The organism is Arthrobacter sp. zg-Y1219, from assembly GCF_030125545.1.
Lineage (GTDB): Bacteria > Actinomycetota > Actinomycetes > Actinomycetales > Micrococcaceae > Arthrobacter_B.
Window position 1 is genome coordinate 1 of the sequence record NZ_JASKLY010000019.1, and the last position, 57,671, is coordinate 57,671.

Here is a 57,671-nt window from a genome sequence, read left to right on the forward strand (position 1 = left end):
GCGGGCGGTAATTCCGTTTCCCAAACACCGCCCGCCCCCGGGGGCCCCCGGCCCCCCGCCGCCGCCGGTCTTTCAGTAACCTGCCGGCTTCCGGCTTCTAATCACGGGGATCCGGATCGTTGGGCTTTTCGCTGCCCATGTCGGCAGCACCGAACATCTTCACAACCGGGTTGCTCGTCTCTTTGTTGGCCCGCGGCTGCAGTTCCGGGTGATGCAGGTCCAGCGCCGGGCGCTCGGACCGGATGCGCGGCAGCGAGGTGAAGTTGTGGCGCGGAGGCGGGCAGGACGTGGCCCATTCCAGCGAGCAGCCGAAGCCCCAGGGATCGTCCACTTCAACTCGGCGGCCGCGCCGCCAGGTGATGTACACGTTCCAGAAGAACGGAACCAGGGAGACGCCCAGGAGCATCGAGGCGATGGTGGACAGCTGGTTCATGCCCGTGAAGTTGTCCTCCACCAGATAATCGGCGTACCGCCGCGGCATGCCGGAGACACCCAGCCAGTGCTGGATCATGAAGGTTCCGTGGAAGCCGAGGAACAGCATCCAGAAGTGGATCTTGCCCAGCCGCTCGTTGAGCATCTTGCCGGTGAACTTCGGCCACCAGAAATAGAAGCCGGCGAACATGGCGAAGACCACGGTTCCGAAGACCACGTAGTGGAAGTGGGCCACCACGAAGTAGGTGTCGGAGACCTGGTAGTCCAGCGGCGGCGAGGCCAGGATGATGCCGGTCAGTCCGCCGAAAAGGAACGTGATGAGGAACCCGATGGCCCAGAGCATGGGGGTCTCAAAGGTAATGGATCCCCGCCACATGGTGCCGATCCAATTGAAGAACTTCACCCCCGTTGGAACAGCAATCAGCATGGTCATGAGGGCGAAGAAGGACTGCATGACGGCGCCGGTGACGTACATGTGGTGGGCCCACACGGTCACGGAGAGAGCCGCAATGGCCAGGGTGGCAAACACCAGCCCCTTGTACCCGAAGATCGGTTTCCGGCTGAAGACCGGCAGCACCTCGGAAATGATGCCGAAGAACGGCAGCGCGATGATGTAGACCTCCGGATGGCCGAAGAACCAGAACAGGTGCTGCCAGAGGATGGATCCGCCGCGCTCCGGGTTGAAGATGTCCGCGCCGAAGCGCCGGTCCGCTCCAAGGGCGAACAGCGCCGCGGCCAGGGGCGGGAAGGCCATCAGGATCAGGATGGCAGTGACCAGGGTGTTCCAGGTGAAGATGGGCATCCGCCACATCGTCATTCCCGGGGCCCGCAGGCAAATGATCGTGGTGACAAAGTTGACCGCGCCAAGAATCGTTCCAAAACCGGACAGGGCCAGGCCGAAAACCCAGAGGTCGCCTCCCACCCCCGGCGAGAACGTTGTATTGGACAACGGCGCGTAGGCCGTCCACCCGAACGACGCCGCGCCCTGCGGAGTGATGAAGCCGGCAACCGCAATGGTGCTGCCGAAGAGGAAAAACCAGAAAGCCAGGGCATTCAGCCTCGCGAACGCGACATCCGGAGCGCCGATCTGCAGCGGCATGATGACGTTCGCGAATCCGGCGAACAGCGGCGTTGCAAACATCAGGAGCATGATCGTGCCGTGCATGGTGAACAGCTGGTTGTACTGCTCCTTCGTCTGCAGGATCTGCATCCCCGGTTCGAAGAGTTCGGCGCGGATGATCAGCGCCATGACTCCGCCCACGCAGAAGAACACGAACGACGCGGTCAGATACATGTAGCCGATCGTCTTGTGGTCCGTCGAGGTGATCCAGTTGACGACAATCCGGCCCTTGGACAGCGGCACCACGCGCGGGGGTACGTACGTTCCGGATTCGTCTGCGGAGTACTTGAGCGTCGACATTGGATGCCATCCCTTGGGTACATCGGCCAGGACATGGTGCTGCCGGAAGCGGAGCCGCCGTGTCTTGTATCGTAGGTCTCCTCTTTCTCCGCCGTCCAGAGGGTTTGGGTTGACCGCGAAGGGCCGCGGGGAATGAATCAGCACGGAGACCGGTTGAACCCGGGACAAACGCCTAGATTTCATCAAGGAGAAGCACATGACAACGCAGGCTGAAACGACGCACCCGGATCTTACGGACTGGATCCCGGCGCAGCAGTACATTGCCGGCCAGTGGCGGGACGGCAGTTCCGAGAAGGTTCTGACCGATACCAGCCCGTTTGACGGCTCCGAGCTGATGAGCATCCGCCAGGCCTCCCGCGAGGACCTGGACGAGGCGTACACCGCCGCAGCCGCAGCTCAGCAGGAGTGGGCGGCCCGGACGCCCTCGGCCCGCCGTGCGGTCCTTGAACGTGCCGCCGAGATTTTCGATGAGCGCCGCGAGGAGATCCTCGCCTGGCTCGCCGCCGAATCCGGCAGCACCGTGGTCAAGGCCAACATCGAAGTCGATTCGGCCCGTGCCATCACCAAGGAATCGGCCACGTTCCCGCACCGCGTGTCCGGTAAAATCCTGGACTCCGACACTCCGGGCAAGGAGTCCCGCGTCTACCGCGGACCGCTCGGCGTCGTGGGCGTCATCAGCCCCTGGAACTTCCCGCTGCACCTTTCCCAGCGCTCCGTGGCCCCGGCGCTGGCACTGGGCAACGCCGTCGTCCTCAAGCCCGCTTCCGACACCCCCGTCACCGGCGGCCTGATGATTGCCCGGATTTTCGAGGAGGCAGGCCTTCCCGCCGGTGTCCTGAGCGTTGTCGTGGGCGCCGGATCTGAAATCGGTGACGCCTTTGTGGAGCATCCGGTTCCGGGCTTCATCTCCTTCACCGGCTCCACCCCGGTGGGCAAGAACCTGGGCGCGCTGGCCGCCAGCGGCCCCACGCTGAAGCATGTGGCCCTGGAGCTCGGCGGCAACAGTCCGTTCGTGGTCCTCGCCGATGCGGATGTGGATCAGGCCGTCAAGGCAGCCATCATGGGCAAGTTCCTGCATCAGGGACAGATCTGCATGGCGGTGAACCGGATCATCGTCGAAGACGCCGTCTACGATGAATTCGTGGAGAAGTTTGCTGCCCACGCCAAGACGCTGAAGTCCGGCGATCCCCGCGATCCGCAGAATGCGGTGGGCCCGATCATCAACGCCAAGCAGCTCGAAGGCCTGCAGAAGAAGATCGAGCTGGCCCGGGAGCAGGGCGCGCGCCTGCTCGTCGAGGGTGAAGTCAACGGCCAGGTTCTTTCGCCGTACGTCTTCGCCGACGTCACCAAGGAGATGGAGCTCTTCCAGGAAGAGATCTTCGGTCCGATCGCCGGCATTACCCGCGCGGCCGACGCCGAGGATGCACTGTCGCTGGCCAACGCCAGCGATCTGGGGCTCTCCAGCTCGGTCTTCACCTCCGATCTGGACCGCGGCGTGCTCTTCGCCCGCAGCATCAAGGCCGGCATGACGCACGTCAACGACATCCCGGTCCAGGATGAAGCACACGTGCCCTTCGGCGGCGAGAAGAATTCGGGCTTGGGCCGCTTCAACGGTGACTGGGCGATTGCCGAATTCACCACCGACCACACGGTCACGCTGCAGCGCGAAGCCCGGCAGTACCCGTTCTAACTCAACATCAATGCACGACGGCGGGCCCCCCCCGTTGGGGGGGGGGCGCCGGCGGTCGCTGGGAATGGGGGAGAACCCGACGGGGGTTTGCTGCGCCACCCCGGGCCTCCCCCGGTAAAACTCACCCACACGCCCCCCCGGCGGCCCGCACCTTTTCGGTGCGGGCCGCCGTCGTGCATTGGAAGTGCGGTAAATCGGAAGGCTAGTTGCCGAACCGGGCGACGAGGCGCCCGAGGATCTGGTTGTTCTTGAGCCGCTCAAGGCCCGCATCGATCTGGTCGAACGGAATTTCCTCGTATCCGGGCTGGATCTCGCCGCGGAGCATCAGGTCGAAGACCTCCTCAATGTCGGCCACGGTGCCGCCGAGGGAGCCCTCAATGGACTTGCCCAGGATGGTGTTGGTGGCCACTGTGAAGGTGGGCTTGCCGAGGCCCACCTGGACCACCTTGCCGCCGCGCTTAATGGCGTTGACGGCCTTCTGCGTGGTATCAAAGCCGGCATAGTCCACGATGAGGTCGAAGGTTCCTCCGGCCCGCGGATTCGCGGCATCCACCCACTCTGCGGCGTCCTTGACGCAGGAGACGGCGCCTACCTCCAGGGCGTTCGCCCAGGCTTCTTCCTTCATTTCAGCCACGTGCACCTCGGCGCCGGCCAACACCGCGGCGCGGGCACCGATCTGCCCGAGGCCGCCGAACCCGATCACGCCGACCTTCATGCCCTTGGCGGCGCGGCCGACCTTGATCATGGCGTGATAGGACGTCATTCCCGCGTCGGTTGCCAGGGCGGCCAGGGAGAGGTCCAATCCGTCGGGAACCCGGGCCAGGTCGCGGTAGTCCGCTGCGAGTTTGTCGGCAAAGCCGCCGGGAGTGAACATGCCGGCCGGGGGCTGGATGCCCGAGGAGCACACACCCACGACGTCGCCCACCTTGAAGCCGGTGACCTCGGATCCGAGCGCGGTAATGACGCCGGCGTTTTCGTGGCCCTGCGTCATCGGCAGGAACGGCATGGCGGAGTCCCCGACCTCCATGTACATCAGGTCGGAATGGCACAAGCCCGCCGCCTGAACGTCGATGATGACCTGAGTGGGACCCGGAACCGGCTCCGGAACTTCGTTGAGCTGAATCGGCTTGCGATCCCCCACATACTGCCAAGCTTTCACGGGTGGCTTCCTCTCTTGACGGATCGAGGGGCACCAGGTCCCTGCGCGCGCCTTTCTGTCGGCACAGCTCGTGCGAGCATCCTCTGCCACCAGTTTAGGTCTGGGCCGGCGGGCACCCGTTCCCACCCGCGCCGGCATCTGGAAGGATGCGGACCGGGAGGCTGCCGGGCGGCAGTATTTCGTTCCACGCAGGTTTTGTTCCACGCAGGTTTTTGTTCCACGCACCTAAGGAAAAACGCATGAAGGCAAACAGGCAGCGGACCGTGGAGACCGACGGCGCCCGGCTGGCCGTGTTCGAGTACGGCCAGCCGGCGGCACCGGCGACCCCCACCGTCCTGCTGGTTCACGGCTATCCCGATGACCACACGGTGTTTGCCGGCGTCATCGAGAACCTGGCCGCTGACCACCGGGTGATCGCCTACGACACCCGCAACGCCGGGGCATCCCGGCTGACCAAGGAATTCCGCGGGGGGACCGGCACGGGGCCGGAGGAGATCGCGGCCGGCAGCCCGCTGGCTCCCTACCGCCTCCCGGTGCTCGTCGCGGACCTCTGCGCCGTGTTGGCGGACGCCGGCGGGCCGGTTCATTTGGTCGGCCATGACTGGGGTTCCATCCAATGCTGGGCAGCGGTTCGTGATGTCCGTGCCGCGGGCCGGGTCCTCAGCTTCACCAGCATTTCCGGGCCGGACCTCGGACATCTGCGCCGCTGGTTTCGGCAGTGCCTCCGCAGTCCGCGCCGCTGGCTTCTCGCCGTCGGGCAGGCCCTGCGAAGCTCGTACGTCGCCTTTTTCCAGCTCCCCGTGCTGCCTGAACTGCTCTGCCGCCGGCTCGGGCCGCAGTACGCCCGGCGGGCGGGAACCAGCGCCGAAGCAGCAACCGGCAATGCGGTCCGCGGCCTCCAGCTTTACCGCGCCAACCTTCTTGGTTCCGGCGTTTCCGCGCGGGAGCCGCTGCCTCCCGTCGAGGTTCCGGTGCATGTGCTGGTGCCGCTGCATGACCCGTTCCTGTCGCCGCGGTTGACGGACGGTCTTGCGGCGGAGGTGCCGGACCTGCGGATCAGCGCCGTGGACGGCGGACACTGGTGGCCCGCCGAGAACAGCGCCGCGTTTTGCCGGATGCTCCGGCAGCTCACCGGCTCGTAGGGCCCGCGCCGGGATCCTAGGGGTGAGGCAGAGCCTGGGCGTTCGCCAGCGGCTGCTTTCCTGCGGTGCTTCCGGCTCCCGCGCCGCCGCGTGCGGCCGAGGCCAGCAGGGCGTCAGCGATGTCGGCGGCATCCCGCAGGGTCCGCGCACCGGCCCGGCCGGGAGATCCGGCCTCGGCAGCGATCGCGGTGCCCCACTGCACCGACGAGAGCTGCAGCCCCAGCACGTACAGGTCCTGCTGCGGTTCGCCGCTGATGCCCACCGGCCGGTACGGCGGCAGGGTGACGTCAAGCCCCGGAGTCACCACCGCGGTGCCGTCCCCGGCCATCATCACCTTGGGCCGGACCAGGCCGGAGTGCAGCATTCCGCCGAGCAGCGGAGAAATGTTCCGGTCCACGCGGTTGGCCGGCATCATGGCTTCGACCAGGGTGCGGGCCGCGTATTCGGTGCCCGACCACGGTGAGACCCCGGTGAAGACACCGCGCGCCTCATCCACGTCAAAGCGCGGGTCGGGGCCCACGAAGTGCACGATGCCGGCCCGCACCAGGGCGGCCAGCTGTTCGATCCGCTCGGGCGGCGGCCCGCTGGCCAGCCCCTCCACGAGCGGCTCAAACCAGCCGCGCAGCTCGGTGAGCCAGGACGCTTCGGCGAGTCCGCCGTCGGCCACTATCGCTTTCAGCACCGTGCGCCCGGCGTTGAGCGCGCCGATCATCATTTTCAGCGGATTGTCCTCACCCGCGTCGGAGCCGGCGGCGTCGTCCTCCAGGTACGCGAGGACCGCGTCGTCGAGCTCACGGGCCCCGCGGTACGGGCGCCGTCCAAGCGGCTGGGCCAGGGCTTCAAGATTGGTGCGCCGGGCGGCGGGAACACAGCGGCCCAGGACCTCTTCCTTGGCTGCGTCCCAGTCCGGACCGGGGAGGTCCAGCGCGGCTCGCAGCTCGTCGAGGAAGGCCGACGCCGGCGTCAGCAGTTCGTCAGCGGCCACCCGGGCCAGCGTCGAGTAGTAGGCCCAGACGGCGTCGCGGTGCAGCAGGGGCCACAGGTCATGGTCAAAGCCGGGCAAAATGCCCTGCTCCCGAAAAGCGGCTGCAGTTTCTTCGGTGAAGTAGCGCAGCTTGACGCCGCGCGGCACGTAGGACTCCAGCCGGGCCTTTGCCCGGTACGGAGTGCCCCGGCGTGAGGCCGCCACCAGGACGGGCTCGCGTCCGCTGGGCTCGTACCGCAGGGCGCGGCCGGCGGGTTCTCCGCTGGGCACAAAGCGGCCGCCGCGGCCGGAGGTCACCTGAATCATGATGTCGAAAAAATTGAGCCCGAGGCCGCGCACCAGCACCGGCTCGCCGGCCGGAAGCACTGAGAGGTCCACGTCGGAAGGCACGGCCGGGGGCAGGTACCGCAGGTTGTGGCGGTCGGCGGCGTCACGCAGCCGGTCCTGGTCGGCGCTCAGCGCGGCAGGCAGATGACCCAGGGCGAGGACGACGGCGTCAGCGGCCAGGGTGCCTTCCCCGGCGACCTCCACCGACCAGCCCGAACCCGGTTCCGGACGGGCGAGGCTGAGAACTTCGGCGCGCACATGCACCAGCCGCACCCCTGCGGCCGAGGCCGCCTCCCGGAGACGGGCGTAGGTCCACTCCAAATAGCGTCCGTAGACGGCCCGGCTGGCAAACGCGCCGGGGGTCAGCCCGGCAAGTTCTTCCCGATCCGCTGCCGGCAGGTCCGCGCCGGCGTCCGATTCAGTCATCCGGATCCGCCACTGCTCGAAAGACAGCCCGGTCGGTGATGCCGCCAGCTCGGCGGCCGTGGCGCCGGCCGGAACGACGGTGGGGAAAAGGGCGGGGGTGTTCATCAGGAACAGCCGGGACTGTCCGGTGCGCCAGACATGGCCGGGGCCGGGGTTGAACGGATCAAGGACGGTGATGGTCAGTGCCGGCCTGGCGTCGGGGGCAAGGGCCAGATAGCCGGCCAGCGTGCGCTCCACGACAGAGATTCCCCGCGGACCCGCCCCGATCACGGCCACGTGGAAGCTCTGCGTATTCGTCATGCTTCTAGAGTATCCGGCCCGTATGGACTGAACGGTCGGAGCCTGGCCGGGACGGCGCCCGGAGAGGAAGTTCGCGGCAGCCAAAGCCCGCGCTGCCCTGTTGTCCCCTCGCAGGATTGCGTAGCCTGCAGAGAGTTCTGCCCTACGCCTCGATTGAAGGAAGAACCCCCATGTCCCCCTCCCAGGAAGCGGTGGATCTGTTGCACGAGATTGCGGCGGTGCTGCGGGACGACGGGCCGATAGCGGTGGGAACCATGTTCCGAAGCCCCGGGCTGCGGTCCGGGAAGAAAATCGTGGCCTTCCTCGGCTCCGGTGACGTTCTGCTGGTTAAGCTCCCCCGCACGCGGGCCGCGGCCCTGGTGGCGGAAGGCTCCGCCGAACCCGTCACCATGGGCAGCCGCACCATGCGGGAATGGGTCGAAATCCCGACACAGACGGACCCCGACGCCACGCGCACCGCGTGGACGGACTATGCCCGGGAAGCATTCAGCTTCGTGCGCGGCACCGCCTGACGCACCTTTTCCCAGCCGCAGGGGAACCGCGCGGGGGAAGCGCGCAGGGAACCCGCAATCGACCGGCCTCCCCCGGCCGCCGCCCTAGGATGGGCACATGACTTCCTCGACTTCCGACCTGCCCGCCGGCCCCTATGCAGACGACGAGTTCCTCTGGCTGGAGGACATCTACGGGCACAAGCAGCTGGACTGGGTCCGCGCCGAGAACAAGGTCACCGAGGACCTGCTGGCCGAGACCGGCTTCGAGCAGACCGAAAAGCGCCTGCTCGAGGTCCTGGACTCCACCGACCGCATTCCCATGGCGGCCAAGCGGGGCGGGCAGTACTACAATTTCTGGCGCGACGCCGAGCATCCCAAGGGCCTGTGGCGCCGCACCACCTGGGAGAGCTACCTCTCCGACGACCCGCAGTGGGAAATCCTGCTGGACCTGGACGAGCTCAGCCGCACCGAGGGCATCGAGTGGGTCTGGGGCGGCTCCGCGTTCCTTCGTCCGGCCGACGGCGTGTCCTACCGGCGGGCCCTGGTGGTCCTCTCCCCCGACGGCGGCGACGCCGCCCGCTACCGGGAGTTCGACGTCGTCGAGCGCGCCTTTGTGCCCGGCGGCTTTGACATTCCAGCGGCGAAAAACCGGATCAGCTGGGCCGGGCCGGACGAGCTGTACGTTGGCACGGATTTCGGTCCCGGCTCCATGACGACATCCTCCTATCCGCGCACCAGCAGGATCCTGCGCCGCGGCATGCTGCTGGCGGACGCCGCACCGTATTTCGAGGTCCCCGAAGACCACATGATGGCAGTGGTGGCGCGCGACCAGACGCCGGGCTTTGAACGTGACATCGCCGTGGACATCGTGGACTTTTACAACAGCTCCACGTTCCTGCGCTCCAACGATTCGTGGGTCCGCTTGGACGTTCCGCTGGACATGAATGTGGACATCCACCGGCAGTGGCTGGTGCTGCGCCCCCGCACCGATTGGGAACTCAACGGCACCGTGCATGCTGCCGGATCCCTGCTCGCCGCGGATCTGGACGCGTTCCTGGCCGGCAGCCGGGAGCTGGCGACGCTCTTCACCCCGGACCCCGCGACCTCGCTGCAGTCCTGGAGCTGGACCCGCGACCAGCTGCTGCTGAACCTGCTGCGGGATGTCTCGTCCGAGATTTCGGTGCTGGATCCGGCCGGCGGCTGGACGTCCACGGTCCTGGATGCCTGCCCGCCCCTGCATACCGTGGACGCCTATGCCGTGGATGACGAGGACGAGGAGTCCGGCAACGACTACTGGCTCATCAGCACCGGCTTCCTGACGCCGTCCACGCTGTCCCGCGGAACCCTGGGGAGCTCCTCCGGCGGGGGCGCCGCAGTGGTGAAGGAGTCGCCGTCGTTCTTTGACGCGTCCTCCTGCACCGTGGAGCAGCACTTTGCCGTGTCCGCCGACGGCACCCGGGTGCCCTACTTCCAGGTGGGACCGAAGGACCTGGTGCTCGACGGCGGCAATCCCACGCTGCTGAACGGTTACGGCGGCTTCGAGCAGGCGCTGACCCCGACCTACAGCGGAGTGGTGGGCCGCGGCTGGCTGGAGCGGAGCTTTACCGACGACGGCGGGGCGCAGCGTTCGGGGGTGTACGTGCTTGCCAACATTCGCGGCGGCGGGGAATACGGACCCGACTGGCACCGGGCTGCGCTGCAGGAAAACCGGCACCGGGCCTATGAAGATTTCGCCGCAGTGGCGCAGGACCTGACGGACCGCGGAGTCACGTCACGGCAGCACCTGGGCTGCACCGGCCGCAGCAACGGCGGGCTGCTGGTCGGCAACATGCTCACCACCTATCCGCACCTGTTCGGCGCCGTGTCCTGCGGGGTGCCCCTGCTGGACATGCGCCGCTACACCAAGCTGTCCGCCGGTTACTCGTGGATTGCCGAATACGGCGATCCTGACGACCCGCAGCAGTGGGAATTCGTGCGGACCTTCTCGCCGTACCACCTGCTGAAGGCGGATGCCGATTATCCGCCCACGCTGATTTGGACGGCCACCAGCGATGACCGCGTCGGCCCGGTCCAGGCGCGGAAGATGGCAGCGCGGATGAAGGCTCTGGGCGTGGAGAACGTCTGGTTCCATGAGGCGCTGGAGGGCGGACATGCCGGAGCATCGGACAACCGCCAGGCCGCCCGGATGTACGCCATGTCCTACGAGTTTCTCTGGGAAGCGCTGACCGGGCGGCTGAAGTAACTCCCCGAACAAATCTGCGACGTTTTGCTCTTACCCTCCCCTTATGGGTAGTCTTGTCAGGCTGGCAGCGGAAGCTATCAGAGAGCATTTTGGAGACGTGCCAGAGCGGCCGAATGGGCTTCACTGCTAATGAAGTGTGGGCCTAAAGCCCACCGGGAGTTCAAATCTCCCCGTCTCCGCGCTAAGACCCCCGGGCAACCGGGGGTTTTTTTGTGCCCGGAGAGACGTCCACTAGTCGCTTGCGGAACCTGAGGAAGGCCACTGGACCGTGTTCGACAGCACCCCGATGCCGCTAATCTCCACCTCGATTGAGTCCCCCGGCTTCATCTGACCCACACCCGCCGGGCTGGCCGTCAGCAGAACATCCCCGGGCTGCAGAGTGATCCATTGGGTAATCCAAGCCAGAAGTTCACCAACCCCGAACACCATGTCGGATGTTTCACAGTCCTGAACCGTCTCGGAGTTAAGCCGCGTCTGCAGCCGCAGCGACTCCGGCGCAACGCTGGTTTCAATCCACGGGCCCATGGGACAGAACGTGTCGAGGCTTTTGGCTCTGGTCCATTGCCCGTCGGCGCGCCAATCGCTGGCAGTGACATCGTTGGCGCAGGTGTAGCCAAGGACGTAGTCGTCAAAAGATTCTGGTTTCACGTTCCTTGCCACGCGGCTGATAACAACGGCGAGTTCGCCCTCATATTCCAGCCGCTCCAGGCCCAGCGGGTGTTGAATGACATCTCCCGGGCCAGCCAGGGAATTGCGCCCCTTCAGGAAAATGACGGGTTCTGCAGGGACAGGCTTTCCCAGTTCCGCCAGCTGGCTGTGGTAATTGCCTCCGGCACAGACAATCACTGACGGATCACAGGGATTCAGCAGCATGACGTCGGCAAGATTCGTCAGTTCCGTCCCGCGCGAAGGGTTCTCCCAGCCGCCGGCGAGCTCATAAATCCGGGACCCTTCCAATATGCCAAACATCGGCTGCCGTCCTTTTGCTGCAACGGCTTTCTCAACGAACCGAATGATCCGCACTTCGCGCCTCCCCGCTGGTTTCGGTCAATGCCTCTTGGATAAGCTCCAGCGGATGCCAGGCAGACCTGCGGGTCCCGTGGAAAATCTGCTCGCGGCAGGAAGTTCCGGTGGCCGCGATCACTGTCTCTTTACCGGCTTCTTCAATGGCGGGAAACAGGCGGTCAGCGCCAACCTTCATGGAGATTTCGTAGTGCTCCGCCTCATAGCCGAAAGACCCCGCCATTCCGCAGCATCCGGCGTCAAGATCGACAACCTTCACCCCGGGGATGCGGCGCAGCAACGCCATGGTGGCCGCTGTCCCCACCTCAGCCTTCTGATGGCAATGGCCTTGGTACAGAATGGTCCGTCCTGACAGCCAGGAGTGTTCCGCGAGCGTCAACCGGCCCTCATCAATGGCTTCCGTCAGCAGCGTCTCAATCTGCTGGACTCTTTGGGCCACAGCCTTGACGTTTTCATCCTCCGGGAGCAGGGTTACGTGCTCGTCCCTCAGCGTGTACAAGCATGAAGGCTCGCAGCCGACGATGGGTGACCCCGCGGACGTCCGAGTGTTGAGGTCCCGCGCCATCGCTGCGGCCTTCCCCTTAGCCTCGTCGACGAGGCCCTTGGACAGCGCGGACCGGCCACAGCATCCGGTGCTGGCCAGCTCCACATCCCACCCCGACCGTTGCAGCAGCCGTATTGCGGTTTGCCCTATGTGCGGTTCGGCGTAGGTCGTGAAGGAGTCGGCCAGAAAGTTGATGGTTCCTTGGCTGGCCGGAGTGGTGGAGGCCTCGCTGTGCCGATACCAGCGGACGAGATTCATGAAACGGTAATGCGGCAGTGGCCGCGCCGCCGATATGCCGATGGTCCGTTCACCGATTTTCCGCAGCAGCGGAATCCGGCCCGGAATGTTTGACAGTGGAGCGAATGCGGACCCGAGCTTGTTCAAGGTTCGAATGGCCCCAAAGATTCTGGTCCGCAGCGGAACTCCATGAATCTCGTGATAGTGAGACAGCGTCTCGCTCTTCAGTTTGGCCATATCAACACCCAACGGGCATTCAGCTTTGCACGCCTTGCACATGAGGCACAGATCCAGAATCTCGTGCAACCGCTCGTCGCCGAGCGCCGCCTGGGGATCGGGCTCTGAAAGTGCCTTGACCAAGGCGTTGGCCCTGCCCCGGGTCGAGTGTTCTTCCTCCCGGGTGGCGATGTAGGAGGGACACATCGCTCCCGTTGTGCTCTTGCGGCACAGGCCGATGTTCATGCAGCGGTCGGCGGCGCCGCGCATGCCCCCGACGACGTCAAAGTCGAGGCGGGTTCGAAAACCGACGGCAGCCGGCAGCATCGCATCCCGCAGATTCTCGGTCATGCTGGGGGCATCAACGATTTTGCCGGGATTCATGATGTTGCCAGGGTCAAAAATTCGCTTGACTTCACGCATGGCCTCATAAAGCTCGTCCCCGAAAATCTCCCGGTTGAACTCGCTGCGGGCCAGTCCGTCCCCGTGTTCGCTTGAGTTCACGCCCCCGAATTCCGTAACGAGGTCTTTGACCTCTTCAGCGACCGCTCGCATGCGGGCCACTTCATCTGGCTTGGACAAGTCAACGAAAGGCCGAATGTGCAGACAGCCCACGGAACAGTGCCCGTAAAATCCGGCCCGCATCTGGTGCCGGTCCAGGATGCCGGCGAATCGGGCCGTGTATTCAGCCAACCGTTCAGGCGGGACAGCCGTATCTTCCACGAACGCGAGCGGACGGTTGGAGCCTTCGCTTGCGGCCATCAGGAGTCCAAGACTCGATTTTCGGACCTTGAGAAGGTCAGCCTGTTCCGCTGCCGTGGACAACTTCAAAGTGGCGTAGCCCCGCCCGTTTTTCTCCCAGAGGGATACCAGCGTGTCCAGGCTCTTCAGGACCTCGTCCCGGTCATCCCCCGTGAAGGACACGAAGAGCAGAGCTGCGGGGTCCCCTTGCAAGGTATGGCCCAGGTTCGCATACTCGATCTTCTGCCGGGACAGATCCAGAATCGTCTTGTCCATGAGCTCCACCTGAGCAGGTTCACAGCTCAAAGAGTCCGCGGTCGCTTCAATTGCCTGCTGAGTCGTGGAGAAATGGCCGACAGCGTAGACGGTATGCCGGGGCTTGGGCACGAGGTCAACCTCGGCGTGGGTGGCAATCACAAGTGTGCCTTCGGAGCCCACCACGAATTTCGCCAAGTCGAATACCGATTCAGCCAGCCTGTCCAGCCGGTAACCGCTCGCCCGCCGCCAAAACGGAGGAAAGCCGCTGGCTATGGCCTCTGCCTTTTCAGTCAGCAGAACCGGCATGTGCCGGTAGATCCGGCCTTCCAGGGTATCGGCTTCGGCTCGGCGCTTCCGTTCATCTTCATCCACCGGTTCCAAGCGGGCAGTGGATCCGTCGGCCAGCACCACTTCCAATGCGCGGATATGATCGATCGTCATTCCATAACGCAGTGAACCGCTGCCGGCAGAGTTGTTTCCCAGCATGCCTCCGATGGTTGCCCTGTTGCTGGTTGACGTGTCGGGGCCAAACATCAGACCGAACGGTTCTGCCGCTCGGTTAAGTTCGTCTTGGACAACTCCGACTTCAACCCGGGCTGTCCGGGCCACAGGATCAACGTTCAGGATCCGGTTCATATGGCGCGAGAAGTCCAGGACAATTCCGGCTCCCACGGTTTGTCCCGCGAGACTGGTACCTGCACCCCGCGGAGTGACGTGTACGCCGAAGTTCCCGCAGATTCGAACCGCTTGGGCCACGTCAGCGCTGTGCATGGGAAAGACCACACCCATCGGACGCATTGTGTACATGCTGGCGTCACGGGCAAACAGATGCCTGCTGTAGCCATCGAACGCGACCTCGCCCTCGAGTGCCTGCTCGAGTTCTTCAACAAACCCCGCAGGAATTGTTGTTTCCTCTGACGAAACATCCATTGCGGTCATGCTTGTCTCCCTCGCTTAGTGGCGTCGGTGCCGCTGATACCGGGCCTGCCCGTTCCCTGCGCCGCTAGCCCTTCTCCAGCACGGCCATCGCTGCCTCCAGCCCGTCCTGTTTGATCGGAACTCCGCTGAGATTCAGGCCCATCTGCACTCCGCCCAGTGTTCCCACCAGTGTCAGATCCTCAAAGGCACCCAGATGCCCAATCCGGAAAACCCTTCCAGCGAGCTTTGACAGCCCGGCTCCGAGGGACATATCGAACCGCTCCAGTATCGTGGCGCGGACATCGTCCGCGTTGAAGGCCTCCGGCATCAGCACTGCTGTCAGAGATCCTGAATACTCCCGCGGATCTTGGCACAGGACCTCCAGTCCCCACGCCTCGACTGCGGCCCGGGTCGCACGGGCGTGGCGCTGGTGGCGGGCAAAAACATTCTCCAAGCCCTCTTCCTCCAGCATCCGAAGTGCCACTTTGAGCCCGTAAAGCAGGTTCGTCGACGGCGTATACGGCCAGAAGCCGTTTTTGTTGGCAGCGAGGATGGGACGCCAGTCCCAGAAGGATTTGGGCAGCCGCGCTTTTTCCGAAGCTGCCAGGGCCTTTTCACTGACCGCGTTGAAGCTGAGTCCGGGGGGCAGCATCAGCCCTTTCTGGGAACCGGAAACCGTTACGTCAACCCCCCATTTGTCGTGGTGGTACTCAATCGCACCCAATGAGGAAATGGTGTCCACAAGCAACAGCGCGGGATGCGACGCAGCGTTCATCGCCTCGCGAATTTCACTGATGCGGCTGGTGACTCCGGTGGAAGTCTCGTTGTGAACGCAGCAAACAGCTTTGATTTCCTGACCGGAGTCAGCGGACAGCTTTTCCTCAACCACGGCTGGGTCAATGCCATGCCTCCAGTCACCCGGCACCATGTCGACTTGCAGCCCGAGATCCTCTGCCATCTTCATCCAAAGAGCGGAGAAGTGCCCGGTTTCGAAACAGAGCACCCGGTCTCCCGGGCTCAACGTGTTTACGAGCGCAGCTTCCCAGGCCCCGGTGCCGGAAGCCGGATAGATGATGACGGGGCCGCTGGTGCCAAAGACCGGGCGGATGGCTTGGAGAATGTGGTGCCCAAGTTCTTGAAACTCAGGCCCCCTGTGGTCGATGGTTGGAGCGGCGATGGCCCTGAGGACTTCGTCCGGGCAGTTCGTCGGTCCGGGAATCTGTAAATAGTGGCGTCCGCTTGTGGTTGCTGCTCGAGACATTCCCATATTTCGTCCTCCCAGAGGGGGCATCAGCACAGCGTCGGCACAAAGCTGCGAAATGGAATTCCATTACCGCACGGAACGCTAGCACCGGTGTGCAGGCCCGTCCAGCACTGCTTTCAGCCCCGCGCGAAGCAGTGCTGCCCAACTTTTCGGAGTTACCAAAAGGAGGTTGACGGGTGTTCTTCTGCGCAACATAATCTCCCCCAACGGTATGCATCTCCGATCACGGAAAAGAGTTCCGCCCGTTGGACGGCGGGGCCGATCTGTACCGGCTCACGGATCATACGACCCTCAAAGATGTGGGAGACCGAAATGAGTATTGAACTCTTATCGATCCTGGTGCTGGCCGCCTTATTCTTGATCGCAACCGTCCGCCCCGTTCACATGGGTGCCTTGGCGCTGGTTGCAGCATTCATCATGGGAACCATGGTCATCGGTGAGGACGTTGACACCGTCCTGCTGGGTTTCCCGGCAGATCTCTTCGTAATTCTTGTCGGCGTTACCTATCTTTTTGCGCTGGCAAAGGCGAACGGCACCATCGACTGGGTTGTGGTCAAATCCGTAAAGATGGTGGGCGGACGAATCGCGCTGATTCCATGGGTAATGTTCATTATTACCGCCCTGATAACGTCCGTTGGCGCCGTGGTCCCTGCCGCCGTAGCAATTATCGCCCCCGTCGCGATGGGCTTCGCTGTCCGCTACAACATCCGTCCCATCCTTATGGGCCTGATGGTTATCAACGGCGCGAGTGCGGGCGGGTTCTCACCGATCAGCGTCTTCGGCAGCATTGTCAACGGAGTGGTCGTCCGGAGCGATCTGCCCGGGAACCCGGCGCTTCTGTTCCTGTCCTCGCTGCTCTTCAACGTCGCGCTCGGCATAGTTGTCTTCTTCATGTTTGGCGGACGCAGCCTCTTGGGGCAGCGGGACCTTGGTGACGGAACTGCGCGGGCGGCCGGAGGAACCGCAGACGAAGGGGACGGGCCCCGCCCGGCAGGCAAAGGCTCCAGAACCACCCGAGCCGCCAATGCGACCGTCCAGACCATGACGCCCTCCACCGGGGAAGCCCTTGTGACAGACGTGCAGTTGGACCGGCATAAGGTCTTCACGCTCCTTGGCATAGGGACACTGGCCGTTGCTGTCCTCGGTTTCGGATTCGACGTCGGTTTCACCGCAGTCACGATCGCAGTCGTCCTGTCGCTGCTTTCCCCTGAAAGCAACAAAGGTGCCGTGAGCGCCATCGCCTGGCCCACCGTCCTGCTGCTCTGTGGGATCGTCACCTATGTGGCGCTGATGGAGCGAATCGGAACCATCGACTGGCTCGGCAACGGTGTCGCGAACATCGGCACACCGCTGTTCGCAGCCATCCTGATCTGCTTCATCGGTGCCGTCGTATCGGCCTTCGCCTCGACGACAGGAATACTCGGCGCGCTTATCCCGCTTGCCGTTCCGTTCCTTCTCACCGGTGATGTCGGTGCCGTCGGGATGATCATCGCTTTGTCCATCTCCTCCTCGGTGGTCGACTCCAGCCCGTTTTCGACATCCGGCGCCCTGGTAGTGGCCAACTCGCCGGAGGCGCAGCGCGACGCCGTCTTCCGTCAACTCATGGTCTGGGGCTTTTCCATGGTGGTGGTCGCGCCGATTGCCACCTGGCTGATCTTCATCGTTCCCGGGTGGAGCTAGGCGTGGCTGCAGCCGTCAGTCGAATATCCACCAATGCCGCGAACACCCAACCTTGAAGAGTCAGGATCTCCTTTGATCGACAACCTGCTATCGTCCTTCGATTCGCCCGACGGCAATGTGCCGGCTGGAATCTTATGCCGAACCGAGGAAGAGGTGGCCGTGGTGGCCATCACGAGCGGCCGCTCACGCAATGCGCTCTCTCTTGGGATGTGGCGGGAGCTCGAAGAGGTGTTCACCAGTCTGTCCGCAAATCCCCGGCTGCGAGCCATCGTGCTGCGAGGCGCGGGCACCGCGGCCTTTGCCGCCGGGGCCGACATCAGCGAGTTCCCGGCGGTCCGGTCCACCGCCGCGCAGGCAGCCTCCTACAACGCCCAGCTCTCCCGGACCCTGCGTGTCATAGCAGGCACCGAGATTCCCACACTGGCCATGCTTCACGGCTTCGCGGTGGGCGGCGGCTGCGAGTTGGCCTCGGCCTGCGACCTTCGGATCGCCGCCGACAACCTGTCCATTGGAATCCCTGTGGGCAGGCTCGGCGTCATCCTCGGGCTGACGGAGTCACGGCTGTTGGTCCGCCATATCGGCGTGAACGGACTCAAGCGCCTTCTTTTCAGCGGAGAGCTGCTTTCCGCGGAGGAGGCCTTGAGGATGGGTTTGGTCGACAAAGTGGTGCCGGCCGGGGAACTCACAGCGAGTATTTCCACACTCGTGGCTGCGATAACGTCTTCCTCCGCGACCACCATGACAGCGGCGAAGGTGGTCACCGATTTGGCTGGGGAGGTCAACGACCTGGCGGCGGAAAGAGTGCAGGACCTCATGCTGCGGGCCTACGACGGTGCCGATCTCAGGGAGGGCGTTGCCGCTTTTCTCGGCAAACGGCCTCCGGCTTTCGGCGACGTTGTCCACAGCGCGGATTCAGTGAAATGAGGCCCCTCGAGGGATTGGTTGTCCTCGATCTTTCGCGCTACATTGCCGGTCCGACTGCCAGCATGATGCTTGCCGACCAGGGGGCTGAAGTCATCAAGGTCGAGGCGCTGCCGGACGGCGACCCTTCGCGGCAGTCCGGCCCGTTTGTCGATGGCGGAGAGAGCGTCTACTTCATGTCCGCCAACCGCAACAAGCGGTCCCTCGCCGTGGACCTCCGGTCTGCTGAAGGACTGGCAGCGGTGAAAAGGATCGCGGCGACCTGCGACGTCGTCATCGAAAACTTTAAACCGGGAACCATGGCACGGATGGGCCTTTCCTTCGAGGCCCTTTCCACAACAAACCCGCGTTTGGTTTACTGCTCCATCAGTGGATTTGGCAGCGGGCCCGCAGGGTCCTCCATGGCCGGTTTTGATCAGAACGCCCAGGGAATGAGCGGTTTCATGAGCGTTACCGGCACCGATGCCACCGGGCCGCTGAGGGCTGGCATTCCCGTAGCGGATACCAGTACCGGACTGATCGCAGGGTTCGCCGTTCTGGCCAAGCTCCTCGAACGGGACAAGACCGGCTCCGGGGGAATGGTTTCCACCTCCCTGATGCAGTCCATGACCTTCCTGATGACGTACCAGGCCCAGAAGTTCCTCAGTCTGGGAATGGTCGCGTCCAGGGAAGGGAATGACCACCCGCTGATTTTTCCTCAGGGCACCTTCAAGACCGGGGACGGATACGTCACCATTGCGTCGGGCAACCAGCGAATGTGGGAGAAGCTCGCCGATGCACTGGACCTGGGGCATCTGGTGAAAGACCCCAGGTTCGGCACGAACGAGCTCCGCTTGGCGCATCGGGTCGTATTGCGGGGACTGATGGAGGAGCAACTCGCCCTCGACGATTCGGCCACCTGGATCAAAGCGATAAATGACGCCGGTGTTCCCTGCGGACCGGTGTTGGGTGTCGACGAAGTCTTTCGCCATCCGCTGGCGGCCGAACTGGAACTCACCGGAACGGTCAACCACCTCACGTTGGGTGAGATGCGGGTGCTGGGGCGGCCGGCAGATACCGGAGATGACGAGTGGCTGATCTCCGCGCCGCCTGTGCTTGGGGAACACACCGGTGAAATCTTGTCCCAGTACGGCTACACCGCCCAAGAGATTGCTGAGTACGCAAGAATGGGGGTCATCCTTCAATCCAACGGGTGAGGCTGCGGACAGGGAGTCCGGCCGCGGATAGTATGGCAACCCCGGTCGTGAAGCTCTGCCAGTCACCTGCCCGTCACCTGCCAGTCAAAGGACTCTCCATGGAAATGCGCCTCCTGGGCCGCAGCGGCACCGTCGTCAGCAGCTACGCCCTCGGCACCATGACCTTTGGCAACGAATCCGACCAGCGGGTGTCCCACAACCTGTTGAACACGTATGTGGAAGCCGGCGGAAACTTCATCGACACCGCCGACGTCTACACCACCGGCGCTTCCGAGGAGATCATCGGCCACTGGCTCTCGGCCCGGCCTGAGGCGGCGCGGAACGTTGTGCTCGCCACCAAGGGCCGGTTTCCGATGGGGGCCGGGCCCAATGACCTGGGCACCTCGCGCCGGCACCTGCGCCAGGCGCTGGACGCCTCGCTCAAACGGCTGGGAGTGGACCACATCGACCTGTACCAGCTGCACTCCTGGGATCCGCTGACCCCGCTGGCGGAAAGCCTCGGTTTCCTGCAGGACGCCGTTACCGCCGGAAAAATCAGTTACTACGGACTCTCCAACTTCACCGGCTGGCAGCTGACGAAGGCCGTGTACACCGCGCGGGCGCACGGCTGGAACGAACCGGTCACGCTGCAGCCGCAGTACAACCTGCTGGAACGCGAAATCGAGTCCGAAGTGGTGCCGGCAGCGGTCGACGCCGGACTGGGCCTGCTGCCCTGGTCACCGCTGGCCGGCGGCTGGCTCACCGGAAAGTACCGCCGCGAAACGGTCCCCGCCGGCAAGACCCGCGTCGGAGACAACCCAACCCGGCAGTTCCAGGGCTGGGATCTACGCAGCAACAACGACCGGACCTGGCAGATCCTTGACGCGGTCAAAACCATCGCCTCCGCCCACAGCGCCAGTTCGGCGCAGGTTTCCCTCGCCTGGCTCGCCGCGCAACCGGGGGTGACCTCGGTGATCCTGGGAGCGCGCAGTGTCGAGCAGCTCACCGATAATCTGGGTGCCGCCGCGCTGCAGCTCTCAGCCGGCGAGCTGCAGCGGCTCACCGATCTCAGCCGACCCGCGGTCGGAAACTACCCGTACGGAGCAGACGGGCGCAACCAACGGGCGCGGGAACTGGACTGACCCAGGTGGAATGACTCAGATGGAATGACTCAGTGACGGCGCGGGGCAGGCGTTAGAAGTCTTCCGGCCGCAGGTCCTTGACCCACTTGCTGATGTCATCTTCTTCGGGTGTGGAGGGCGTCTTGTCTGCCGGCCCGCCTTGGGGCTTCCCGGCCGGTGCCGGGGTACTTTTCGGTGCCGGGGTACTTTTCGGTGTCGGGGTATTTGTCGGTGCCGAGGAGCTGTCGGGGTCCGAGCCGGCGGAGCCTTCCGGATGGGCGCTGTCCCGGCCCGCGCCGGGGTCCGCAGGACGGGAGGTGTCCGGCGCATCGACATCACTGCCGGGAGCGGCAGCCGTTTTCCCCTGCTCGCCCGGTGCTGACGGTGCGCCCGGTGCTGACGGTGCTTCCTGGACCGGAGCTGCCGGACGCGGAGGTTGGAACGGCTGGGGATGCGTGGCCAGGTTTTCCACGGCAGCACCCGCGGCCCGAACACCGACTCCGGTGAACTGCGCATAGAGTTTTACGGCCTGTATGGGGCGGCCCTGCGCGATGGCGGCGTACACCTGCTGGTGCTGGGCGGCGTCGAGCCGGGCGTTGGCTTCCCGCGCCGCCTCCGCGGAGGTCCGGGGGCCGGCCGATGCGGCCTTGGCTCCGGTTGCTTTGCGGGGAGGCTTGAACTGCTTCGCGGTGCGCGGCTGCTCCTGCTCTGCCCCGTCCGCGTCCGGCCCGTCTCCGTGAACCTGCTTTTTCCGGCGCTGGGCACGACTCACCACGAAATTCACCACAACAATGGCCACGACAAACAGAACAATCACCAGAAACTCCATACAACGATCCTAGCTTCGCCCACGGCACCGGAACCTTCAGGCCGGTATATTGACCTGCGAACCGACCGCCGATCGACGGAGATGCCATGAGCCCCACCACTCCCCTGCGTTCACTGCGCGTGCATGTTGCCGAAGGCATTGCGGAGGTCGAGCTCATCGGCCCCTCGAAGGGCAACGCCATGGGGCCGGATTTTTGGAAGGAGCTCCCCGACGTTTTTGGTGCCCTCAGCGAGGACGACACCGTGCGTGCCATCCTGCTCTACGGCTCGGGTGGGAACTTCAGCTACGGGCTGGATCTGCCGGCGATGGCACCGGTCTTTGCTCCGATGCTGGCCGCCGATGGCATGGATGCCCGCCTGCGCGAAGGATTCCGGCGCCGGATCAGGGACCTGCAGGATTCCGTCAGCTCGCTGGCCCGGTGCGCCAAGCCGGTCATCGCGGCGGTGGACGGGTGGTGCATCGGGGGCGCCATCGATGTCATCGCTGCCGCGGACATCCGTATCGCCTCCCCGTCTGCCGTGTTCAGCGTGCGCGAGGTGAGGGTCGCCATTGTTGCTGATTTGGGCTCTCTCCAGCGCCTGCCCGGCATCATCGGCGAAGGTCCCGCCCGACACCTCGCCCTGACCGGTGAGGACTTCGGCGCCGACCGCGCCCATCAGCTGGGTCTGGTCACGGAAGTGGCGGACGACGTCGTCGGCCGGGGACGCGAGCTGGCCGCCGTGGTTGCCGCGAATCCTCCGCTCGTGGTCCAGGGCGTTAAGCACGTCATGAACCACGGCCCGGAAGCCGCAGTCCAATCGGGCCTGGACTATGTCCAGCTGTGGAATTCGGCGTTCCTGGCCAGCCGTGACTTCAATGAAGCAGCCACCGCATTCGCCGAACGCCGCCCGCCCGTCTTTACCGGCAACTGAGGTTCCTGCGCGGCGGAGGCCTGCCCTCCGGCTGTCTGAGCCTGCCGTCTGAGCCTGCCGCCGCGGGCGCTTAAGATAGTCGGGTGGCTGTTACCGATGAAGCGATTACCAAGATCAAGGAAATGCTCATCAGTGGGCGGCTCAAGGCTGGTGACCGGCTTCCTCCGGAGAACGAGCTGAGCGACCAGCTGGGCCTGTCCCGAAGCTCGCTGCGGGAGGCGGTCAAAGCGCTTGAGCTGATCCGCGTCCTCGATGTCCGGCGCGGTGACGGCACCTACGTCACCAGCCTGGAACCCGGTCTACTGACCGAAACCATGGGCTTCATGGTGGAGATCCATCAGGAAACCTCCGCGCCGGAACTTCTGGAGGTTCGGCGCATCCTCGAACCCGGTGCCGCGGCCCACGCCGCCGCTCGGATTGATGCCCGGGGGCTTGCAGCGCTGCGGACCTGCCTGGATTCGGTGCCACCGCAGGCAACCGCTGCCCAGCTGGCTGCCCACGACTTCACGTTCCATTCCCGGATTGCCCGCGCCTCGGGCAACCCCTATCTGGCGGGGCTGCTGGATTCGCTGACCGGCAGCGCGCTGCGGCTGCGGGCCTGGCAGCGGATTATCGAAGCCGGCGCGGTGTCCGCTGTCCTCGGCGAGCATGCCGCCATTCTCGAGGCGCTGACACTGGGCGACGCCGAGCTGGCCCGTTCCCTCATGACCGTCCATGTGGCGGCCACCGAGCGGTGGCTGCGCCGGCAGCCGGAAGAAACCAGGGCGGTCCAGACTCCCGCGTTCCGCCCGGAACCGGCAGCAGGCGCAGCAGTCGCAGCAGTACCGGTGCCGCCGGAGCCGGCAGCAGTCGCTGCCCCGGTTAATGTTCCGGCCCCGGCGGTTAATATTCCGGCCCCGGCGGTTAATGTTCCGGCCCCGGCCCCGGCGAAGCCGGCTCGCGCGCCCGCTCCGGTGCGCACCAAGGTTCGGACGCAGGCAGCGGCACCGCTTCCTTCCGGGATGCCCGAACCCCGGGAGGAAGCGGCCGTTCCGCCGCAGACAAACCGGCCCACTCCCACTCCCACTCCCATTCCCCAGATTGCGCGGATCGCGCCCGAGCCGGCGTTGTACGAGCTGTTCGCTATGCCTTCAGCGCCAGCACAAAAGGCAGCACGGAAGCCGCGCCGGCCTGCCTGAGTACCCGGCCGGCTTCGGTCAGGGTCCAGCGGCTGTCAGCAAAGTCGTCCACCAGCAGGACAGGTCCGGGATTGGCCGCAAACCAGGCCGCTCCTTCTTCGGGAACGGCAAACTGGTCCCAGACGGAAGCCAACCGGAAGGCGCTGTTGCCGCCTGACCCGCCGGTGGGACCGCCGTGCGGGAGCTGCAGGGCACCCAGATACGGGATGCGGCCCAGGCTGGAGATGCCGTGTGCCAGGGAACCGACCAGCTGCGGACGCGACCGCGACGGAATGCTGACAACGGCCACCGGCCGCTCCTCCCAGCCCCACTGCGCCAACACCTGCACGCAGCCCTTCAACAGGGCTTCATCCGCCACGGTGTCCCCGGCCTCCGGAGCGAAAATCTCGCGCAGCCGTCCGCCCCATCCCAAGTCGGTCAGGCGGGCCAGCGCCCGTCCGGTGGACAGCGCCAGGTCCGGCTTGATCTTTCCCTTTACCGGCACCCCCAGACGGTCCATGCCGGAGGGATACATGCCGCGCGGGTCCACATCCACGCCCACCCGGCTCAGGGCCTGATCGGCGTGATCGGTGGCTTCGTCGGCCACCTCGCCGGAGAACCAGCGGCCGGCGCAATTGTCGCAGCGTCCGCACGGGGCCGCGGCCGGATCGTCGAGCTGGACGGACAGGAATTCCATGCGGCAGCCAGTGGTGCTTTCGTAATCCAGCATGGCCTGCTGTTCCTTCACGCGCGCCGCGGAAATCCGCTCGTACCGCTCCCGGTCATAACTCCAGGGCTGTCCGGTGCCGCGCCAGCCGCCGGACACCCGCTCCACCGCGCCGTCCACCGCCAGGACCTTCAACAGCAGCTCCAGCGGCGAGCGTTTCAAGTTGACCCGCGTTTCCAGAGCTCCGGTGGACATCACGGCACCCGAGGCCAGCTCCGTCAGCACGGCGTTGGCCGGCCCCTCCGCCGGCATGGAGGAGGTGGCGAAGTACTCCCAGATATCCTTGTCCTCCGTCCCCGGCAGCAGCAAGACGTCGGCGCTGGGGGTACCACGCCCGGCGCGGCCCACCTGCTGGTAGTACGCCACGGGGGAAGAAGGTGCGCCCAGATGGACAACGAACCCCAGGTCCGGCTTGTCGAAGCCCATGCCTAGCGCGCTGGTGGCCACCAGCGCCTTGACCTCGTTGTTCTTCAGCGCCGCTTCGGCCTGCTCCCGGTCGGCCGGGTCCGTGCGTCCGGTGTACGCGACGACGGGATGGCCGGCCTTCTGCAGCAGCCGGGCGGTGTCCTCGGCCGCGGACACCGTGAGGGCATAGATGATGCCCGAGCCCGGCAGTTCGTCGATGTGGGTCAGGAGCCAGCCCAGCCGCGCTTTCGGGGTGGGCAGCCGCAGCACTCCCAGGCGCAGGGACCGGCGGGCCAGCGCCCCGCGGATGGTGAAGACGTCCTCACCGCCGGAAGCCAGCTGCTCCTCCACGTCCTTCACGACCCGGGAGTTGGCCGTTGCGGTGGTGGCCAGCACCGGCACCGAGGCCGGCAGCTGCTCGATCAGGCTGCGGATGCGCCGGTAGTCCGGCCGGAAGTCATGGCCCCAGTCCGAAATGCAGTGCGCTTCATCGATCACCAGCAGCCCGGAGCGGCGGATCAGCTCGGGCAGATGGGTCTCCCGGAAACCCGGGTTGTTCAGGCGCTCCGGTGACACCAGCAGCACGTCCACCTCGTCCGCCTGCAGCTTGGCGGAGATATCCTGCCATTCCAGCTGGTTGGCGGAGTTGATGGCCACGGCCCGGACACCGGCGCGGGCGGCTGCCGAGACCTGGTCGCGCATGAGCGCCAGCAGCGGGGACACGATCAGCGTCGGTCCCGCCCCCCGGGCACGCAGCAGCAGGCTCGCCACGAAATACACCGCGGACTTGCCCCACCCGGTGCGCTGGACCACCAGGGCCCTCCGTCCGCCGGCGACAAGCGCCTCAATGGCCTCGTACTGGCCCTCATGGAACTCAGCGGTGTCGTTGCCGACCAGGGCCCGGAGCAGGCGGGTGGCTTCGGTCCGAAGCGCCGGATCGGCGGCTGCGGAGCCTTCCCCGACGATGCCGGCGGCATTCTGCGGCGCGGCATCCCGCTCGGCGTTCGAACCGTTCTGCGGGTCTGGGTTTTGGGTTTCTTGCTGGAATTCCATACCTCCACTATTCCAGCCGGGGCTGACGATTTCCTCCAGCCGGAAACCGGCGTGGATACCGGAAGCTGTGTCCAGCCCCTGTGGACAAGCACCGGAAGATGGAACGCTGGCCTATAGACTGTCCGGGTGACTAGTGCATTCGATCTTTCCGCGTCCTTTAAGGCCTACGATGTCCGCGGCGTCGTAGGCGAGACCATCACTCCGCAGATAGTCAAGGCCGTCGGTGCCGCTTTTGTGGACGTGCTTGACCTCTCCGGCCAGACGGTTCTGGTGGGCGGAGACATGCGTCCGTCCTCCCCCGAGTTCATCAAGGACTTCGCTGCCGGCGCCACCATGCGCGGCGCCCATGTGCTGCTGCTGGACCTCATCTCCACCGATGAGCTCTACTACGCCTGCGGTGCCCTGGATGCGGCCGGCGCCACCTTCACTGCCAGCCACAATCCGGCGCAGTACAACGGCATCAAGATGGCCAAGGCAGGAGCCGTGCCGATCTCGTCCGAGACCGGACTGCGTGAGATCCAGGCCCTGGCCGAGCAGTACCTGAACGCCGGCACCATTCCCGCCGTCGAGAACCCCGGCCGGATCAGTGTCCGCGACATCCTGCGGGACTACTCCGAGTACCTGCGCAGCCTGGTGGACCTGACGGACATCCGCCCGCTGAAGGTGGTTGTCGATGCCGGCAACGGCATGGCAGGCCTGACCACCCCCGCCGTCATTGGCGACAGCCTGCTGCCGGCGCTTCCGCTGGAGATCATCGACCTCTACTTCGAGCTGGACGGATCCTTCCCGAACCATCCGGCCAACCCGCTGGAGCCGGAGAACCTGAGGGACCTGCAGGCCGCCGTCGTCGAGCACGGCGCTGACCTGGGCCTGGCCTTCGACGGCGATGCAGACCGCTGCTTCGTGATCGACGAAAAGGGCGACCCGGTCAGCCCCTCGGCCGTCACCGCGCTCGTGGCCCGCCGCGAGATCGCCCGCGCCAAGGCAGCCGGCGAGACGACGCCGGTGATCATCCACAACCTCATCACCTCCCGTGCGGTTCCCGAGCTGGTGGAAGCCGACGGCGGCCGTGCCGTCCGCACCCGCGTGGGCCATTCCTTCATCAAGGCCCTGATGGCCGAGGAAGGCGCCGTCTTCGGCGGTGAGCACTCCGCCCACTACTACTTCCGCGACTTCTACAACGCCGACACCGGCATGCTGGCGGCCATGCATGTCCTCGCCGCGCTGGGTGAGCAGACCCTGCCGCTCTCGGACCTGGCCCGTGAATACGAGCCGTATTTTTCCTCCGGCGAGATCAACTCCGAGCTCTCCGACGTTCCGGCGGCGGTTGCCCGCGTCCGCAGCGAATTTGAGCGCGACGGCGTCACCGTGGACACCCTCGACGGATTGACTTTCACCTCAGATGACGGACAGTGGTGGTTCAACCTCCGCGCGTCGAACACCGAACCCTTCCTTCGGCTGAACGCCGAAGCCGAAGACCTCCCCACCATGGTGCGGGTCCGTGACCGCGTACTTGAACTAGTTAGGAACTAAACCCAATGGCTGATGTTGAACTGAACGGCGAAGAGCCCTCCGCCCAGGTCCAGGAGGACCTGAATTCCCTGCTGGGCACCGCTCTGGGCGTGGCTCAGGAGCAGCTGGAGGCGCAGGGCGCCTTCCTGCCCGCCGCACTGGTTGTCCAGAACGACGGCGAGCTGCGGATGATTGCCGTGGCTCCCGAGGAAAGCGACGAAGACCTCGACGCCGATGCCATGATCGATGACATCTACCAGGTGCTGACCGAGCAGAAGGGCGACAACCGCGCCGCCGCCGTCTTCTCCGACATCCACCTGCCGGATGAAGCCACGGATGCCATCCACGTGGTGGCTGAGCACTCCGAGGGTGTCTGCATCTCCGCGATCCAGACGTACTCCGAGGTCGACGGCGAGTGGACGTTCGGCGAACCGCAGTGGGAGTCGGGCGACCAGCTCATCTGGGGCACCGAAGAAACCGCAGCAGGCACCGACGAGGCCTAAGCCTCAGCTTTCGCCTGAGCCGCCGGGCCGGCGGCGCCGTGCAGTTGCATGGTGCCGCCGGCCTTTCGCTGTCAGCCGGCCTTTTGCCGGCCGAAGGACCGGCGAACCACGGACCGGCGCTCCTGCCCGGTTCCGTGCAGAATCCCCAGCGCGGCGCGGGCCAGCCTCATATCCCGTTCGGACCGGCGCATCCGCAGCAGGTCCAGCGGCGGTGCGAAACGCTGCTCGGTCATGGCCTTGGGCGAGCTGAACTCGCGCAGGCCATCCGCACCGTGGGTCCGCCCGAAACCGGAATCCTTGACGCCGCCAAAGGGCAACGCACCGACGGCCGCGAAGCCCAATACCGAATTCACTGTCACCACACCGGCTTCAAGCCGCTCCGCCAGCTCCCGGGCATTCGCCCTGCTTCCGCTGAAGACTGAGGCACCCAGTCCGTAACCGGTTCCGTTGGCGCGGTCCACTGCCTCCTCCATGGAGTCCACCGGATTCACGACGACGACGGGTCCGAAGGTCTCGCGCTGCACCGCCTCGTTGTTCTCGGGGACGTCGGTGAGCACCACGGCGTCAATCCTCCTGCCCTCCCGGACGGAGCCGGGCCCGCCCAGCGCCGCCCGGCCGCCCGCGGCGAGGGCGGCGTCGATATGCGCCGCCACCACGTTCACCTGGCCCGGGAGGGTCAGCGGCCCGTAGTCGGCTCCGTTTTCCGTTCCGGCCACCAGGGCCCGGCCCTCCTCCACCATCAGCGACAGGAACGGCTCGTACACGGCCCGGTCCACGTACACCCGTTCCACGCCGGCACAGGTCTGCCCGGCGTTCACCATGCCACCGAACACCGCGGCGGCGGCAGCCGCCGGCAGGTCGGCGTCGGCCGCTACGAGCATGGCGTCCTTGCCCCCGCATTCGGCCACCATCGGCGTAAGCGATTCAGCGCAGGCGGCCATCACCTTTTTGGCGGTTTCGGTGGACCCGGTGAAGGCGATCTTGCCGCATCCAGAGCGGACCAGGGCTGCGCCGGTGTCCGCTCCTCCGGTCACCACCTGGAAAACCGGGTGCCCGCCGCTGATCTGTTCCCATTTGCGTCCGATCCACAGGGCGGTGCCGGGCGTCAGGTCGCTGGGCTTGAGGACCACCGCGTTTCCTGCCGCCAGGGCAAAGGAGACGGACCCCATCGGGGTGTACACCGGATAGTTCCACGGCCCGATCACGCCCACCACTCCGTACGGTTCGTAGCCGAGGGTGGCCTTCTGGTTCAGCGCCGCGGGGCCGGACGGTACTTTGCGTCGGCGCAGCACCTTTTCCGCATGTTTGGCGGCCCACTCCAGGTGGCCCAGGGCGAGCAGAATTTCCAGCAATGCGTCGCCCTCCGGCTTGCCGGTTTCGGCGGCCATCACCGCCGCGAGCTCATCGGCGTCGTCGGCGATAACCTGCTTCCACGTCCGCAGCAGCTTTTTCCTGCCGCGGAACCCCTGCTCCTGCCACCACCGGGCGGCTTCAGCGGCACGGGCGACGGCGAAAGCAACGCCCGTGGGTCCGTCGGCTCCGGTACCGCCTGCCGGCGCGGGAAGGGAGGATCGGGGCGGGGCGCTGCCGGTCTGCACGCTGCTGCTCATGGGACCACTCCTGGCCTGAAAATGAAGCACGGCTGGGCAAGGAAAATGCTACTCCCGGGCGGCCGGCCGCGGAGGCATCTCCCGGAACTTTGACCCGTTCAACCCGTCGCCCCGTCACCCCATCCCCTTCTGAACCGTCCGGCCTGAACCGTCCGGCGCCGGAAACGCCGATGGCCCCGTCCGCAAAGGGGACGGGGCCATCGGATCAAGACTGAGCCGGCGAGGGCTCAGGGAAGGCTACGCCGAAGCGAAACGCTCCTTGAGGGTCTGCAACTCAGCGACGAGATCCTCGGGCAGTGACTCGCCGAAACGGGAGTACCACTCCTCGATCCCTGCGAGCTCCTTCTTCCATTCCTCGGGGTCCACGCGCACGGCGGCCTCGACGTCGGCCGGAGTCATGTCCAGGCCGGTGAGGTCCAGGGATTCTCCGGTGGGCACAAAGCCGATCGGAGTTTCCACCGCGTCGGCGGTTCCTTCGATCCGCTCGATAACCCACTTGAGCACCCGTGAGTTGTCGCCGAAGCCGGGCCAGGCGAACCCGCCGTCGGCCGTGCGGCGGAACCAGTTGACCAGGAAGATCTTGGGCAGGGTTTCCTGGTTGGCCTTGCCGCTGAGGGTGATCCAGTGGCGCAGGTAGTCTCCGGCGTCGTAACCCATGAACGGCAGCATGGCCATCGGATCGCGGCGGACCACGCCCACCTGGCCTGCGGCGGCCGCAGTGGTTTCGGAGGACAGGGTGGAGCCCATGAAGATGCCGTTGGTCCAGTCGCGGGACTGGGTCACCAGCGGGACCGTGGTCTTGCGGCGGCCGCCGAAGAGGATGGCCGACACCGGCACGCCGTTCGGGGAATGGTATTCCTCGGCGAGCATGTCGATCTGGTCGATCGGCGTGCAGAAGCGGGAGTTCGGATGGGCGGCGGGATGGCCGGCCTCCGGCGTCCATTCGTTGCCCAGCCAGTCGGTCAGGTGTGCCGGAGCCTCGTCCGTCATGCCCTCCCACCAGACGCCGCCGGTGTCGGTCAGCGCAACGTTGGTGAAGATGGAGTTGCCCTTGGCGATGGCGCGCATGGCGTTGGGGTTGGTGCTCCAGCCGGTACCGGGAGCGACGCCGAACAGGCCGGCCTCCGGATTGGTGGCGCGCAGCTCGCCGTCGTGCCCAAAGCGCATCCAGGTGATGTCATCGCCGAGGGTCTCGACCTTCCAGCCCTCGATCGTGGGATCCAGCAGCGCGAGGTTCGTCTTGCCGCAAGCGGAGGGGAAGGCCGCCGCCACGAAGTAGTCCTTCTTCTCCGGACTGGTGAGCTTCAGGATGAGCATGTGCTCGGCGAGCCAGCCTTCGTCCCGAGCCATGATCGACGCGATGCGCAGGGCATAGCATTTCTTGCCCAGGAGGGCGTTGCCGCCGTAGCCGGAACCGTAAGACCAGATGGAACGGTCTTCGGGGAAGTGCACAATCCACTTGTCGTCGCTGCAGGGCCAGGCCACGTCCGCCTCGCCCTCGGCCAGCGGAGCGCCGACGGAGTGCAGGGCGGGCACGAAGAACGCATCCAGCTCCTCCATCTTGCGCAGCACGTCGGTGCCAATGCGCGCCATGATCCGCATGGAGGCAACCACGTAGGCGCTGTCGGTGATTTCGACGCCGAACTTGGGATCCTCTGCTTCGAGATGTCCCATGACAAAGGGAATGACGTACATGGTGCGTCCGCGCATGGAACCGGAAAACAGGCCGTCCAGCTTGGCCCGCATCTGCGACGGTTCCATCCAGTTGTTGGTGAACCCAGCGTCGTGCTTGTTCTCGGAGCAGATGAAAGTCTGTTCCTCGACACGCGCCACGTCCTTGGGGTCGGAGAACGCGGCGAAGGAGTTCGGGAACTCCTCCGGGTTCAGCCGAACCAGGGTTCCGGCGTCGACCAGTTCATCGGTCAGGGCCTTGTTTTCCGCCTCAGACCCATCGACCCAATACACGCGATCGGGCTGCGTCAGCTCGGCTACTTGCTGAACCCAAGCCAGCAGAGCCTCGTGGGTGGTGGGTGCTTCCGCAGAAGCCCCCGGTGTGTTGCTGTCCAAATGGCTCGGAGCAACGTTATCGCCGCTCTCATCGAGAACTAGCTGACGCGCGTCATCGCCCATGACTCTTCCCTTCGTTGGGTCAGTGGTGTGTTTTTGATGCTAGTTGTCGGCATGCCGATGACTCCCGCGGGAAAGGTAGTACCTATAATGGCGGTCATGCAATGTTTGCCTAGAATTCAACAAACTTGTGGTGGCCAGCATACGTCGATGTGACGAACGTCATATAGACCGGTCTAGTTGTCGGAGGTCACACTGACGGATTAGGCGGCTCTCAGAAACTGGGCTATAGTTGTTTACGGCCAAACAGCCACGGACAAACTTTGAAGGAAGGCCTCAACGGGGCCTGAAGTTCAGAATAATCCTAAATGCGTGCGTAGCTCAACGGATAGAGCATCTGACTACGGATCAGAAGGTTGGGGGTTCGAATCCCTTCGCGCGCACCAGTGAAACCCGGTCTGACCAGTAGAAATACTGGTCAGACCGGGTTTTTTCTTTGTCTGAAGACGGCCGGCAAAGACCCGGAGTTCCCGGGCCGGCGGCGCAGCTCGGATCAGCGGGCCAGTTTCCGGAGGTCGACGCCGGGGTCCGCCAATCTGGCGGGATCCACCAGGATGCGGCGGTCGATGATGCGGCGGGCGGCCCGCACCGTGAAGCCGCCGTCGATGGCGGCGCAGCCTTCCATGCGGCCGTCTGCAGCCAGCCGGAAACTCGCTACGGGCACCCCGTCTATTTCGCGGGTCACGGTGTGCCCCTCCCCCACCATCGAGCCGACCCCTTCAACGTGGACTCCGTGGCGGTCGGACCAGAACCAAGAAGCACCGTGGACCGGCAGGTCCTGCCCGAGGAGTGCAGCGGCAGCGGTGGCGCCGGTGTTTCGCGCATGTTCCCAGTGCTCGGCCCGGCGCAGGAGGGTCCCGTCGGAGTGCCTGGTGCGGGCTGCGTCTCCGACGGCATAAACGTTGGGGTGGCTGGTGCGCTGGCGGTCATCCACCAGGATGCCGTTGTCGGTGTCCAGACCGGCAGAGGTGGCCAGCGCAGTCTCCGGAACGATTCCGATGCCAACCAGTATCACGTCGGCGTGGATGGCCGTGCTGCCCTCGACCTCAACCCGATATCCGGTACCGTCCCCGACGATGGCCGCGGGAACTGCGGTAACCGCACGGATGCCGCGGGCGGCATGCATCCGGTGCAGGCGCTGCGCCAAAGCATGTCCCACCGCCGGCACCAGCGGCGGATCAACCGGGTCGATCAGCGTCACCTCCGCACCGACCGCCAGTGCTGTTGATGCGGTCTCGGCGCCGATCAGGCCTGCGCCGATAATTACCAGCCGCACGCCCGGATGCAGCCGGGAGCGCAGCCGGTCTGCGTCGGTGCGGTTCCGCAGTCCAAGCACTGTTTCCAGCTCCCCGCCCGGGATCTCCAGCCGGCGGGCTGCCGCACCGGTAGCCAGCACAATTTTGTCGGCGGCCAGCTCCCGGCCGTCCTCAAGCAGCACGATGCCCTCGTCGGGCTTCAGGCCTGCAGCTTTGCCGGCCAGGATCGCGATCCCCTGTTCCTGATACCAGGCTTCCCCGGCGAGCAGAATCTGTTCGCTGCTGCGCGTCCCGAGCAGATACTCCTTGCTCAGCGGCGGACGGTCGTAGGGCAGCCCTTCGGGGTCGATGATGGTCACCCGGCCGCCGAAGCCGCGGGAGCGCAGCTCGCGGGCCGCTGCGAAGCCTGCCATGCCGCCGCCTGCGATGAGGACGGATTCCAGGGCCATGTTTGTTTTCCTTGCTGAAGAACGGGAGCGGTGCTTCCAGCCTAGGCGTGCCGAGCGGAAATCTCTCGCCACGCGATCCTCGCTTCCGGCGGAATCATCCTTTCGCAAGGCAGCCTTTTCCCGGGGGCCGCCGCGTGCCAAGCTCTGTGCATGACGGATCAGAGCGGCACGGGATACAGCGGTTCGGACGAGTCCCAGCGGTCGCGGCGCAGGGACACCGACGTCGTCGTGCTCGGCGCCGGAGCGGTGGGGGAGAACGCTGCCGCCCGGGTGGTTCAGGGTGGGCTGGACGCCATTCTCGTGGAGCCGGCCCTGATCGGCGGGGAGTGTTCCTACTGGGCCTGCATGCCCTCCAAAGCGCTGCTGCGGCCGGGAACCGCGCTGCACGCCGCTCGATCCGTGGCCGGATCCCGTGAAGCCGTAACCGGTTCCCTGGACGCCCGGGCCGTGCTGGACCGCCGCGACAGCTTCACCTCGCATTGGAACGATTCCGGGCAGGAGGAGTGGGTAAGGGACACCGGAATCGGGCTGGTGCGCGGACACGGACGGCTTACCGGGCCGCGCGAGGTCAGTGTCCGAGGCGACGACGGCGGCATGATCACCATCGCGGCCCGCCATGCCGTGGTCCTGGCCACCGGCTCCGTGCCCACTCCACCCCCTGTGAAGGGACTGGACCAGGTTGAGTATTGGGGCACCCGCGAGGCAACCTCGGCGCAGGAGGTGCCTGGCCGGCTGATCGTGCTCGGCGGCGGGGTTGCCGGCACTGAGCTTTCGCAGGCCTGGGCGCGGCTCGGCTCCCGGGTCACCCTGGTGGCCCGGCACGACATCCTGGACTCCTATCCGGAGCCGGCGCGCGAACTGGTCAAGGCCGGCCTCGCTGCAGACGGCGTGGATGTCCGCACCTTTACCGGAACGGATTTTGTGCGCAGCGCTGCAGACGGCGGCGTGGAAATGGGGCTGGTGGACGGTTCGGTGCTGGCGGCTGACCGGCTGCTCGTGGCCACGGGCCGGGCGCCTGCGCTGGCGCATCTGGGTCTGGAAGGGCTCGGCTTTGACGCTGTGCGCTTGGACTCAGACGACACGGGGCTGGTGAACGGCAGCGACTGGCTCTACGTGGTGGGCGATGCCGCCGGAAAGGTGCTGCTGACCCATCAGGGCAAATATGAGGCCCGTGCCGCCGGAGCCGCGATCACCGCCCGGGCCCGCGGCGAGCTGGCCGGAACCGGCGCACCGCCCGCCTGGAGCCGGGAAGTCTCGACTGCCAATCATGTTGCGGTACCGCAGGTGGTGTTCACGGATCCGGAAATCGCCATGGTCGGCCGGACTCTGGAGCAGGCGCGGACCGACGGCATCAATGCTTCGGAGACGTCACTTGAGCTGTCGGTGGCCGGATCGGCGCTGCATGCCGACGACTACCGGGGCTGGGCGCAGATGGTGGTGGACGAAGACCGCAAGGTGCTCGTCGGCATGACATTTGCCGGCCCCGATGTGTCCGAACTGCTGCACGCTGCCACCATAGCGATCACGGGAGAGGTGCCCCTGGATCGGCTGTGGCATGCCGTCCCCTCGTATCCCACCATCAGCGAGGTCTGGCTGAGGCTGCTGGAAAAGTACGGGCTCTAGGGTGCGCCGGTTACGCCGACGCGGGAGTGGTCAGGCCCGGCGAACCACGAAGTCAGTGACCCGGGCATCGCGCCCGTCCAGCTCAGCCCACGGCTTGTCCGATTCCATGACGGTCAACCCGGCGGTCGGATAGTCCATCGCCATCTCCATTACTGCATCTTCGTTGGACTCCACTGAGGCCAGCCGCATCGCGAGGTCCTGCACTCCGGGGAGGTGGGAAATGACCAGCAGGCTGGTCACCGTCTCCGGCACACTGTTGATGACGCTGAGGATCTGCGCGGCCGTGGCACTGTAGAGGCCGTCTTCGAGCTTGGGTGTAGGCCCCTTGTCTCCGAGTTCCGCACAGATCCAAGTGCACGTTTGCCGGGTGCGCAGCGCAGACGAGCACAGGATGAAGTCGGGAATGGAGTCGTTTTCCACCATCCAGCGGCCGGCCAGTGGCGCGTCCAAGTGCCCCCGGCTGGAGAGGGGCCGTTCGTGGTCGGACACGTCCCGGGGCCATGCCGCCTTCGCATGCCGCAGGAGCATCAGTTTTTTCAGGTGGTGGCCGCTCATTCGCCCAGTCTATCGGCGGTGCCGGTGCCGGAATTCCGGAACCGGCACCGCCCCTGGATCAGATGCTGTATTCGGGTGCCGCCCAGACCACAACTTCGGGGTGCTCGTAGAAGCGGTAGCCCTGGCCGCGGACAGTCCGGACGGTGTTTGCCAACCGGCCGAGCTTGGAGCGGAGCCGCCGGATGTGCACATCGATGGTGCGCTCGTTGGGCACTTCCTCGGCATTGCGCCACAGTCCCGCCAGCAGTTCCTCGCGCCCGACCGTCCGGGCGGCGTTCTCCACCAGGTAGTTGAGCAGCTCGAATTCCTTGAAGGTCAGGTTCAGGGTGTCCCCGTCCAGGTGCACTTCGCGCCGCGACAGGTCGATCAGGACTCCGGACGGACGCGGTGCGCTCTGAGTCGGCGCCAGCGGTGCGGCCTCCTGGCGGGGGCGGCGCTGCGCCGTCGGGTCCCCCAGCGCCTGGCGTACGACGTCGATATCGGCGCCGGCGGCCTCCGCCGGCGCCAGGGCCACGGCGGCATGGCTCTGAGCGCCCGGGCACAGCGTCTGAATGTAGGCGCGCACTTCCTGGGCCAACTTGGTCAGGGACGTTCCATTGGCGGCGGCCGTGTCCTCATCGAGGCCGACATAAATAACGAACCCGCGGGCCACCGTGTCGTTGCTGACCGACTGGGGGCCGGGAATTCCGTTGGGGGTCACGACGGGGGTGGGCGCCGTCATGGGTGAAGCATCGTTTCCCGGAGCCACCGCTTGAAGCGGGCGGGCCGGCTGGCCAAAGCCCTGAACGCCGTATTGCGGGGAGTAGGACTGCCCGCCGTACTGGCGGAATTCCGCGGCCGCACCCTGGCGGACGGCTCCGGCGCGATTCTGCGCGTTGCGCAGTGAGATGTGTACGTACCCTGATGCTACTGACATGTTGCAACCTCAATGTGAATGACCGTCATCACGCTCGAATGCTGGGGGTGTGCCCGGGTCGAGATGGCGCAGTTTCGCCCGTCATTGGGCCTGAGTGGTGCCTGAGAAATGGGGGTGGGTAACTCAGGCGTGCATTCGACAACAGCACGGCTTCTCGCCGGCGGAGCCGATGAGAAGCGCTGCGACAGGTGCTGCTGTGTGGATGTTCACATTACGGATTATTGCATGTAACAAAGGCGTACGCGCAAGTAACAATGCGTCCCACGTCTCACTATGTGGACGATTGTTGGCTATTTGTGATGCAGTTCACATTCCCTACCCCGGAATCCGGCTTTTGGCACCCGCTGCCGCCCCATGCTCCGGGCGGCCCGCTGGCCGCACACGGCGGCCGAATGGGAAAAACGGAGCACCCGCCCATAAGCGAACTTACAGACGGGTGCGAGTCAAGCATGCGAGAGGTGTCCACATGCTGGACAGTAGGTATTTGAGGGCGGAGCCTGTTTAGTCGACGACGCCGTACAGTCGATCGCCGGCATCACCCAGTCCCGGGACGATGTAGGACTTTTCATCCAGGCGCTCATCGATGGAGGCCAGCACGATGGTCACATTGGCATCAGCCAGTTCGTGCTTCAGCACCTCGAGGCCCTCGGGGGCGGCCAGCAGGCAGATGCACGTGATGTCTGCGGCTCCGCGCTTGAACAGGAACTTGATGGCCTCCCGGAGGGTTCCGCCGGTGGCCAGCATCGGGTCCAGGACAAAGACCTGACGTCCGGTGAGGTCGTCCGGAAGCCTCTCCGCATAGGTGATTGCTTCGAGGGTTTCCTCATTGCGGGCCATGCCCAGGAATCCAACCTCCGCCGTGGGGACCAGCCGGGTCATTCCTTCAAGCATTCCGAGTCCGGCACGGAGGATCGGCACCACCAGCGGGGTGGGCTTTACCAGGCCTGTCCCGACAGTGGACGTGACCGGAGTCTCGATCTGTACGGGCTCAACGCGGACGTTGCGGGTGGCTTCATAAGCCAAAAGGGTGACGAGTTCTTCCGTGAGCTGGCGAAACACCGGTGAAGGGGTGTCTTTGTCGCGGAGAACGGTGAGTTTGTGGGCAACAAGGGGGTGATCCACTACAAGTACGCGCATGCTTCAAAAGTACCATTCCATGCTGGGACTCCCTCTGCAGCACGGCTGCCCTGCGGCCCGGTTGAACTGCGGGAAGATAGGAGCATGAAGCCCCCTACAGCGCAGCATGAGGCGTGGATGGATCTTGCGCTTATCGAGGCCCGCGGAGCCCTGGCGACCCAAGACGTGCCGATCGGCGCCGTCGTCGTTGGTCCGGACGGAACGATAATCGGCACCGGACGCAATGAGCGCGAAGCCACCGGCGACCCCACGGCCCACGCCGAAGTGGTAGCCATCCGCGAAGCCGCAGCGGCCATCGGTGAGTGGCGGCTCGAGGGGTGCACTCTGGTGGTGACCCTGGAGCCCTGTGCCATGTGTGCCGGGGCGATTGTGCTGGCCCGCATTCCACGGGTGGTCTTCGGCGCCTGGGACGAGAAGGCCGGAGCCTCCGGATCGGTGTTCGACATTCTCCGTGAGCGCAGGCTGAATCACTGGGTGGAAGTTTTTCCCGAGGTCCGGGAAGCGGAGTGCGCGAAGCTGCTCACTGATTTTTTCGGCTCTCGGCGATCGGGCTGACACGGACGGGTTCCGTACGTAGGCTTACTAACTCAGAACCCGATACCCCAAGGAGTTCACCAATGAGTGCAGATCAGGCAGGGCTGGATACAGTCGTCAAAATCCTTGAGCACGCCAAGATTGCCCAGCTGACGACCGTGGATCTTCAGGGCCATCTGGTGAGCCGTCCGCTGGAGCTGCAGGAAACGGATTCGGACGGCAACCTGTGGTTCTTCACCCAGGATCCCTCGCCCAAGGCGGACGAGATTCGGACCAACCCCAACGTGAACGTCTCCATCCATGATTCCAAGGGGTACCTCTCCATCAGCGGAACGGCGTCCATCACCAAGGATGAAGGCAAGATCGAAGAACTGTGGAAGTCCACCGCGGCTGCCTGGTTCGAGGCGGGGCGGGAAGACCCGTCCATTGCGCTGATCAAGGTGGACTCGGACACCGCTGAATACTGGGCAACGGACGAGCCGCGGGTGGCAACGGCCTTCAAGATTGCCAAGAGCGCCGTCACCGGCGATACGCCCAACATCGGCAAGAACGACGTCGTCGATCTCTAGTCATCTCCACCACCGCAGCGGGCGTGGATCCGCCCGTTTTGGGGCAGGGCGTTTTAGCCGGTAAGGTTGACGCGTTGGTGACGTGTCCGAGCGGCCGAAGGTGCAACACTCGAAATGTTGTTTGGTGAAAGCCAACGTGGGTTCAAATCCCACCGTCACCGCCGATGAAGAAGGCCCCGGTTCCCTTGTAAACACAGGGAACCGGGGCCTTTTTCCTTGTCGAGAATAAGTCCAGCGGTAACGCACCAAGCAACAGGATTCTCAGAGCGGCCCTTGACGTCGCGCCTCGGCCGCCCGGACTGCGTCAGTATCTGCAGGCACCGAGCACTCAGCGGTCAGAGAAGTTTTTCGAGTAGGAGCATGGGCCTTAAAGGGGTTTGTGCGGGCTGTCAGCAGCCTCAGTCCTCGTTGGTTCCGACTGCTTTGCCCTTCGACGAGCTGGCACCGGTTACTAGCGAATGCGCGGAGTAGATGCAGGGTTCGGTGACAGTCTCGAAATGAGTAGGTGCATGGCCAGGCCGTCATCACGACCCAGATGTTAGTGGACCATTGGTGATGCGGCGGTGACGGTGGGTCCAGTCGATCCCATCGTTACCGCAAGCTGAAACATGTACGCATGACAACTCTGGTCAATATCTGGAATGCGACCAGAAGGGCGCGCGAAGCGTGCGTAATTTGGGTGCGTAGGGCTCGATGAGCCTGGCTCGGGCTTGCCTCGAGTTCGGCGTTGGCCGCAATCCGGCCTGAATTAGCCAGGCTACGGCCCACAACCGGCCAGTATCTGCCCAGTGGGTATCTGGCTGGCTTCGTCGAAGGCGGGCACTCAGGCCCGGGCAGAATTTGGCCGCGACCCGCCCGGTGGGCCGGAACTGATCAATTAGTTTTCCTGGGCCCGGATCATCATGAACAGGAGCTCAGGCTGCTTGCCGGAGAAAAGCCCCTCAACTCCTCGCGACAGCAGTCCGTCCAAGGCCTCCTTGAATGTCACGAGAGTCCATTTGTCCGGGGTCTCCGACGTTGCGACCCGGCCAACTTGGATAGTTTTTGGGCCCAGCGTGGCCACAGCAGCTGCAATGATATATGTCGCGTCTCCTTTCGAGATTTGGCGTTTTGATCGCCCATCCGGACGATGCCCCACATCCCCTGGCTGACAGCCCAGCGGAAGGAACCGCTGCGGTAGGCGTGGTCTCCTGGATCCCAGCGTCCTTCGGGCAGCATCACCAGGTCCTGGGTGAAGCCGGCTGCGATGGCGGTAACCGATCCGGCTTCGGGACTGCTCTTCTTTGCCTTCCGCACCCAGGGGGCGACGTCCCAGGCGAAGTTGTGCACGGTGAAGGTGTGATTGCGGGGCTTGTCGCCGGCGCAGACCAGGCGCCACCAGATGGGCAGGTCCCTGCTCGCGTGCTGGATTGGGGCGGTGGGGTTGGGCAGCGCCATGGGATTCTGGTGTGGAGTCAGCGGAGACCGGTAGCTGATGGCCTTCTGCCCGGCATCCACGGGAGGGTCGCTCGGAGAGATGTCAGGAAGTGGCTGGTCGATATTGCCGTTTAGGAAGTGACGCAGCCCGTCCTGTAGGAAGAAAACAAATTCTTGGGCGATGACTTCGTCACCGCTCTCCAGGTGAACGTGGGCGCCTGTCCACTTCGGCTTGTCCTCGTTCTGCGGGTCGACCGGGGTAATGTCGCTGGGCTCGATCACGACAGCTCCGATTAAGCCGTGGTGCCGGTGATTGCGGATGTCACCCATATCGAACAGGTAGCAGGTTTGGCCTCGTTCGCGCCCGTCCTGATATGTGTCGAAAGCTAGGGCCGGATCCGCGTACCACCAATACTCCCGCCAGTTCGCGTCCCGGTGCCCTATGCCATGGTCAGTGCGGTGCACCACCGCATTGACTGCGTCGTGTCCGCCGTGCACGACATGAGCAGCATCGTCCACGTCCAGGGCGGCTACGGTGCTGTCCTGGTTCAGCCCCACGTACGCGCCGTCGTCGCTCTGCACGTCGTAAAGCAGCAAGTTGGGGTGCAGGGAGACTCGAGGACTGACCGTTCGACGGTCCGGGTAACCCAGGTGGTCACGGTGCTCCACGGGCAGCCGCGGCGGGCTCACTTCCGGTCCGAAGTCCGGGAGCCGAGGATCTTTCGTGGCGAAGTCTTCGTCAGGGAGGTTCTCCTGCGGCAGCAGGAGCTCGTTGATGAGGGTGATCCTGATCCATTCCCCGGGATGTGCCCGCAGGACCAGCGGCTGGTCGGAACCGTCCACATCCACCGCCCGGAGATTGCCGGTCTCGCTTCCATCGTCCCTGGTCTCAGCGACGAACTCTTCGGCCGTACGGTAGATCAGGCCCCACGGGTCGGTCAGTGCTTGGCCGGCGTACTGGTGCTCGTGGCGCTGGGCGACTACCACGTACTCCCGCACCTTCTCAGCCGACCACGTTCCTCCGGGCACCCGGAGGGGGCGTGGGGGCAGGAATCCGTTGGACTGGGAGAGGCGGAACTGATCCAGTGCCTCCTCCAGTTCCTGGTCGGTCGGAGGTGCAACGCGCCCGCCTCCGTCCTCCGTCCTGGGCACGACCTTGGTGATGCGCGGCAACGGGGGAAGTTCACGGAAGTTCTCCGAGCTGGGCTGGAGCGAACGGATCAGTCCCCAGCATCCCAGCCACAGGTCGTCCATGACAGTGAACTGCCACAGGTGGTCACCGACCCCGTACGGGGTCGTCGCCAGAGGCTTTCCGTCAGCTCCGATTTCCGGCGGGTTGATGTCCATGGTGAAGGCCTCGGAGATGCCCAGCGTCTGCTGGTTCACCCACGGCGACTGTTGGTTCTGCCAGTCCTTGCGCCATCGCATGCCGTTGAGCATGAAACTGTGCTGCTCTTCGTGGGAGCCCTGGAAAATCCGGATGCGCAGTCGTTCTCCTGGATAGGTGTAGATCACCGGCGTGTCGGGGTCACCCTTGTGCTTCGGCGGCACAGGCAGTGGCGGCGACATCTGCGGAGCCTGCACGTCGAGGACCTTTCGCTGCTCCTCGTCCTCGTTCTTCAGCGAGGAGCGGCTGGAGCTGAACCACTCGGAGGGGTCCTTGCCGCGGTATCGCATGGGGGTGCACCGGTAATTGACGCCCATAACACCGGGATCGTCATCACCGCCCAGCAGGTTCGGCTCATTCAGCGGATCATCTTCTGATCGAGGTTGAGGAGGGATGGGGTTCGGAGGACGATCGTCCTTCGGACGGTTCAGCGGCACAAAGTCCCCAAGGGCCAATCCAGCTTCCCGGAAGGGGTCCTTTAAAGCTACGTCCCCATCCCCATTTGAAGTTCTCGGTATGATCACGGCCTGGGAGCCAACCCATGCGGGGGTGTGCCGGTCCGGTAGGTACCAGCGGGTGCCGTTGGGTTCGGCGATCAGGGCTGCGAACAGGCCGCGCTTTTGCCGGAAGTTCGCCAGCAGGTGGTCGTGGAAAAAGCAGGGGCCGAACTCCTCATCCACCACCCACCGGTGCAAGGAAACATTTGCAGGGGGATTGTTGATCTTGCCGTCCGGGATGGCTTCGGGGGAACTGGCGCCGGAGAGGTAGTTCCAGCCGGTGGCTGAGCCGTCGGCAGCGAGCACGTCGAACTTCACCAGGTGCACGTGCAGACCACATTCAACTGGGTGGCCGGGAAAGTCGAAGTGGTCGCCCTTGACGGTGCCCACCGTGTTGGACAGACGCAGTTCCACGATGTCGCCGTGATTGGCCCGCGGGAAGAACGCGTCGACCCCGCCAGCGTCTTCGGTTGCCGGGGGGTCGAAGGGCACTGGATCCCCATGCCGGCGCCCGTCGTCGTCGAGACGGGTGACGGTGATTCGTTTGAGCTGATAGTGATGTACGTGCGGGTCGTACCAGCCGGCGGAGTTGTAGATCATCCCCCGTTCCGCCATGGCGATCTCGTAGTGAATAATCCGTCGCTCGGGCACCTTCGCCTTGGTGTTCCACTTCCGGGCGAGGCCGTCCAGATCGACGAAAAGAGCACCGGGTTGATCACCCGACCGGCAGTTGGGTGCGAAGGCCGCCCGTTCCTTGTCGGAACAATGCGGCATCTGCAGCAGCTGGCGTCGCCCGTTGACCGGGACGTTCCTCTCCGGGTCCTTCCCCGCCTTTACGTCTTTCTCGTGGGGTGAGGGCGGCGGCGGAGATTTGCGGGGGTAGGTGGCGTCGATGAACCACGGAAATCCGGGTTGTTCGGCGGTCGAGGGGTTGGGGTCACGTCCGGGCAATGGCTTCAGTTCGGGACAGGGAGTGCCGTCGGGGTAGGCCCGCTCCCCGTCGACCAGCCGGTCGAAGCTGCGCCACAGTCCCCACATGCCGTGGTGGAAGTGGGGGTAGAGGTGGCAGTGCCAGATGATGTCGCCCACTGCATGCTGGCGGCTGCCCGAGCCGTAGAGCGGGTCGATGGTCATGGCGGTCTGCGGACCGATGGACACCGAATCCAGCAGCTGGGAACCGTGGTGCTCGCCCATCTTCCACACGGAAGGCTCAGCGGTGTCCTGGGCGACGGCTCGCCACTGGTGGACGTGCAGGTGGAAGACATGGGTCTCTTTGACCCCGGCGTGCACCAGCCGCACCCGGCTGGGGTCCCCGCGGTAGGTGCGCAGAATCGGCGTCACCGGTTCGCCGAACAGCCAGGAGCTGTGATGCTGCTCCTCGCCGGAGACGCGTTCGAGGAAATTGCCGTTCTTGTCTTTGGCTACCCAGAACTCTTCTCCGAGGGTTTTCTTGTCGATCCTGATTTCAACGGCTGAGTGGTCGATCCTGTTCTTATCGGGTTCTGCCTTCGGCGCGCCGTTACGCAGGCGCCGGTGCAGCCGATAGGGAAGGCGGTTGTGCATGGGTTCAGCGCGGTAGGACAGGGGCATGGCCGAGTGGGGCAGGGGGTGGGGGATGCCGTTATGCGTCTCGGGTTCGTCGTGCATGAAGACGGTGAACTCGCGGAAACTGCAGTTGCCGGCGAATTGTTCCGGGTTGTCCTTGGCATGGTGGAAGTCGACGAAATTGTCCTCCCGCCATTTCCGGCACCGGTTGCCCGCCTGGCAGTCCTCATGCTGCTCGTCGCGGCAGTCCTTTCGGGGAGCCACCACTTTCCCGTCCTTGAGGCGGTGTTCGTCGCGGGGCACGACGTCGGCGTAGAGCCCATCGGGGTGATCTGTGCCGTCGAGCCGTTCCCCCGTCTCAGGGTCGTACCACCTCGCGCCCTCGGGCTCGACGACCAGAGCGGCGAACAATCCGTGGTTGTTGGTGCCACGGTCGGTTCCGCGGATGTCGCCCAGATCGTTGATCGGCCACACGCCCTCCCGGGCGCACAGCCAGCGGTACGTCATTTTAGATTGGTAGGGAACAGTGGTGGGGTCGTTGTCGCCTACGCGCGCCCCATCTCCGTACTGGACGCCTGAGCCGGTGCCGCGTCCCGGGACGGTGCCCCCGAGCCCGTCTCCTTGCACGTGCATGCCCACTTCGCGGCCGCGGATGCTGTTCTCGAAACGCACCTTAAGCTGCTCTCCCCGGCACGCCCGCAACACCAGCGGACGCACCAGTGGGATGGGCTTAAGCGGGTTGCACCGGTTGTAGGCCAGGGTTTGTTCACCTTTGCCGATCAGGTCAGGGCTGTGATCGTTGAACATCAACCGTTCGATGTCCTCGTCCCGCAGCTGAGACCCGGGACGCTGCCTCCGATACCAAGCCAACATCTCCGGCCACCCCTGGCGGATCCTTTCCAATTGCCCTTCGATAGCCCGCTCGGCCTCCTCGAGCTGCGCCAGCCACTCCCCCATGGTTTTCCTCAGGCCACGTTCGAAAACATCATGTTCATTCTCCGCCTGTTGCTCCTCTAGCCGCTCCGGATCCGGCGGGGCCTTCGAGGAGAGGCTGGTAATCCGCCCATCAGTCAGCTCCCGCAAAGCGGCAACCAGTTCGTCCACCGTGGCACGGTAGTTCTGGCGTATCGCACGATCATCCGGATCCAACCGGAGACCGCGGGCGTCCCGGTCTTCCCGGTCAAGAACCTCGGACTCGCCGCCGAAGTCCTTCAACAGATACTTATTCCTCTCCGGTCCTTCGGACAGGATCCGGCGCATCTTAAGGAGCCGCGGCACTGCGTACACCACGGTTTCCATGAGCTGGGTCTTGCGGTGCATCTTGGTCAGGTAATCGCCGTTTTTCTCCCGTTGTTCCTTCACCCAATCCAGGAGGGGCTGGTACACGCGCAAGGTGTAGAGCAGACCGTTGGGATCGTGGTCGCCCTCGAGCGAGTAGACGATCGGGAAGGACATGGCCACAACGTGGTACGTGCGGATTTGGGTAGACGACATGGTGTGAACTCCGTGATCGAGCCGCTCAGCGGCAGAAAAGGTCTACATCAAATGGGACCATGAAAGGCGGGAAGCAGCGCCGTAGCGGCGCCCAGAGCGATGAGGGCGAAACCGGTAGGCCATACCAAGCGCCGACCCCACGAGACGAGGCGTTCTGCGGCCATGACTACGCTCAACGCGACCATCGCAGGCAGTGCTGCGGTGCCGACGGTGAAGCAGATGAGCATCAGCGCCCAACAGCACCCGATGCATGACAGCGCGTATGCACCGGACAGGGCGAAAATCTCCGCGCTGGAAGAGCGCCGACCCTGCCAGTGCGCCAGCACGAAGCTGCGCGGGCTCCGGCAGCCGCGCAGGCACAAATCTTTCAGCGGGGTGAACTGATAGCCACCGGCCCCGATCAGCACGGCCCCTGTCACCCAACGGGGATCGATCGCCAGCCATCCGCTGGAAGCCAACGCCCGGACACCCAAATCGCCTGCGACGAGAACCGCCCCGATGACCATCCACGCCCCGATAAAGGTCATGGCGCTCCAGATGGTCAGACGCCACGGATCCGGACGGTGCGAGACCAGTCGTCGCACCGTCTGCAGCAGCGGGAGTGCTGGCGGAAGCATCATGGCAACCACCATGAATCCCCAGCCGCCCAGGGCTACGGCACCACCGACCAGAGCAGGAGGAATCACGAACGCGGCCGTACCACCATGCTGAGCGTGTGTTTCCGCGGCTAGCCCAGGGGCGAGCACTTCAGAGGTCACCGTGTGGCCTTCCGGCCCGTGGCCCCCGGGCCCGTGGGTCAACAGCAGGACCCCCCAGGCCATCGCCGCCATCACGATCGTGCTCAAAACAAGGAGGTTCATGTCGAGGGGGCGGCTCGCCCCGGACTGGTGGGGCGCCGCCGGGGAGGTAGGGGTCATGATGCTGGTGCTTCTTCACCAGGCATGCCGGTGGGCACGCCCGCGGGAGCTTGCTGGGCTGCGGGGTGGCGGTAGTGAAAGGTGCCGCGCATGCCCGAGCGGCCCTTGACGTTGATGTTGCCTCCGGGCAGGGCACCGACGTTGATGATTAGCTCATCCCCCGCCTGGGCAGTCACCGGGTTCTGGGCCTGCAGCTCGTAGGTGAGCGCGGTGTTGGACAGCTCCAGCGGCTGACTCTTAGCGTTCTCGGCCACGTCAAACCGCTCCGGCTGCCCTGTCGCGTGAATCAACAGGTCTTGAAGGGGTTCCGCTTGCGGTTCCTGCGGGTTTATTCGGGTACGGGTGACTGTAGCCGTCCAGCGGTGTTCGTCCTTGTCCGCGCGGCCGTCCTTATCGAACTCGAAGGAGATCCTGGCCGGCTCGGCCCCGACCACCGTTCCGCTCATCTCGGCCAGCTCAGCCAGCGGGCCTGTGCCCCCTCCTTTCTTCGTGGGGTGTTTGGCGAAGGTGCCCCGCAAGGCCTTAAAAAGCTCCTCATCCGTGGTTTCCGTGTTCTTGCACTCCGAAACGTCGATGTAGATCATCGAAGTGGCCGGTGCTGAACTGCCGCGACGGTTGCCCGCGTGGATCGCGACACTGACGACCTTGCACCCAGTGACGACGAGGCCATCGATCTCCGACTCAGTGCCGTCCCCGGTAAACTCCCACAAGACGAACCCGGTGCAGTGTCCCTCCACAGGGTCGTCGTCCACCCAGCAGGGGCAGATGACAGTGCAGTCGCAGGCCTCAAGAAAGTTACCTGTCAGTGTGTATTCCATGACGGTCCTCTGATTCTTGGATGTTGGGACAGCGCCCGGCAGTATCCGGTCAGGCCACGATCCGGACAACCGCTGTGCTGGTGCCGCCAGCGGCGGAGACGACCGTGACCGTGGACGGCGGTGCATCGAGAGCAAAGACTCCGACCGGGCCGGACAGCCCGCCACGCCCTGTGACAGTTAGTGCCGGGGCGCCGCTCTGATCACTGGAGATTGCACTCACGGTGAGCGTCTGGTTGTTGCTGTCATAGTCGGCCTGCGTGATCGCCACCGCATCGGTGACCCCCACGGTTACCGGCAGAGCAACAGGATCAGTCCGGTTGGTCACGGTGACCTGCGTCGGAACCGTGCTGCCCGCAGATATGCGGGAGAGGTAGTTGGGGGTATTCCCACCCTGCAGGGGCGTCTCCGGACCACCTCCAAGTGATACTCCGAGCTGCTGTCCGGGAACGGATCGGGCGAACACCTCCACCATCACCACCCCATCCGCCGCTCGGCGGTAGACCGCGCGGGTGATCTCCACCCCATGGATCGTGGCGATCCGGCCCTGCAGCACGAATTGGTCCGTATAGACCTTGTCCGGGTTCCCAGGATCATTCGGATCTGGATCAGCCCCAGCTGTACCCGCCCCGGAGCCTTCCACCAGGACGAAGTTAGTGTTGAACGGGCTGCCCGTGATCGTGTGCTCTGTGGCGCCGTCACCGATGTAGCCCTCGGGCAGAGCGGGATCGGGCATCCACTGCAGGAAGGGGGCGATCTGCCCGCCCAGAGCCCCGGTAAAATCCAACGGTGCCAGGCCGATGTCCTCCGTCGCAGTCACTCGACCCCGCTCATCGGTGGTGGCCTGAACCGTGCCGTACGGGTGCGTGAGCGTGTACGTCGTCTCCGGGCGTCCGTCGCGGACCCGGAACCGGATGCGTCCGAAGACGATCTGCTCGCCGTCCACCACGTCTTCCGTAGCAAAAGTAGCCTCCAAGGCGAGGACCACCCTCACTTCCCCGTCCTGCCCTCCTCCGCCCAGAGGTAGCTCCGCCTCCGCCGTCATGTAGAAGGATTCGCCTGGGAAGTTAGCGATGCCTCGCAGAGTTCCGCTTTCATTCAGGTCAGCGATGATCGGAGTTCTCGGGTCATCGCGCTGCCAGGCCAGATCCAGACGCGTACCCGTAACGTCTTCGTACCACAGTGGATAGCCCGTCCGGGGATCAATAGGTCCTACATCACTTAAACGCTGCACATTCCCCGGCACCGCACACCCCACGATCGCACAAGAATCTACAAGAGGTATATGCAAATAAACATAGAGTGAGTACGGCCCGTGACCTGCTGTAACGCAGTCACAGTGACATAAACACTGGACAGTAATCGCGCTGCTGGAGAAAGCTTCGATTACTAGCAGGTGCCAAAAATAGCATCACAAGGAATCGGTTTCAAGGCTCGTCGAATTAAAGGGTGTAGGCGTGGTTGAAGCCGCTTGGTTTCAGGAGTGAACGGAGCCCGCCTGGAAGACAGTCGGTTGAAGAGGTTCGCGGAGGTGGGGAAGTTTGCCGCCCAAGCCCTCGGCTTAGCGGACCCCGAAGCATTCCGGGCAGTAGCCAAGATTCTCGATTAGGCCTCTTCGCCAGCGGCTGGCAGGGTCACTGGGTTTCGGCGCAGCGAGCGCCTGTTGCTCAGGGATGATGGACAAGGGCCTCGGGCTACTGCGCTTCCCTCCGGCCGACGAGGCCGGGTGCGGGCGCACCGAACGCCCCGGGCCGCCCACCGTCAGGTGTAGAAGAATCGCACGGCGTGAAAGAAGACCGGTGCCGCAAAGCAGAGCGAGTCCAGGCGGTCCATGATGCCGCCGTGACCGGGGATGGTGGAGCCGAAGTCCTTGATGCCGCGGTCGCGCTTGATGGCAGACATCACCAGCCCTCCGGCGAAACCCATCACACAGGAGATGAAGGCCAGGAGCGCGGCCATCAACGGGGTGAACGGCGTGACCCACCACAGGGCAGCCCCCAGGGCGGTGGCCGAAAGCACTCCCCCGATGAACCCTTCCCACGTCTTGTTGGGACTCACGCTCGGCGCGATCGGGTGCTTCCCGAGCGTCTTGCCCCACACATACTGCAGCACATCGGAGCCCTGCACCACGATCAGCAGGAACAGCAGCAGATGCGCGCCGGTTGCCCCACCGGTCCCAGGCGCCGAGCCTTCGGCCGCATCCCGGCCTGCCTCCATGGCTAACGGAAGTTGCAGGAGCGCCGGGGCGTAACTGATGGCGTAGACGCATACCATCAGCGCCCACTGAATGGCCGCGGTTCGCTGCAGGAACCCGGTGGTCTGCCCGGCGAGTGCGTTGCGCGCCGGCAGGAAGAGGAAGGCGTACACCGGGATGAACACGCTGAACATGCCGTACCAGTGCTCCCACAAGAACCAGTAGTGCGCCGCGGGGATGATGAACACCAGCCACACGAGCACTTTGTGATCTCCGCGCCCGGTCGGTGAGATGGTGATGAACTCGCGCAGTGCCAGAAGTGACAGCAGCAGAAACAGCAAAATTGTCACCGTCTCGCCGGCTGCCAGGACAGCACCTATCAGTGCGACCATCAACCACCAGGCGTTGATGCGCTGCTTCAGGTTCACAATGGTGCTCGTGGGGCCCAATCGGCGGCCCAGAAGCCACGCGATCACGGTGGCTAAGGCTAGAACAACGACGACGCCGCCGAGGAGTTTCAGGGACGACGCGTCCAACAAACCCAGTTCCCAGTCGCTCACAGGTTGTCCTGCCGGTCCTGGCAACGAGGGGCCGGGACGCCGTCGTCCTGTCCGGGGATATCTGCAGAATGCGGGTCTGGATGCTCAGTCAGGCCTTCCACGAGAACCTGCCGGGCGCGGGCCAGGAAGGTCTGCCTGTCCTCATCGGGATCCAGATGGAGGGGCTCGCAGAAGATGACAGTCGAGAGGTGAGGCACCGGGATCACCTCACCTTTGGGGAGGATCCGTCCGAGGTTGGCGAGCGTCACGGGGACCACGGGTACCTCAGGGTGGAGACGCGCCAGTTTGTACAGTCCGCCGTGAAACTGGGCGATGGTTTCGCCGTCGCCGCGGGTGCCTTCAGGGAAGATAATCAGCGAATCACCGGCGGCCAGCACCTCGGCCATGCCCTCCACCTGGCCCTTGGGGCTGACCCCCGAGTCCGACGTGCGCTGCCGGCGGCTGCTGGAGCCGTGGCGTTCGACCAAATAGGCGTTGAAGATCTTTTCGGCAAAAGCCTTACGCACCCCGGAGCCCCAGTAGTCCTTGGCAGCCACCGGGCGGGCGCGTTGCTGAAGCTCTGCCGGCAGTGCGGCCCAAATGGTGAGGAAGTCCAGATGGCTCGAATGGTTCGCGTAATAGATGGCCTGCTCGGGTAAATCCAGTTCAGATTCTCCGGCTGCAGTCACCACGCGCACACCGGCGAAGGCGCTGATAAGTTTCGCGAGGCTGCGCCGGGAGGCCCTGCCGACGTTCATGATGGCAAGTCCTTGCTGCGGGCACGCAGCGCAGCGCTGACACGGTGCAAACGGCGAGTACAGGTGAGCAGGGAGCCCAACGCGATGAGCGCCAGTGTGCCGAACAGCGCCCACCCTTCCGACCAGGGAAGCCATGGTTCGGCGATGGCCACCAGGACGCCGATCATCAGCAACCACATGCGGTGCGGTTTGGCCAAGGGCCCGTCAAAGAAGTATCCCGTGCCGAGGGCTGCTCCGAGGCAGCGGATGTAGGCAGTGAGGACGGCGAGTATCGCCGCAAGGAATCCCAGCGTCATCCCGAAATCGACTCGGTCGGCGGTCACCAGCCCGGCGGTGGCGATGCCTGCTGCCCCCAGGAACAGAACATCGGAGATCCGATCAGGCAATTCATTGTAGATATCACCCACCGGTGAGCTCATACCCTTTTCTACGGCCAGCATTCCGTCGAGCATGTTCAACAACAAACGCAGCGGTATACAGGCAGCAGCCGCGGCCAGAAGGACAGCACGAATTATGGCGTCGTCGGTATGTGCCGACCAGATCAGCGCAGCGGCGCCCACTGCGGCGAACACCACTGAACCGACCGAGATCTGATTGGGGGTGAGTTTCGCCGCCGCAAGCATATCTGCAGATTTTGCCGCCCACCGGCTGCTGCGCTGCGGAATTTCCCGCCTGTCCGTTCCGTGGCTCATATGGAATGTCCGTTCATTTGGCCCTCTGTTGCAACTCATACGCTAGTGCGAGCCGAGCGGCGGAAATGGCAGTAACCCGCGATCAATTACAGTGTAAGCATGAGGCGCAAATCACCCTTCAGGAACGCCCTGCGGGACCACGGAATCGCCGGCGCCTGGGGCTTCGCAGAAGCGACGTTCTTTTTTGTGGTCCCCGATGTGTGGACATCCTGGGTGGGGCTGCGCCGACCGAAACGCGCGCTCGGCACCACGGTCTCAGCCCTCGGCGGCGCAATGGCCGGAGGGGCAGCGACATACTGGTGGTGCCTCAAGGTAGCCGCAAATACCTCGCGTAAGGCGTTGGTGAAAGTTCCGGCGGTCACGGATGTCATGATCAGCGAGGTGGAGCAGGAGATCGCCGAGTCCGGGGCCGCTTCTTTGCTGCGGGGCCCCACCCGCGGAGTTCCGTACAAGCTCTACGCGCGGGCTGCCGGGCTGCAGCGGACCTCGCTCGTGGCGTTCCTCGCCTGGAGTGTGCCCGGCCGGATGATCCGGTTCATGGTGGTGACGGTGGCAGTATCCGGGATTGCCGCTATGGTTCGCCGCAGGTTCCCTGGCGTCTCTGAACGGCGCATCTCGACCGTGTTCTGGATCTGCTGGGGTGCGTTCTACGCGGTATTCATTCCACTGGCGTCCCGTCGCGGGTCACATCCTTAGCCGCTGAGCCCCCCCGACCCCGGGTGGTGCAGTCATTCCTTGCACTGAACGTCAGTAACCGAAGTCCGGCGTCCCGGCTTCGACGCGGACCGGCCAGCAGCCTGTGGCTTGGTGATAATCGATGGCCCGCAGTAATGGCTTCATGTCATAAGCATCGATATTCAGGCTGAGCTTGACGCCGTGAATGGATTTAACCGTCAAGAACCGCTGCCCTTTCATCGTCTGCAAATGATAGTGCTGGATTTCGCTGTAGGGGATTTTGCGTTCCTTGCCGAGCACGCTGCGAAAAACCACTTCATAGGCGTAGGTGACCACGTAAAAGTTGCGGTACATCGCCACGAAGGCCATTCCGCCGGCAATTATTGCCACCGAAGCAATCCCAGCCCCCAGGGGGCCCTCGGGCGAGGCGAAGCCCACCAGACCCATGAGGAGACCCACGCAGACAAAGAGCCACCCGACAAGTGCCACCACCTTGGGCATCCGGACCCGTTCCGGGTGCTCCCTGGACCGGTTGGGGTGCTTCCGTGCCCACCGGGCAACCGCTGCAATGGCAAGCGTCGTGACTGTCGTCAGAATAATTCGCAGGAGGAGCGCTGGAGACATTGGTGTTGGTCTGCCTATCGTGGCTGCATGCTGGACTCGGGTAAATGTTGGACTCGGGAAGCTTGGGCTTTGTGTTGGCGCAATAGATGACATTATCTCCGGCAATTCCGGCGCAGGAACGGCAGGGTGGAGTTCCGCCCCCGCCCAGCCCCGCTGCGCCGCGATGCCGGCCCACACCGATCCGCGGAGCACCGGACCGGATTGCGCCTAGAATCCTGTTCCCAGTATCGGCTCCGGGGCTTATTCTGGGCCGCAGACCGGCAACCACGGATTGCCGGCGCAAGCGACGGAGGCCGCAATGTCTGTGCGCATACTCAGAGCCGATGGACCCGCTGAAGAGCTCGACGACAACGAAGAGCTGAGGTACTGCTATCAGGTGACCCAGGGCGGAACTCTGGTCGTTCTTGAAGCGGTGGATGAGAACCGCTGGCTGGTTCGGAAGGAAATATCGGCCTGGCGATGGAACGAGGTATCCGGACGGAGATACATCGGGGACACCGGAATTGTGGGCGGGGTCGAAGGCGGAAAAGCTGAGGGGCGGCCCAAGACCAAGCTCCCGCCGCAGCGGGTCTAATCCGGTTTCAATTCGGCAGCGCGCGGTCGCAACCGGGTCGCAACCGGCTCGCAACCGCCGGCTCGCAACCGCCGGGTCGCAACCGGGTCGCAGCCAAGTCACAGCCGGACGTAGGCCCAGCCTTCCCACTGTCTGCGGGCCAGATGTGCGACGGCGGCATCCACTGTTTCCACGCCGCGGTGCAGTTCATCTTTGTGGACGTCGGCACGGCTCATGCTGTTTTCACAGGCGAGGACGTGAATGTCGCCCGACAGGGCAGCATCCAGAACACTCGGGTCTCCGATCCCCAGCCGCAGCAGCCGAACTCCGAATCCTTGAACCACCACTTCGAGGGGCCGTTCGGACCCCAGGGCACTGCGGGCGCGAACTGCGCTGCGCAGCAGCCCGGCCAGCCAGGTTCCGCTGTCCGGACCGGAGCCGTGGATTACCAGGCCCGGCAGTCCCGGGTTCGGCGGCCCCTGGTTCAGCGGCCCCTGGCTGGGCAGGGGAGCCTCCGGCCGGGAGTTCTGACTGTGCGCATCTTTTGGTTCCATCCGTCCAGTTTCCCCCTGCCCGCCGGCAGGTGACAGGGCGGACGCGGCCGGCCGCCGCCGTCGTCGGCGAAGTCCCTAGGAATCCCAGAAACGCTTAACCGCGTCAGCCAGGCTCCTCCCCTGTTCCTGTCCGGCCAGAGCCGCGGGACGTCGTGTGGACCGGAGCAGCATGTTGGTTCCGAAGGCCGCCAGGCTGGCGTCGTCGGCCTCGATCAGGAACGTGTCTGTGCGGCCCTCCAGGCTTGCCAGCACCTGGGGCAGCGTGGGCCCGAACGGACTCTCCGGAGCCTCCGGAGCGCAGGAAAGCACCAGGACCCTGCCGCAGTCGGCGGCCAGGTCCGCGTTGGTGGCGGAGCGCATGCCGCCATCCATATAAGGGGCGCCGGCAATGGTGACCGGCGGCCATGCACCCGGAACACTGCAGCTGGCCGCCACGGCCAGGGCCAGTTCGGCACGGGACGAGGCGTCGAAGACCGTGAACGCGCCGTCGTCGGCGTTGACTGCCGTCACCTTCAGCGCCTTGGAAGGCCAGTCCTGAGACGGAAGCAGCGATCGAATGGTGCGCACCCAGGCTTCCTCGGAAAGCCCCTTGCCTGCGGTACGTGCTTCCTTGCCCAGCCTCGCTCTCGCCTCCTGTTCCCCTCCGGGTCCGCGGGCGGCCTCGGCCATCATGTTCAGAAACTGCTCAGTGCTGAAATGGGAAAACTCCCCCTGCTCCATATCGGTTTCCGCCGGATCATCCTTCCGCAGCTGGGCTTCCAGCATGTGCCGCACGACGCCGAACCGCAGCACAGTCCCGACGACGGATCCAGCGGAAGTGCCGATCACCAGATCGGCGTCGTTCAGGTCGATGCCGTGCTCGAGCAGGGCGGTGAGGACCCCCATCTCCCAGGCGATGCCCGCCACTCCCCCGCCGCCAAGAACCACTGCACGCGTCTCATTCGTGTTTGTCATGCCGGCAGTCTAAACCTGAGCCGGTTTTCCGGGTTCCGGGGCGGGGGTATTCAATGGAGGCATGGCATTGCGCGTATTGATGGTTGGCCGGAAGCACGAAGACTGGGTTGTTGACGGTATCCGCCGCTATGAGAAGAGGCTGAAAAAACCCTTCGACCTGACCTGGGTCTCGATTCCTCATTCTGCCCGCGAGGGAGACGCCGCCCGCAAGGAGGAATCCGAACGTTTGCTGGCGAAGCTCGGCAGCGACTACGTCATTCTGCTTGATGAACGGGGCAAGGCAATTACCTCTCCGGCCTTGGCGAAAACGCTGCAGAAACCCCTGGACAACTCCCGCAATGTCACGCTGATCATTGGCGGCGCCTACGGCGTGGATGAGAGCGTGCATGCCCGCGCCGATTTCATCTGGTCGCTGTCCCCTTTGGTTTTCCCGCATCAGCTGGTGCGTCTGATTCTTGCCGAACAGATCTACCGGGCGCAGGAAATCGCCGGCGGACGCCCCTACCACCACGAGTAGCAGCCGGCACGGGAGAAGCGCCCTTCCCCGGTACAGTGGAAGCGCTGTCTTTACCCTTTTGACCCCCCAAACCCTTGGCTGCGGGCCTGGCCCCCGCACTGTTTCCGCGCTTTTGCGCCCGAAAGGTCCAACACCATGCGTCAGCGCTTCGTCCGTTCCCTGACTGCTGCCGGGGCCACCGCCGCCCTTATGGCTGCCGGCATTGGTGCGGCATCCGCCCACGTCCACGTTCATCCGGATTCCACGGAGGCCGGCGAGTCTGCGCTGCTCACCTTTGAGACCTCCCACGGCTGCAAGGGTTCGCCGACGACGGCGATCACCGTCACCCTCCCGGATCAGATCACCGATGCAACCCCCACCGCCCATCCCGGGTGGAAGATCAGCAAGGTCACCGAGGACTTCGCCGAACCGCGGGTGCTGGACAACGGCACGAGCATCGGTTCACGGACGAGCCAAGTGGTCTTCACCGCGATTGAACCCCTGCCTGACGGCGTCCGGGACACCTTCCAGCTGACCGTCAAGCTTCCGGATGCTGCGGGAGAAACACTGGCCTTCCCCGTGCTCCAGTCCTGCGCGGAGGGTGAAACGGATTGGGCCCAGCTTCCGGCAGAGGGCCAGTCCGACGCCGACCTCGAGTCGCCGGCTCCGATGCTCACCGTCTCCGGGGAATCCGGCGGATCCGGGGCGCATGGCGAATCCGGGGAGCGTGGCACTGAAGGCTCCTCGGGCGGTTCCCAGGGCGGCGAGGACAGCACGTCTGACGTCGACGACCGGGACGATGCCGTGGATGAGGACGATGTGGAAACTGCGGCAATCGCCGGCTTCGCAGGTCTGGGTGCCGGAGTTCTCGGACTGATCCTGGGGGCGGTGGCGCTGTTCCGCACGCGGAAAGCGTAACGTTTGCGGCGTCATTTGGCGTGCCGCTGGCGGGGCGAAATTGCTTCTGCCCACCGTTGCCGCGAGGGTGAGGCTATGAACATGCAGCCGTGGAAGTCCTCGTCAGTATCAGCGTTGGCCCTTGGTGCCATCTTGGCCCTCACCGGCTGTGGCTCCGGCGGGGAGGAGAGCGCGGCGTCTGTGTCGCCGTCGTCGTCCGCGCCCGCCAGCACCTCGCCGAGCGCCCCCGCCAGCGCCTCCACCGCCCCGAGCGCCCCGGAAAGCTCCGCCCCCGGCACTGCGGCGCCGACGGCGTCGTCGGCTGCTGCGGTTCCGGAATCCCCTGCCGGTCCCGGCTCGTGTGCCGCCGCTGATCTGGCAGGGTCAATCGAAGACACTATTGGGGGTGGAGCTGCCGGCAGTGTTTACCGCACGCTGGTGCTGACCAACATGTCTGAGGCAGCGTGCACTGCCGCGCCGGGTTATCCGGGTGTTTCCTACCTCGATGCAGCGGGTGAGCAAATCGGAGCAGCAGCTGTCCGGGCAGACGGATCTGCCGGCGGAGCTGTTGTCGGAGGTGCGCAGGTCCTGGAGCCGGGCCAGTCAGCTGTTGCGGAACTGCGCGAGACCCGCGCGGAAAACTACGGCGCAGATTGTGTGGCGCATCCGGCAACACAGCTGCTCGTATATCCGCCGGAGGATCTTGAATCGGTGAGCATCCAGCACGAGGTTGTCGCCTGCGAAAACCCCAATGTTGAGCTGCTGAGCGTCGGTCCTCTGCAGAAGCGGTAAGTTCAGGCGCGGGCTGGCGCTGGCAGAGGTTGGGCCGGGCGCTGGCTGGCGTTGGTTCTGCGCCGAAGGCGTCAGGCCCGCTGGGTTTTTGATCGGATTGGCGTCAGGCCCACTGGGTTCGGGCGCGGGCTGGTTGGGCAGTGGCCGGAATGGCTCCTCTGCCCGCTGATGACTCCGTCCATTCCTCCACAGCTGCCTTCGCGAAGATACTTCTCCACAAATGAAAAGGTCTTTCAGGCTGAACCCATCGATTCCGAAATAATTGGTTCATGGAGACAGTTGCCGGGATGAAAGCATCCGCCGGACCGAGATCAGCCGGTGCGGTTCCCCTTAACACTGCCTTCGGAGACGTTACGCAGGCAGCCGGCGTTGCCGAGACAGACCGAGCCTTGGGAGCAGTCGATGACGCCTCCCCTGGCACATCTGCAGCCAGCAACTTCACCAGCGTCGGTGGCTTCCTTGCTTCCATAGCGAAAGCCAGCGAGCACCTCGATGATCTTCGCCGCCATGCCCTACGGGCGACCGCGCTGATAAGCACCGGACAAGCAGCCGCCCTGGCTGCAGATGTTGAAGCGATGTCGCGAACGGTGGACTATCTGCAGATTGTTTGCGCTCAAGCCTTGGAGACACACCGGGTTACCGAAGCCTTCGGTGCCAACAGCCCGGTTATGCCCGCACCCGCCGATGGCCAGCCCGCATGGAACAACACCTGGGCACAGCCGGCGGACTTCTGCGCGGAATCCGGTACGGAGCAGGCGGCCGGAAAAGTCCGCAGGGAGTTCCGCAGTACTGCCGACTACATGCGGTGCCGCCTCCGTATCAACCGCGCCGAAGCCCAAAGGCGCCTGAGGCTGGCTGCCAGTCTCTTGCCGTCGATCAGCGCCAGCGGGCAGCCTGTTCCGGCCGCTTTGCCGGCGCTCGCGGAAGCCACGGCCTGCGGCGTTATCTCCTCAGCCGGCGCCATGGTTGTCGCGAATGCCGTTGATGAGATCCGGCATCGCACGGAGGCCTCTGTCGCCTCAGCCATTGAGGCGGACCTCTCTGCCCTGGCTGCCCGCCAAGACGGAGACTTCCTTGTCCGGGCGGCCCGCCGATGGGTGCTGCTGGTTGACCAGGACGGCGCCGAACCCACGGACGAGGAATTGCGCCGCTTCCAAGGGGTATTTTCCGGACGGAAGAAGAACGGACTCAACCATCTGAATATCTATTGCACCGATGACCAGCACGAAACGCTGCTGACCGTGATGAATGCCGCTGCAGGGCCGCGGGTAGCGGATGGCTCTGCAC

At 64.7% G+C, this 57,671-nt stretch carries 46 protein-coding genes and 3 tRNA genes (1 of these 49 running past the window's edge); 24 read left to right on the forward strand and 25 right to left on the reverse strand.

Translation table 11 applies throughout. The features are described 5' to 3' along the window. Positions 1-97 precede the first annotated feature (97 nt). A complete protein-coding gene (gene ctaD / locus QNO00_RS14390; RefSeq protein ID WP_229968015.1) occupies positions 98-1,852 on the reverse strand; it encodes an aa3-type cytochrome oxidase subunit I in 1,755 nt (584 codons plus the stop codon). Positions 1,853-2,048: 196 nt separating this feature from the next. Here ctaD and QNO00_RS14395 point away from each other — a divergent pair, with 196 nt between their 5' ends. Continuing rightward, a complete protein-coding gene (locus QNO00_RS14395; protein WP_284024994.1) occupies positions 2,049-3,542 on the forward strand; it encodes an aldehyde dehydrogenase family protein in 1,494 nt (497 codons plus the stop codon). A gap of 202 nt (positions 3,543-3,744) precedes the next feature. On the opposite strand, the gene QNO00_RS14400 is transcribed toward QNO00_RS14395, so the two are convergent. Then, a complete protein-coding gene (locus QNO00_RS14400; RefSeq protein WP_284024995.1) occupies positions 3,745-4,701 on the reverse strand; it encodes a zinc-binding dehydrogenase in 957 nt (318 codons plus the stop codon). Between the two features lie 239 nt (positions 4,702-4,940). On the opposite strand from QNO00_RS14400, the gene QNO00_RS14405 reads away from it, so the two are divergent. Next, a complete protein-coding gene (locus QNO00_RS14405; RefSeq protein WP_284024996.1) occupies positions 4,941-5,843 on the forward strand; it encodes an alpha/beta fold hydrolase in 903 nt (300 codons plus the stop codon). Positions 5,844-5,859: 16 nt separating this feature from the next. Here QNO00_RS14405 and QNO00_RS14410 read toward each other — a convergent pair whose 3' ends face one another. Further along, positions 5,860-7,881 carry an FAD/NAD(P)-binding protein gene (locus QNO00_RS14410; RefSeq protein ID WP_284024997.1) on the reverse strand — a complete coding sequence of 674 codons (2,022 nt, stop codon included), beginning with the start codon at positions 7,879-7,881 and terminating at the stop codon, positions 5,860-5,862. Between the two features lie 170 nt (positions 7,882-8,051). On the opposite strand from QNO00_RS14410, the gene QNO00_RS14415 reads away from it, so the two are divergent. The 3 genes from QNO00_RS14415 (at position 8,052) to QNO00_RS14425 (ending at position 10,793) form a co-directional block, all read left to right on the forward strand. Beyond that, complete coding sequence (locus QNO00_RS14415; RefSeq protein WP_229967985.1) at positions 8,052-8,393, forward strand: hypothetical protein; 342 nt, start codon at positions 8,052-8,054, stop codon at positions 8,391-8,393. 97 nt (positions 8,394-8,490) lie between these two features. Beyond that, positions 8,491-10,614, forward strand: a complete 2,124-nt coding sequence (locus QNO00_RS14420) for a prolyl oligopeptidase family serine peptidase (protein WP_229967983.1) — start codon at positions 8,491-8,493, stop codon at positions 10,612-10,614. Between the two features lie 91 nt (positions 10,615-10,705). Next, positions 10,706-10,793, forward strand: a tRNA-Ser gene (locus tag QNO00_RS14425). A 52-nt stretch (positions 10,794-10,845) separates the two neighbouring features. Here QNO00_RS14425 and QNO00_RS14430 read toward each other — a convergent pair. From QNO00_RS14430 to QNO00_RS14440, 3 genes are all read right to left on the reverse strand, one after another. Then, the gene (locus QNO00_RS14430; protein WP_229967981.1) at positions 10,846-11,637 is read right to left on the reverse strand and encodes a fumarylacetoacetate hydrolase family protein; all 792 of its coding nucleotides are present in this window, start codon (positions 11,635-11,637) and stop codon (positions 10,846-10,848) included. Continuing rightward, positions 11,615-14,572 (reverse strand): FAD-binding and (Fe-S)-binding domain-containing protein, encoded by a 2,958-nt coding sequence (locus QNO00_RS14435; protein WP_284024998.1) that lies wholly within the window; start codon positions 14,570-14,572, stop codon positions 11,615-11,617. The genes QNO00_RS14430 and QNO00_RS14435 overlap by 23 nt, the downstream gene beginning before the upstream one ends. 64 nt (positions 14,573-14,636) lie before the next feature. Beyond that, positions 14,637-15,842, reverse strand: coding sequence for a pyridoxal-phosphate-dependent aminotransferase family protein (locus QNO00_RS14440; protein ID WP_284025086.1), 1,206 nt, complete (start codon positions 15,840-15,842; stop codon positions 14,637-14,639). Positions 15,843-16,127: 285 nt separating this feature from the next. Here QNO00_RS14440 and QNO00_RS14445 point away from each other — a divergent pair, with 285 nt between their 5' ends. The 4 genes from QNO00_RS14445 (at position 16,128) to QNO00_RS14460 (ending at position 20,733) form a co-directional block, all read left to right on the forward strand. Beyond that, entirely contained in the window at positions 16,128-17,495 is a 1,368-nt protein-coding gene (locus tag QNO00_RS14445) for an SLC13 family permease (protein ID WP_229967975.1), read from the forward strand. 33 nt (positions 17,496-17,528) lie between these two features. After that, positions 17,529-18,419, forward strand: a complete 891-nt coding sequence (locus QNO00_RS14450; RefSeq protein WP_284024999.1) for an enoyl-CoA hydratase/isomerase family protein — start codon at positions 17,529-17,531, stop codon at positions 18,417-18,419. Further along, positions 18,416-19,612, forward strand: a complete 1,197-nt coding sequence (locus QNO00_RS14455) for a CaiB/BaiF CoA transferase family protein (RefSeq protein ID WP_229967972.1) — start codon at positions 18,416-18,418, stop codon at positions 19,610-19,612. Before QNO00_RS14450 ends, QNO00_RS14455 begins: the two co-directional genes overlap by 4 nt. A 98-nt stretch (positions 19,613-19,710) precedes the next feature. Beyond that, positions 19,711-20,733, forward strand: coding sequence for an aldo/keto reductase (locus tag QNO00_RS14460; protein WP_284025000.1), 1,023 nt, complete (start codon positions 19,711-19,713; stop codon positions 20,731-20,733). Positions 20,734-20,785: 52 nt separating this feature from the next. On the opposite strand, the gene QNO00_RS14465 is transcribed toward QNO00_RS14460, so the two are convergent. Beyond that, a complete protein-coding gene (locus tag QNO00_RS14465) occupies positions 20,786-21,541 on the reverse strand; it encodes a hypothetical protein (protein WP_284025001.1) in 756 nt (251 codons plus the stop codon). A gap of 86 nt (positions 21,542-21,627) precedes the next feature. On the opposite strand from QNO00_RS14465, the gene QNO00_RS14470 reads away from it, so the two are divergent. Beyond that, on the forward strand, positions 21,628-22,452 hold the full coding sequence (locus QNO00_RS14470; RefSeq protein WP_284025002.1) for a crotonase/enoyl-CoA hydratase family protein: 825 nt from the start codon (positions 21,628-21,630) through the stop codon (positions 22,450-22,452). An 83-nt stretch (positions 22,453-22,535) separates the two neighbouring features. Further along, positions 22,536-23,630, forward strand: a complete 1,095-nt coding sequence (locus tag QNO00_RS17325; protein WP_349643493.1) for a FadR/GntR family transcriptional regulator — start codon at positions 22,536-22,538, stop codon at positions 23,628-23,630. On the opposite strand, the gene QNO00_RS14480 is transcribed toward QNO00_RS17325, so the two are convergent. Beyond that, positions 23,575-25,794 carry a RecQ family ATP-dependent DNA helicase gene (locus tag QNO00_RS14480; protein ID WP_284025003.1) on the reverse strand — a complete coding sequence of 740 codons (2,220 nt, stop codon included), beginning with the start codon at positions 25,792-25,794 and terminating at the stop codon, positions 23,575-23,577. The genes QNO00_RS17325 and QNO00_RS14480 overlap by 56 nt on opposite strands. 126 nt (positions 25,795-25,920) lie before the next feature. Between QNO00_RS14480 and QNO00_RS14485 the strand changes: the two genes are divergently transcribed. Together QNO00_RS14485 and QNO00_RS14490 are read left to right on the forward strand one after the other, a co-directional pair. Continuing rightward, complete coding sequence (locus QNO00_RS14485) at positions 25,921-27,327, forward strand: phosphomannomutase/phosphoglucomutase (RefSeq protein ID WP_284025004.1); 1,407 nt, start codon at positions 25,921-25,923, stop codon at positions 27,325-27,327. A 5-nt stretch (positions 27,328-27,332) separates the two neighbouring features. Beyond that, entirely contained in the window at positions 27,333-27,809 is a 477-nt protein-coding gene (locus QNO00_RS14490; protein WP_229967961.1) for a hypothetical protein, read from the forward strand. A 71-nt stretch (positions 27,810-27,880) separates the two neighbouring features. Here the strand turns inward: QNO00_RS14490 and QNO00_RS14495 are convergent, their stop codons facing one another. Continuing rightward, a complete protein-coding gene (locus QNO00_RS14495; protein ID WP_284025005.1) occupies positions 27,881-29,419 on the reverse strand; it encodes an aldehyde dehydrogenase family protein in 1,539 nt (512 codons plus the stop codon). 237 nt (positions 29,420-29,656) lie between these two features. Continuing rightward, a complete protein-coding gene (locus tag QNO00_RS14500) occupies positions 29,657-31,549 on the reverse strand; it encodes a phosphoenolpyruvate carboxykinase (GTP) (protein ID WP_229967957.1) in 1,893 nt (630 codons plus the stop codon). Between the two features lie 307 nt (positions 31,550-31,856). On the opposite strand from QNO00_RS14500, the gene QNO00_RS14505 reads away from it, so the two are divergent. Further along, positions 31,857-31,932, forward strand: a tRNA-Arg gene (locus QNO00_RS14505). A gap of 107 nt (positions 31,933-32,039) precedes the next feature. Here QNO00_RS14505 and QNO00_RS14510 read toward each other — a convergent pair. Next, entirely contained in the window at positions 32,040-33,251 is a 1,212-nt protein-coding gene (locus QNO00_RS14510; protein ID WP_284025006.1) for an NAD(P)/FAD-dependent oxidoreductase, read from the reverse strand. Between the two features lie 150 nt (positions 33,252-33,401). On the opposite strand from QNO00_RS14510, the gene QNO00_RS14515 reads away from it, so the two are divergent. Next, positions 33,402-34,874, forward strand: coding sequence for a dihydrolipoyl dehydrogenase family protein (locus QNO00_RS14515; RefSeq protein WP_284025007.1), 1,473 nt, complete (start codon positions 33,402-33,404; stop codon positions 34,872-34,874). 30 nt (positions 34,875-34,904) lie between these two features. Here QNO00_RS14515 and QNO00_RS14520 read toward each other — a convergent pair whose 3' ends face one another. The 3 genes from QNO00_RS14520 to upp all read right to left on the reverse strand — a co-directional run bounded on the left by QNO00_RS14520 (position 34,905) and on the right by upp (position 37,482). Next, the gene (locus QNO00_RS14520) at positions 34,905-35,429 is read right to left on the reverse strand and encodes a SixA phosphatase family protein (RefSeq protein ID WP_284025008.1); all 525 of its coding nucleotides are present in this window, start codon (positions 35,427-35,429) and stop codon (positions 34,905-34,907) included. Positions 35,430-35,487: 58 nt separating this feature from the next. Continuing rightward, on the reverse strand, positions 35,488-36,345 hold the full coding sequence (locus tag QNO00_RS14525; protein ID WP_284025009.1) for a winged helix-turn-helix domain-containing protein: 858 nt from the start codon (positions 36,343-36,345) through the stop codon (positions 35,488-35,490). A 501-nt stretch (positions 36,346-36,846) separates the two neighbouring features. Next, positions 36,847-37,482 carry a uracil phosphoribosyltransferase gene (gene upp, locus QNO00_RS14530; protein ID WP_229967947.1) on the reverse strand — a complete coding sequence of 212 codons (636 nt, stop codon included), beginning with the start codon at positions 37,480-37,482 and terminating at the stop codon, positions 36,847-36,849. Between the two features lie 84 nt (positions 37,483-37,566). Between upp and tadA the strand changes: the two genes are divergently transcribed. The 3 genes from tadA to QNO00_RS14545 all read left to right on the forward strand — a co-directional run bounded on the left by tadA (position 37,567) and on the right by QNO00_RS14545 (position 38,746). After that, entirely contained in the window at positions 37,567-38,037 is a 471-nt protein-coding gene (tadA, locus tag QNO00_RS14535) for a tRNA adenosine(34) deaminase TadA (protein ID WP_284025010.1), read from the forward strand. A 62-nt stretch (positions 38,038-38,099) separates the two neighbouring features. Next, positions 38,100-38,585 (forward strand): pyridoxamine 5'-phosphate oxidase family protein, encoded by a 486-nt coding sequence (locus tag QNO00_RS14540; RefSeq protein WP_229967943.1) that lies wholly within the window; start codon positions 38,100-38,102, stop codon positions 38,583-38,585. Between the two features lie 76 nt (positions 38,586-38,661). Continuing rightward, positions 38,662-38,746 (forward strand) — tRNA-Ser (locus QNO00_RS14545). An 823-nt stretch (positions 38,747-39,569) separates the two neighbouring features. Here the strand turns inward: QNO00_RS14545 and QNO00_RS14550 are convergent. The 7 genes from QNO00_RS14550 to QNO00_RS14580 all read right to left on the reverse strand — a co-directional run bounded on the left by QNO00_RS14550 (position 39,570) and on the right by QNO00_RS14580 (position 50,839). Then, positions 39,570-44,924: a multicopper oxidase domain-containing protein gene (locus QNO00_RS14550; RefSeq protein WP_284025011.1), complete on the reverse strand. Its 5,355-nt coding sequence runs from the start codon at positions 44,922-44,924 to the stop codon at positions 39,570-39,572. A 47-nt stretch (positions 44,925-44,971) separates the two neighbouring features. Continuing rightward, positions 44,972-45,769, reverse strand: a complete 798-nt coding sequence (locus QNO00_RS14555; RefSeq protein WP_229967938.1) for a DUF2182 domain-containing protein — start codon at positions 45,767-45,769, stop codon at positions 44,972-44,974. Between the two features lie 68 nt (positions 45,770-45,837). Continuing rightward, positions 45,838-46,659 carry a DUF1326 domain-containing protein gene (locus QNO00_RS14560; protein WP_284025012.1) on the reverse strand — a complete coding sequence of 274 codons (822 nt, stop codon included), beginning with the start codon at positions 46,657-46,659 and terminating at the stop codon, positions 45,838-45,840. Between the two features lie 49 nt (positions 46,660-46,708). Continuing rightward, positions 46,709-47,701, reverse strand: coding sequence for a hypothetical protein (locus tag QNO00_RS14565; RefSeq protein WP_284025013.1), 993 nt, complete (start codon positions 47,699-47,701; stop codon positions 46,709-46,711). 716 nt (positions 47,702-48,417) lie between these two features. Continuing rightward, positions 48,418-49,410 (reverse strand): phosphatidate cytidylyltransferase, encoded by a 993-nt coding sequence (locus QNO00_RS14570; protein ID WP_229967932.1) that lies wholly within the window; start codon positions 49,408-49,410, stop codon positions 48,418-48,420. After that, entirely contained in the window at positions 49,407-50,147 is a 741-nt protein-coding gene (locus QNO00_RS14575) for a lysophospholipid acyltransferase family protein (RefSeq protein WP_284025014.1), read from the reverse strand. The genes QNO00_RS14570 and QNO00_RS14575 overlap by 4 nt, the downstream gene beginning before the upstream one ends. Further along, positions 50,144-50,839, reverse strand: a complete 696-nt coding sequence (locus tag QNO00_RS14580; protein WP_284025015.1) for a CDP-alcohol phosphatidyltransferase family protein — start codon at positions 50,837-50,839, stop codon at positions 50,144-50,146. Before QNO00_RS14580 ends, QNO00_RS14575 begins: the two co-directional genes overlap by 4 nt. Before the next feature lie 99 nt (positions 50,840-50,938). On the opposite strand from QNO00_RS14580, the gene QNO00_RS14585 reads away from it, so the two are divergent. Continuing rightward, complete coding sequence (locus tag QNO00_RS14585; protein WP_284025016.1) at positions 50,939-51,535, forward strand: hypothetical protein; 597 nt, start codon at positions 50,939-50,941, stop codon at positions 51,533-51,535. 51 nt (positions 51,536-51,586) lie between these two features. Here QNO00_RS14585 and QNO00_RS14590 read toward each other — a convergent pair whose 3' ends face one another. Then, positions 51,587-52,138, reverse strand: a complete 552-nt coding sequence (locus tag QNO00_RS14590; protein ID WP_284025017.1) for a hypothetical protein — start codon at positions 52,136-52,138, stop codon at positions 51,587-51,589. Between the two features lie 298 nt (positions 52,139-52,436). Here QNO00_RS14590 and QNO00_RS14595 point away from each other — a divergent pair, with 298 nt between their 5' ends. Next, a complete protein-coding gene (locus QNO00_RS14595; RefSeq protein WP_229967922.1) occupies positions 52,437-52,712 on the forward strand; it encodes a hypothetical protein in 276 nt (91 codons plus the stop codon). Positions 52,713-52,810: 98 nt separating this feature from the next. On the opposite strand, the gene QNO00_RS14600 is transcribed toward QNO00_RS14595, so the two are convergent. Next, entirely contained in the window at positions 52,811-53,245 is a 435-nt protein-coding gene (locus tag QNO00_RS14600) for a DsrE family protein (protein WP_284025018.1), read from the reverse strand. 75 nt (positions 53,246-53,320) lie between these two features. Continuing rightward, on the reverse strand, positions 53,321-54,199 hold the full coding sequence (locus tag QNO00_RS14605; RefSeq protein ID WP_284025019.1) for a patatin-like phospholipase family protein: 879 nt from the start codon (positions 54,197-54,199) through the stop codon (positions 53,321-53,323). 61 nt (positions 54,200-54,260) lie between these two features. Here QNO00_RS14605 and QNO00_RS14610 point away from each other — a divergent pair, with 61 nt between their 5' ends. Next, entirely contained in the window at positions 54,261-54,716 is a 456-nt protein-coding gene (locus QNO00_RS14610; protein WP_229967916.1) for a 23S rRNA (pseudouridine(1915)-N(3))-methyltransferase RlmH, read from the forward strand. Positions 54,717-54,851: 135 nt separating this feature from the next. After that, positions 54,852-55,613 carry a YcnI family protein gene (locus QNO00_RS14615; RefSeq protein WP_284025020.1) on the forward strand — a complete coding sequence of 254 codons (762 nt, stop codon included), beginning with the start codon at positions 54,852-54,854 and terminating at the stop codon, positions 55,611-55,613. An 11-nt stretch (positions 55,614-55,624) separates the two neighbouring features. Here QNO00_RS14615 and QNO00_RS14620 read toward each other — a convergent pair whose 3' ends face one another. After that, positions 55,625-55,990, reverse strand: coding sequence for a hypothetical protein (locus QNO00_RS14620; protein ID WP_229968007.1), 366 nt, complete (start codon positions 55,988-55,990; stop codon positions 55,625-55,627). A gap of 1 nt (position 55,991) precedes the next feature. Here QNO00_RS14620 and QNO00_RS14625 point away from each other — a divergent pair, with 1 nt between their 5' ends. Together QNO00_RS14625 and QNO00_RS14630 are read left to right on the forward strand one after the other, a co-directional pair. Next, complete coding sequence (locus QNO00_RS14625) at positions 55,992-56,384, forward strand: DUF4232 domain-containing protein (RefSeq protein ID WP_284025087.1); 393 nt, start codon at positions 55,992-55,994, stop codon at positions 56,382-56,384. Positions 56,385-56,959: 575 nt separating this feature from the next. Further along, positions 56,960-57,671, forward strand: partial view of an HNH endonuclease signature motif containing protein gene (locus QNO00_RS14630; protein WP_284025021.1) — the beginning only. The gene runs 770 nt beyond the window's last position; the window shows 712 of its 1,482 coding nt (coding positions 1-712); its start codon is at positions 56,960-56,962; its stop codon lies beyond the right edge, outside the window.

Excerpts from the sequence above, each read along its gene's own strand:
- QNO00_RS14510 (WP_284025006.1), bottom strand. The coding sequence starts at position 33,251 with ATGGCCCTGGAATCCGTCCTCATCGCAGGCGGCGGCATGGCAGGCTTC.
- QNO00_RS14440 (WP_284025086.1), bottom strand. The coding sequence starts at position 15,842 with ATGCCCCCTCTGGGAGGACGAAATATGGGAATGTCTCGAGCAGCAACC.
- QNO00_RS14585 (WP_284025016.1), top strand. The coding sequence starts at position 50,939 with ATGAGGCGCAAATCACCCTTCAGGAACGCCCTGCGGGACCACGGAATC.
- QNO00_RS14520 (WP_284025008.1), bottom strand. The coding sequence starts at position 35,429 with ATGAGCGGCCACCACCTGAAAAAACTGATGCTCCTGCGGCATGCGAAG.
- QNO00_RS14515 (WP_284025007.1), top strand. The coding sequence starts at position 33,402 with ATGACGGATCAGAGCGGCACGGGATACAGCGGTTCGGACGAGTCCCAG.
- QNO00_RS14480 (WP_284025003.1), bottom strand. The coding sequence starts at position 25,794 with ATGGAATTCCAGCAAGAAACCCAAAACCCAGACCCGCAGAACGGTTCG.
- QNO00_RS14525 (WP_284025009.1), bottom strand. The coding sequence starts at position 36,345 with ATGTCAGTAGCATCAGGGTACGTACACATCTCACTGCGCAACGCGCAG.
- QNO00_RS14490 (WP_229967961.1), top strand. The coding sequence starts at position 27,333 with ATGGCTGATGTTGAACTGAACGGCGAAGAGCCCTCCGCCCAGGTCCAG.
- QNO00_RS14465 (WP_284025001.1), bottom strand. The coding sequence starts at position 21,541 with ATGGAGTTTCTGGTGATTGTTCTGTTTGTCGTGGCCATTGTTGTGGTG.
- QNO00_RS14605 (WP_284025019.1), bottom strand. The coding sequence starts at position 54,199 with ATGACAAACACGAATGAGACGCGTGCAGTGGTTCTTGGCGGCGGGGGA.
- tadA (WP_284025010.1), top strand. The coding sequence starts at position 37,567 with ATGAAGCCCCCTACAGCGCAGCATGAGGCGTGGATGGATCTTGCGCTT.
- QNO00_RS14550 (WP_284025011.1), bottom strand. The coding sequence starts at position 44,924 with ATGTCGTCTACCCAAATCCGCACGTACCACGTTGTGGCCATGTCCTTC.
- QNO00_RS14450 (WP_284024999.1), top strand. The coding sequence starts at position 17,529 with ATGCCGCGAACACCCAACCTTGAAGAGTCAGGATCTCCTTTGATCGAC.
- QNO00_RS14410 (WP_284024997.1), bottom strand. The coding sequence starts at position 7,881 with ATGACGAATACGCAGAGCTTCCACGTGGCCGTGATCGGGGCGGGTCCG.
- QNO00_RS14540 (WP_229967943.1), top strand. The coding sequence starts at position 38,100 with ATGAGTGCAGATCAGGCAGGGCTGGATACAGTCGTCAAAATCCTTGAG.
- QNO00_RS14495 (WP_284025005.1), bottom strand. The coding sequence starts at position 29,419 with ATGAGCAGCAGCGTGCAGACCGGCAGCGCCCCGCCCCGATCCTCCCTT.
- QNO00_RS14420 (WP_229967983.1), top strand. The coding sequence starts at position 8,491 with ATGACTTCCTCGACTTCCGACCTGCCCGCCGGCCCCTATGCAGACGAC.
- ctaD (WP_229968015.1), bottom strand. The coding sequence starts at position 1,852 with ATGTCGACGCTCAAGTACTCCGCAGACGAATCCGGAACGTACGTACCC.
- QNO00_RS14435 (WP_284024998.1), bottom strand. The coding sequence starts at position 14,572 with ATGACCGCAATGGATGTTTCGTCAGAGGAAACAACAATTCCTGCGGGG.
- QNO00_RS14560 (WP_284025012.1), bottom strand. The coding sequence starts at position 46,659 with ATGGAATACACACTGACAGGTAACTTTCTTGAGGCCTGCGACTGCACT.
- QNO00_RS14405 (WP_284024996.1), top strand. The coding sequence starts at position 4,941 with ATGAAGGCAAACAGGCAGCGGACCGTGGAGACCGACGGCGCCCGGCTG.
- QNO00_RS14565 (WP_284025013.1), bottom strand. The coding sequence starts at position 47,701 with ATGACGGCGGAGGCGGAGCTACCTCTGGGCGGAGGAGGGCAGGACGGG.
- QNO00_RS14580 (WP_284025015.1), bottom strand. The coding sequence starts at position 50,839 with ATGAGCCACGGAACGGACAGGCGGGAAATTCCGCAGCGCAGCAGCCGG.
- QNO00_RS14615 (WP_284025020.1), top strand. The coding sequence starts at position 54,852 with ATGCGTCAGCGCTTCGTCCGTTCCCTGACTGCTGCCGGGGCCACCGCC.
- upp (WP_229967947.1), bottom strand. The coding sequence starts at position 37,482 with ATGCGCGTACTTGTAGTGGATCACCCCCTTGTTGCCCACAAACTCACC.
- QNO00_RS14455 (WP_229967972.1), top strand. The coding sequence starts at position 18,416 with ATGAGGCCCCTCGAGGGATTGGTTGTCCTCGATCTTTCGCGCTACATT.
- QNO00_RS14415 (WP_229967985.1), top strand. The coding sequence starts at position 8,052 with ATGTCCCCCTCCCAGGAAGCGGTGGATCTGTTGCACGAGATTGCGGCG.
- QNO00_RS14445 (WP_229967975.1), top strand. The coding sequence starts at position 16,128 with ATGAGTATTGAACTCTTATCGATCCTGGTGCTGGCCGCCTTATTCTTG.
- QNO00_RS14460 (WP_284025000.1), top strand. The coding sequence starts at position 19,711 with ATGGAAATGCGCCTCCTGGGCCGCAGCGGCACCGTCGTCAGCAGCTAC.
- QNO00_RS14610 (WP_229967916.1), top strand. The coding sequence starts at position 54,261 with ATGGCATTGCGCGTATTGATGGTTGGCCGGAAGCACGAAGACTGGGTT.
- QNO00_RS14470 (WP_284025002.1), top strand. The coding sequence starts at position 21,628 with ATGAGCCCCACCACTCCCCTGCGTTCACTGCGCGTGCATGTTGCCGAA.
- QNO00_RS14600 (WP_284025018.1), bottom strand. The coding sequence starts at position 53,245 with ATGGAACCAAAAGATGCGCACAGTCAGAACTCCCGGCCGGAGGCTCCC.
- QNO00_RS14590 (WP_284025017.1), bottom strand. The coding sequence starts at position 52,138 with ATGTCTCCAGCGCTCCTCCTGCGAATTATTCTGACGACAGTCACGACG.
- QNO00_RS14395 (WP_284024994.1), top strand. The coding sequence starts at position 2,049 with ATGACAACGCAGGCTGAAACGACGCACCCGGATCTTACGGACTGGATC.
- QNO00_RS14595 (WP_229967922.1), top strand. The coding sequence starts at position 52,437 with ATGTCTGTGCGCATACTCAGAGCCGATGGACCCGCTGAAGAGCTCGAC.
- QNO00_RS14500 (WP_229967957.1), bottom strand. The coding sequence starts at position 31,549 with ATGGGCGATGACGCGCGTCAGCTAGTTCTCGATGAGAGCGGCGATAAC.
- QNO00_RS14575 (WP_284025014.1), bottom strand. The coding sequence starts at position 50,147 with ATGAACGTCGGCAGGGCCTCCCGGCGCAGCCTCGCGAAACTTATCAGC.